The sequence below is a fragment of the Aquimarina spongiae genome, from assembly GCF_900141785.1.
In the GTDB taxonomy this organism is placed as follows: domain Bacteria; phylum Bacteroidota; class Bacteroidia; order Flavobacteriales; family Flavobacteriaceae; genus Aquimarina; species Aquimarina spongiae.
On record NZ_FQYP01000006.1, the window covers coordinates 171665 to 229335 of the forward strand.

Sequence of the window (57671 nt, forward strand, 5' to 3'; positions counted from 1 at the left end):
CGAAGTGTCTCGTATTATGGATTTCCTAACCGCTCCTGAGCGACCTTGGGCATTGGTTGTAGTGAGTCAAAATAATAAATGGGCCAAAAGATGTGGTCGTATTATTCAGATAGAAAAAGGAAAAATTGTAAGTGAAAAATAAAGCGTTATGTTGAATATCACTCATAATAAACTAAATAAAAAGGTAGATCTTTCAGAATATAAAGCTGTAGAGAAAGTCTTTCATAAAAGGCATTACAAATACTTTAATCGTTTTTTGAAGGTGTTTGCTGGGATTACTATTGTTATTATGTTCTTACCCTGGACACAAAATATTTCGGGAGTAGGAAATGTAACTACCTTAAAACCTGATCACAGACCGCAAACTATTCAATCTCCTATACCAGGACGTATCGAACAGTGGTATGTGAAAGAAGGAGATTTTGTTAAAAAAGGAGATACAATCTTGTTTATCTCCGAAGTGAAGAATGAATACTTTGATCCCAATTTGGTACAACGAACAGGAAAGCAAATCAAAGCGAAGTCGATGGCGGTGACCTCTTATCAGGAAAAGGTAAAAGCTCTGGATATTCAAGCCAATGCTCTTATTAATGAAAGAGGTTTGAAATTGCGACAAGCACAAAATAAGTTGATGCAATCCAGATTAAAGGTACAAAGCGATAGTATTGATCTAGAGGCTGCCAAAACGAATATTGCTATTGCTCAACGACAGTATGATCGAACAGTGCAATTGGAAAGCGAAGGGCTTAAAGCTTTGACTGATGTAGAAGAAAAACGATTAAAGCTTCAGGAAACACAAGCAAAATTAATCTCACAACAGAATAAACTCCTGGCCAGTAAGAATGATGTTATCAATGCCGAAGTAGAAATCAATCGCGTAACTGCTGAGTATACAGATAAAATTGCAAAGGCACGTAGTGATAAGTTTACAGCTCAATCCAGTCAGTTTGACGCAGAAGCTCAAGTGACTAAATTAGAGAATGAATATACGAATTATGAGATCCGTAATGACCTGTATTATATCCGTGCTCCACAGGATGGTTTTATAAACAAGGCTATTCGTGCCGGGGTAGGTGAAACTTTTAAAGAGGGAGATCAGTTACTGAGCATCATGCCTTCTGATTATGATCTTGCAGTAGAAACCTATGTAAAGCCTATTGATTTACCATTGATTCATATCGGTGAAAAAATACGGATACAATTCGACGGTTGGCCGGTAATTATATTTAGCGGTTGGCCAAACGTATCTTACGGTACTTATGGAGGTAAAGTAGTGGCGATCGAAACTTTTATTAGTGATAACGGTAAATACCGAGTACTTATAGCTCCAGATAATGAGGATCATGAGTGGCCCAAGGATATTAGGGTGGGATCTGGTGCTAACTCAATAGCATTACTAGAAGATGTCCCCATTTGGTTTGAATTATGGCGAAAACTGAATGGTTTCCCACCAAATTATTATCAACCTGAAGGAAATACAGCGAAAGTTGGAAAAAAATAAGATGAAGAAAATCAGATTTTTGATCTTTTTATTAGGGATAGCTTCTTTGCATGCCCAAGACAATAATGAGTTGACACTTCGGTTTGAAGAGTATCTTGGATATGTGAAAAAATACCATCCTATAGCTAGGCAGGCAGAGCTGAATATCAATATAGGAGAAGCTAATTTGATGAAGGCCAGAGGAGGTTTTGATCCCAAAATTGAAGTGGACTACGACCGAAAGAAGTTTAAGGGGAGTGAGTATTATGATTTGTTGAATGCTACTTTCAAAATCCCAACTTGGTATGGTGTTGAGCTCAAAGGAGGTTTTGAGCAAAACGAGGGTGAATTTTTGAATCCTGAAAACTTTATCCCCGAAGGTGGGCTTTTTAATGCAGGTATTTCGGTTTCTGTAGCAAGAGGGTTTTGGATCAATGAGCGTATGGCTACCTTGCAAAAGGCAAAGATTTTTAGAGAGCAAACCAAAGCCGATCGCGATCTCTTGGTCAATCAAATTCTATATGATGCCTCCTTAGCTTATTTTGATTGGTTAAAAGCATTTAATGAAAAGGAGATTTATGAGAATTTTTTGAATAACGCCGAGATTAGATTTCAAGGGATTAAGCAAAGCGCTTTGGCTGGAGATAAAGCAGCGATCGATACGGTTGAAGCCAAGATCACTGTGCAAAATCGAGCATTGAGTTTGGAGCAAGCCAAAGTGAAGTTGATCAAAACTTCTTTACAGCTGTCTAATTTCTTATGGTTAGAAGGAAATGTACCTGTAGAGTTACAACCCGAAGTAGTTCCTGATAACAACTTGGATCAAATTATTGATACTACTCTGGAGATACAAGGGAATCCATTAAGTGAATTTACGTTAGAAAACCACCCAAAACTAAGATCACTGGGGTATAAGATTGAAGGATTAGAGATTGATCGAAAATTAAAGGCAAACAAACTCTTGCCCAGAATAGACTTGGAATATAACTTTTTGACCGAGACTCCCGATGTGGGTAATTCGTTTACGACACGAGAGTATAAAGGAGGAATCACCTTTGAGTTTCCGTTGTTTTTGAGAAAAGAAAGAGGGGACTTAAAGTTGGCTAAATTCAAGGTCCAGGATGCTAAATTTGAAAGACAAACTACTGAATTGCAAATTCAGAATAAAATCAATGCTATTTATGCTGAATTAGAGTCTTTTGAAACACAAAACGAACTAATAGCAAACATCGTTAAAGACTATACCACTTTATTACAGGCAGAGGAACGTAAATTCAGTTTTGGTGAGAGTTCTGTGTTTTTGATTAATTCTCGAGAACGCAGCCTTATCGATGCCAGATTAAAAGGAATAGAAGTACAGAATAAGTTCTTTACGGCAAAAGCCAAACTGTTTAATAGTTTGGCTACCAATCCGGTGGACTTATAAGAATGCGTCTAGAAGTATTTGGAGATAGAGATCCTTAAAAAACTATCCTCTCTAAAGTTGGAAAGAATGAACTCGTTTTGATCGATATCATTAAAAATTCGTGCTTCAATTTCTGCGGTCCAGGTACTTCCAAAACGTCTGGATGCCTCTAGGCTAAAAATAGTGCTACTGGATTCTAAGTCAGAAATCCCACCAATCAAAATTGAAGTATCCTGAGTATCGTTAAAAGCGATACGACTTCCAAAGAAGATGTCATTTTGTAAAGCATTAAGCGCAAGCTCATCACGTTCATCATACAAATATTCTCCCAAAAGGCCTATATCTAGACCATTTCCGTCGATATTAGAAAAAGTATACTCTAATCCTGCGGTAAGTGCAACAAACTCCTGAGCTTCAGCATGACGATAGATGGATTCTAATTTCCATAAAAATGCATTATGAGTAATTTGCAGATCCAGCCCGGCCTGATGTATGACAGGATAAAAAGCATTTATATTTCCCGTGGTATCAAAAGTGAAAAGAGGTTCTCTTCCGTTACCGTGAAAGTAAGAAAGCCCAATATCAAAAGCATTAAAATAGTGCTTCCAACGAAAAGCAAGGTCTTGTCTCCACTCTTCGGCTCCACTTTCATACTCCAAATCATCTTTATCAATCACCACAGGAAAACGTAATCTTCCTTTATCACCTGCAAAAGTACGTTTCCGATGGTATGGCAGATAGAAAAAGTCGAAAGTCCCAAATTTTTGAGTGATCCAGGTAAACTGTGCCATAGGTTGCCCTAACTTTTCTTCGCCGTCAAAAGTCTCAACGGCATCTGTCTGGTTGATGATATCAACCAGATGATTACTCTCTGTAACTCCCCAGTAGATTTTTTTGATACCCAAGCTCAATTCCCAGTTGTTTTTGGCCTTTTGATAATACAATTCACGGATATCCCAATGCGTACGTTCATCATCTACGTCCAGACGAAAAAAACCTTTAAAATTGATGCTTTCATAACCTTTGTTCCAGGAGATATTATATTCTGGTCGAATGGCCAAAGAAGGGAAATGATCTTCCTGCTCTTCAAATAAGGCATCATCATAGAAATAACGATACTCTCCTTCTAATTCTAATTCGAATTCTTGAACTGTTTTTTTGGTATCATCGTTTTGTGCATGCATGTTGAATCCTACGCATAAGAGTGCTACAAATATGATATATATAATTTTCATGTATTTACTTTTTTAATTCCTGGTCTTTTACCATTCCAAAAATTGTGATCAAAATCCCGATAAGAATAATAAACAGTAGCATGACGAAAAATGGATTTTGATAGATGCAGAATAGTACAATTGAGCATATACTAAAGAACAATCGTATAGGTACGGTCCATTTATATATTTTTTGAACACGATACCAAAAAACCAAAGCGATAAGAGTACCCAACCCTATAAACATCATGCCTAGCAAATTTGCGATATCGGGTTGATATGAAGTATTGCTGTTTAATATTGAAAACACAAGGCTAGGTTGTATTATTAATAATAATCCACTAACTAAAAGAACAATAATAGGATATAACAAACTAAGCCTTGTGTATTTCATCATGAAATAAAATTTACTGACCGGCGCGTTGTAATGCTACCTGTGTAAAATCCTCGTCTGATAATTCGATATCAAAATTGTATTCTTCGAACTTCAGTAAGGTTTCTTTATTACTTTGGTGATTTACCATATTGAAAGTAAGTGCTCTCCAGTACTTTCCTTTGTACAACTTATAATCGGTGTAGGTAAGGGTTTTGAGAAGAGAGTTTTTACGATCGTAAAACTCTACTTTTTCAATACGATATCCTTTGTCTTTGTTGTAAGTTACAACACGACGCGTATACCCTGATTTTGGGTCTACAGGATCTTGTTCTACCACCAATAAATTTCCTTTTTCTTCCAGGAATTTGTAGGCGTATTTTTCTACTTCTTGAGAAGATAGGTCTTCATAAGCAAATTCACTTCCTACAAACGGGCCAGATTTATTATTAGAAGATATTCTTTTTACTCGCTTGATAGAAGGTAGAAATAACCACTGATCATCAGAACCTACTTTATGAGTAAAGGTTAGAGTAGAGGTGCCTTTTACATCCTTTGGACTATTAAACACGATTAAAGACTTATCTCCATCTTCGGTAAGTTCTAAGGTTCTCGTTTCTAGATATCGTTCACTGGTCTGACCATTTTTATTCTTTAAGGTCATTTTTAGTTTTACCTTAGAACTTCCAAATCCCAGGTCGGCTTGTTCTGCTGCTTTGGCAATTTGTAACCCTTTTTCTTCTGCGCTTTGAGCAGATAAAGAGGCGATTCCTGCTATTGCAATAATTGCAAAAAATAACTGTTTCATTGTTTTTATAATTTTTAGTTAAGAATAACAGCAAGATTCAGGTGATTCGTCTCGGGCCAATCAACCCAAATCCTACTGTTATTAGAAGTTTTTGATTTATTTATCCAATTGTATTTGTGGTTGTAATGAACGTACGTTTTCTTTACTTTCACTCTTTTTACTGATCAGAATAAGCAGTGATGGCAGTAAGATGAAATCAATGATCAATGCCGCTACAATAATAATTACCGTTATCCTGGCCATATAACTATTCAATGCGAACGAAGAGGTAGACAAGACCGCAAAACCAGCTAACAAGACAATGGTTGTTGTTACTAAGGCTTTACCTACAGTCTCGAAGGCATAGATAACTGCTTGTTTAGCATCGTAATTGAGCTCTCGTCGAGCCCTTAAAAATTTACTCATGAAGTGAACCGTATCATCTACTATGATTCCTAGAGTCATACCAAAAACAATCACCATCCCAGTATTAATTTGTGCTTTGTACATGGCCCAAAAACCAAACCCTACCAGAACTGGGGTCACATTAGGAATGATACTTAGTAATCCTAATTTGAAGTTACGTAGTGCAAGCATTAGTACTATGGATATCAATATCAAGGCGATAATATTTCCTTTAAACATGCTATCGGCTTGTCTGAACCCAAGTTTTGAAAACATGAGTGTTGGACTTACTCCTATAGCATGCATAGCTTCAGGAGTATGATCCTCTAGCCAGCGTTCTGCACGTTTGGAGAAGTCAATCATTTCTGCACTTGAGATGTTTTCGATAGTCGCTGTAACTCTTGTTTCGGATTTGTCTACATTAATTTGATTATTCAGATCAAGTCCAAAAGGAAGAGATAGTTCATACAACAACAAGTATTGAGCTGCTTCTTCCCGATTAGCCGGTACTTTGTAGTAAGACTCATTATCACCATGCATCGATCGATTAACTCTTCGGGCTACTTCACTAAAGGCATTTACATGTACTACCTCCGGTTGTTGATTCAACCAGTCTTCAAACTCATTTAGTTTTTGAAGGTATTCTGGATTGTTGATTCCTCCACTTTCTCCACTGCCTACAGAAAATTCAACATTATAAATTCCTGTTAGGTTATCACTGATATAGTCCGTATCACTTCTAAACTGGACAGTTTCATCAAAATAATTAATGAACTCATCATTAAATTGATTTTTTGTGGCTAGATATGTTAATCCTCCAATAGCTACTATCGAAATAATAGTAAGTCGAACAGGTTGCTTGGTAACAAATAGGCCAAGATTGGTATACCATCCAAATTTTTCTGGCGTATTTTCTGTTTTCTGTTTTGTTTTTACAGGAAGAATAGCCATCAATGCAGGCAAAGTACTGGTAGAGTAGATAAATGCCATTGTCATACCAAATGCGGTAATATTTCCTAGATCCCAAAACGGAGGAACATCTCCAAAATTCATTGTTAGAAACCCGATCACTGTGGTAAGACTCGTGATAAATACCGGCATAAAATTAAGACGCATAGATTCTACCAATGCTTCATGTTTGGAGTATCCCTCTTTTCGCATTTTTTGAAGCATAGTAATCAGGATATGAATACTATCTGCAACTGCCAGAGTAAGAATCATGGTTGGGAACACAGAAGAAGGAGGGGTGAGCTTAATCCCCATTAACCCCACAAATCCTACTGCACTCATTATAGAAAACATTACCACAACCAGTGTAGCTAAGGTGCTCACAAAGTTTCTGGTAAGGATAAGAGTGGTGATCACTACAATGATTAGCATAATCATGGTCAACATCAAATCCCGCATCGAAGATTCGAAAAAAGCAGTATTCAAAGGTACTAGTCCAGAGGAATGTACTTCAAAGTTAGGGTGCTTTTCTTGAAAATTCGAGATCGTACTGCGTATAAAAGCGGTTACTTCTGGGATTTCTTTAGCACTGTCTTCTCCTGGGAGTCTTACTGTTACGTTTATAGCGGTAACACTACCTTCTTCATTCAATAAACGATTGACTAATAAAGGCTCCTTGAGCGCTTTTCTTCGTATTTCTGCTATATCCTGAGGTGTTTTGTTTGCAGACTCGTACGAAAGATCATCTACATAAAGATCATCTCCTTGCGCACTAGTATGTTGAAAATTGGTAACCGCATCTACTCTGGATGAATAAGGAGTATTCCAAGCTTCGGCGGTGAGTTCTTCTATGGCAACCAAATTTTCTTTGGTAAAAATGTTGCCATTAGAAGGGGATAATACAATCACGATATTATCGTCTTTAGTGTATTTTTCCTGTAAAGCGTCAAAAGCTTCAAGCTCAGGGTTCGATTTACTGAAAAATACATGATAATCTCCATCAAATTCCATAGCTCCTTGGGAACCTAGTCCCATAGAAAGGATAATTGTTGCTAGTAGGACATACCATTTGTTTTTGATCACAAATTGCGCCCATCGCTTAGCAAAAGTGTTCGTAACGTTACTTGCTTTTTTAAGTGCATTCATAATTACAGTTGTTAGTTGACCAGTCAATTAGTTATAGAAAATACTATTCAATTGATCTTTGTTGTTAAGAGTTATTTGTATGAAGACGATTAGATCGAATTTATTTGGACAGGGGTGTTCAAATAAATTTTTTCAAAAGTTGACCAGTCGTCTATAAATGGATTAAATTTTTTTTACTGGGGTAAAATTAGAGTTTGTTTCATATAATTTTGTTATTAGATTGTTAATAATTGACCAGTCGTCTATTAAAATTTCAAAAAAATTATTTTAGAAATAAGAGTTTGGTCATTTTCATCACATTGTCAATAGGTTCGGCACTTTTCATTTCTTTCATAGTTGTCATTGCTCCTTTTCCCGCATCTTCGAGAAAAGATACCATAGCTTCTACATCCATATCGGCTTCTACTTCACCAAGTCGTTGCGCTTCTAATCCAACAGCAACGATTTCATTTTTTACCTTATTATGCAGTGTTAGTATGGCCTCTCTGATATTGTCATTATGTTCAGACATTTCATTACTCAGATTACAACCCATACATCCCATTTTACATTCTAACTCTTCCTTCACAACATCAATCCGATGTTCATAAAAGTTTAGTAAACGCTGTTTGGGAGAACTAACCTCTGAATCGTGCAAAATGCCCAATGCGGTTCCAAATTGCATATCAAAATACTTTCTCAATGCTTTGATGGCAAAATCTTCTTTACTGTCAAAGTAGAAATAAAAAGAACCTTTAGGTACATCTGCGGCTTTTACAATATCATTGACACTCGTGCCATTATATCCCTTAGACCAAATAATATGCAGACCTTTTTCCAAAAGGTAATCTGCTTTTGTTTCATGTTTTAGGGTTTTAGACATCTTTTTCTTACAATTTTGCTAGCAAAAATATGACCACCCGTCTAGTAATTCAAAATTTTAAATGTTAAATTTTTCTTTATTGAATTTGTTTTTGATTTTAAGTATTTAATTATCAGTGTCTTGTGTTTTCTTTGTGCTAATAAGTGTCACCCATATACACCAAACTATTCTTAACATGGTGTTTTGGCATTGCAGGAGCAACCATGCAACAAGTAGAACCCAGATAGAACAAGGCGATCTCATCAATTTTGGAAACCCTAGATCCCAATTGAATGTGTTCTGGTAGTTCAATGGTTCCAACTGCCGGTCCTCCTACAATGGATAAATGCCATTTTTGATTCTCATCGTCTGTGATATCAATATTTATTCGTTCATTCCTGAAGGCTGGAATAGAAGGATTGTCTTTGTAGAACCAAGGTCTTAAAATAACCAAATCCCCTTTAATATGTTGTATACGCGTAATTGTACCATTTACAGGGGCGTGAATTCGATGGTAATTTTTATTATGCAAAAATACATTGGTAAATACATAATCCTTATCGATTTCGTTTTCACTAACTCCAAAGATGTGATGTATTGCTCGAAGATCTCCTTTTACATTTGATTTTTGAATGTTATGTACAAAATCCATATCACAAAGTAGTCCTTCACATGGCCAAACGGTTGGAGAGGAGTTTTGAGGAAGTTCTTTGAACTGTCTAACAAAGAAGTCCTGAAAGTTATGATACTTTGATCTACCAAAAGGAGGTTTAAATTGCCCTAAATAATCAGCTTCTTCATAATGGAATTTGCAATAAGGCTTAATGAGAAACTTCGAAATATGAAGATTGAAGACATTGGCGTAAATTCCAGAAATAAACCGTTGAAACCAACTAGGAAAGACCCCCCAAATTCTTAACGATAAGAATTCGTAAAAGGACGCGTGTTTAATTTGAACTGAATCTAAGACGTCTATTTTGCCATCTAAAGATGCAGCCATTTGAATCTCTTTCGACATTTGATTTTTGATTAATGAATGAATGGTTTCCAATTTAGATACTTTCAAAATGCCTGTCAATAGGGGATTACACAAAATATTCTTAAATAAATTAATAGATGTTAAACTTTTAAGACAATCTTAGGATTAAATGTATTTGATTAACATAAAGAGTTGTTAATCCGATTCTGTAAATGGTAGGTCATTTACTAAATATTCATGAAATTTTTCTCTTTCTGGTAATAAATATTGGTTATCCACAAGATTTCGAATTTGGAAAATGATAAAAACTTAACGATTTACTTAAACGTTTGAGAAAATTTAAGGTAGTTTTTTAGCAAAAATTTAAATCGCTATAAATCAATGTTTTATATTTATTTTTTAACAGCTTTTCATTTTTAACCTTCTTTTTTTGAGGGATCTCCTATAGTATTGATCTCTACTGATTTTTTTGAACGCCCTTGGTTACCACCTAATTTAGATCCTGAAATTTTCGCGAACAATCAAACTAAAACTTATTAATTAATCAAAACAAAGTCAGTATGAAAAATAGCTTACTTAAGATTCTATTTTGGGGGATCATCTTGACAGTAAGTAACTCCTATGCTCAAAGTGTTTCGGGGACAGTTACTGAGGAAAACGGAACTCCAATACCTGGGGTAAATATTATAGTAAAGGGAACTACCGATGGTACTTCGACAGATTTTGATGGGAAGTATACCATCGATAACTTATCAGAAGGCGCCATCTTGGTGTTTAGCTCTTTGAGTTTTAAAACACAGGAAATTCTTGTAAATGATCAAACTACCATTAATGTGATCATGGTATCAGATACAGAAGCCTTAGGCGAGGTAGTAATTCTGGGTTATGGTCAGGTACAAAACAAAAAATCAGTTACTTCTGCGGTAAGTACGGTATCTACAGAACAAATAGAAAGAGTACCGATTGCTCTGCCAGAAGCTGCATTGCAAGGAACAGCACCAGGAATTGCAGTTACGCAAACCTCTGGAGCACCAGGAGCGCCGCTTACGGTGAGACTAAGAGGTACTAGTTCTACTGGGGCTTCTACACCTCTATTTTTGGTAGACGGGCAGCAAGTACCTAACCTAAATCATATCAATGCCAGCGATATTGAAAGCTTCAGTGTGTTAAAAGATGCAGCATCTGCTTCTATTTTTGGAGCAAGAGGGGGGAACGGAGTTGTGCTAATAGAAACCAAATCAGGAAAAAGAAATCTTGCCGCTCCAAAAGTTTCGATAGATGGATATACAGGTTTTCAGTCTTTACTAAGGAAACCAGATCTAATGGACAAGAATCAGTATGTCCAGTATTTTAATGAATTTCAGGCATCAAATGGAGGGACACAACTAACCGATGCAGAGATCGCCGCTTTACCTGATACAGATTGGTATGATGAGCTTTTTGATACTACTCCGATCAGTAATATAGCAGCTTCTGTAATAGGTGGAGGAGAAAAATATTCCTATGCAATTTCTGGAGGGATTTTTCAACAAGACGGTATGCTAGGCGGAAGAGAGAACAAGTCTAATTTCGATAGAAAAAATGTTAGAATAAATTTTGAAACCGATATTCGTGAGAACTTTAATGTTGAGGTTAATGCGAATTTAGCAGATATTGATCGTAACTTTTTGTTAGAAAATGCTGGAGTTACAGGAACATCAATCATTAACTTTATCAATGCGATGCCAGCGATTTACCCGGTTAATGATCCTAATGATCCATCGGTGCCGTTCAACCCGGGTAATCAAACCAACCCAGTTGTGGTAAATGGTGTAACCTTACCTGCACTGGGAGCGGTTGCAAATCCTGAATTGGCATTATTGCTGAATAACAACAATACGCAAACTGCGGTAACCAATGCCAGTATAAAAGGAGATTGGGAGATTTTTGATAGATTTAGGCTGCAAGGAACTTATTATCATTTTAATTCTGATGCATTTACCAAACAGTTTTTTCCTTCTTTCAATTTTCCGACGCAGGCGATTGCTTCTCCAAATGCAACCTTAATAGAAACAAGAACAGAGATGGTGTTAAGACAGTTTGATGCTAATGTGAGATATGATTTTTTCCAAAACTCAGACCATAAATTGGACGCATTAGCTGGGTTTTCTACATACGAATCAGATTTTTCTAATAGTACATTGTCTGGGGTTGGTTTTTTTGTAAATACACTAGATGAAGCAAACTTTGCATTGATTACAAATCCTTCAAGTATTACTGTAGCGCCTCCAGTGGAAACAGAGAATAACCTATTGGGTATTTATGGTAAGGTAAAATATAGCTACATGGATAAATACAATGTAGAAGCTACTTTACGTGCAGATTCATCCTCAAATTTTGGTGATGATAACAGAACTGGTATTTTCCCTTCGGTATCCGCGGGATGGGTGATTTCTGAAGAAAACTTCTTACAAGATTCTGAAGTAATTGATTTATTAAAGCTTAGAGCTAGTTGGGGTATTAATGGTAGTGACTTTATAGCGCCCTATCAATTCTCTCCGATCTTAAATGCCGGTTCAGGAACCAATTTTGGTGGAGGACTGAACCCAGGACTTACTCCTGCATTCTTACAAAACCCTGATGTAAAGTGGGAAGAAGTAGCGCAAACCAATATTGGTTTGGATATTAATGCCTTTAATAATGCTTTAGGAATTACTATAGATTACTACAATAAACAATCTTCTGATGTTTTAATTCCAATCGGGATACCTATATTCTCGGGATTCCCTGCACCTGCAACCAATATTGCTGATGTAGAAAACCAAGGTTTTGAATTTTTAGTTTCTTATCAGCAAACTTATAAAAGTGGATTTAGATGGCAATTGGGAGCAAACCTTGCAGTAAATAAGAACGAAGTAACCAGTATTGGTAATAACGGACAACCACTGCAAGGAGGAAACACTTTTGTCTTCAACGACCCTATTACACTTACTACTGAAGGAGAAGCCATTTCGAGTTTCTTTGGATTTGAGGTAGAAAGTATTGATGATGATGGCAATCTTGTGTTTAGAGATTTTGATGGTGATGGTAATCCAGATAAAACATTTATAGGTAGTCCTCTACCAGATTTCACCTATGGAATCACATTGGATCTCGAATACAAAGGATTTGATCTTAGTACCTTCCTATACGGATCCCAAGGAAACGACATTTTTGATGCTACGCTAAGACCGGACGGGGCATTTACCAATAGAAAAGAATCTTTTCTTACTAATGGAGTGGTTAATAGACTCGGTGGTTTTACCCCTCAGGTTTCTGACTTTTTCGTACAAGATGGTTCTTTCTTAAAAATGAAAACCTTGACTTTAGGATATTCACTTAAAGAGAGCTGGGTAGAGAGCATTGGATTAAATAGGTTAAGAATCTATGGAACTGCGCAAAACCTATTCTTAATAACAGATTATGATGGAACTGATCCAGAAATAGGAGAACAAGCTTCAGGAAACTCTTTGGATCTGGGTATAGACCGAGGGTTTAATCCTCAGCCAAGAACATTTTTATTCGGGTTTCAGCTAGAATTCTAAAAACAAAACATCATGAAAAATATAAAACTTAAAAATATTTCTTTCAAGGCCATTCTTGGGATATGTATGGTGACTTTTATGACCATTTCCTGTGAAGACGACTTTCTTGATAGAGAACCGATAACATCTTTAACTTCGGATGCGATACAGACCGAAGATGATATAGCTTCTTTAGTGATAGCAACGTATGATCCTTTGCGTTGGCAGGTAATAAACAACAATTTAGGACATCACTTTCCAGTCATGTTTCAAGGAATTCGTGCAGACGATGTATTCTCTCAGTGGGCTAATTTCTGGGTAGCAGGAAGGGTGTTTGATCAAAACCCAGTTCCACCTAATAACCCAAGTGTATTGGGATGGTGGAGAAAATGGTTTACCATGATATCTAGAGCAAATACTGCAATTGGTGTTATCGAAGAATCTCCAGACGAAATCTATGCAGATCCTGTAGCTACCAAAGCACAATTAATTGCAGAGGCTAGATTTTTGAGAGGATTGGCCTATTTAGAACTTGTGAAGAATTTTGGTGGAGTACCTGTAATTACAGAACGAATTACGGATGCCAATTTCGATTTCAAAATACCAAGAAGCACTGCTCAAGAAGTGTATGATAACGTAATAGAACCAGACCTATTAGCGGCAGCACAAGCACTACCGGCAACCGCAGCTCAGCAAGGGAGAGCGACTAGTGGAGCAGCATATGCATTTTTGGCAAAGGCACATTTGTATCAAGAAGAATATGCACAAACTGTAGAGTATACCGAAGAGGTAATGGCACTTGGATATAGTTTGGAGGAGAATTTTGGAGATAACTTTAGTCTTACCAACGAATATGGGAAAGAATCCATTTTTGAAATAGGATACGAGGCAAACATCATTTATAATAATTGGGAGTCTCCAGGAGGAATATTTAATCAAGGTTCTGCAACTCACCAGTTAATGGGATTCTTATTTAACAGTGGTGTTGGTAATAGTGCATTCGGAAACGCAGTGCCAAGACAAGAGTTAATCGACTTTTATGATGATTCTGACCAAAGAAAGAATGCTACATTTATTACACCGCTAACTGTCGATCTACCAACAGACTTGAATGGTGGTGTTCGTGGGCCTATAAGTTGTGGGTGTCAAATCGATCAATCTGACCAGTGTTTATTACCAGATCAGAGCAATTCTGGAGATTGGTTATTTGGTACAGATACTTACGGCTTTTTCTGGCAAGTTTGCGATAATGCCGGTAACGTTTTACCATCGTGGATATCAAAAGCTACAATGAGAAAATATCATATTCCGGTATCAGTACAAGAAAACACATTGAATTTTGCAGATTCTCCATTAAACGAAAAAATGATGAGATATGCAGAAGTATTATTAATGCATGCCGAAGCTTCTATCTTGGGAGGAGGAGGAGACGGAGCGTCTTCTTTCCAACAAGTACTTGATAGAGCCTATGGGGCAGGTAATCCAGCAGCTCCTACATATACCTTTCAAGGTATTAAGGATGAAAGAAGGAGAGAGCTAGCTACCGAAGGTTGGAATCGATATACCGACTTGGTACGATGGGGAGATGCAGAAACGGTGTTAAACAATGTAGAAGTAGGAACTCAGTTTCAGAAAGTCTTTGTAGTAGGTAGAGATGAATTGTTACCTATCCCTCAGTCTGAAATTGATCAGGTAGGATCGGATATTCTACAACAAAACCCGGGATACAATTAGGATTGTTGAATTAGCTTAATTCATTCAGTAAATTTTAATGTTAAAAAAGGAGTTATTTCTGTGCATAAAATGGCGAAATGCTCCTTTTTTATCTAGGCTATGATCTTAATAATAAAGTGGTTATCTTGATTTACGAAAATTACAAACCTAAGTTTCGGGGATTTTTAAGAAAGTAATTCCTTTTCCAAAGAAATAGTAGAAATTTTACCGCAAAGAAAAATCGTGAAATGTATTATATAGGATTTGACATAGGGAGCTCTTCGATCAAAGCAGCACTGGTAAATGCTGAAAATGGGAAGTCCATAGCTTCTGTAAATGAACCCGAAGAGGAGATGGATATCATTTCTGTCCAGAAAGAATGGGCTGAACAAAATCCAGAATCCTGGTGGGAGAATGTATGTAAAGCTTCTAAGAGATTACTGAAAGAAAATACAATTCGACCAGAGCAAATAAAAGGAATCGGAATTTCGTATCAGATGCATGGCCTGGTGGTTGTAGATGAGAAAGGAGAGTTGATTCGGGATTCAATTATTTGGTGTGATAGCAGGGCAGTTGCAATAGGAAATAAAGCTTTTGAAGAGATAGGGGAAGAAAAGTGTATGGAAAATCTATTGAATTCTCCAGCCAATTTTACCGCTTCAAAATTAAAATGGGTACAACAAAACGAACCTGAAAAATATGAGCGCATCCATAAATTTCTGTTACCAGGAGATTATATAGCGTTTAAATTTACAGGAATCATGAACACTACAACTTCAGGTCTCTCTGAAGGGACTTTATGGGATTTTAAAGACGATAAACCAGCAGATTGGTTACTAGAACATTATCACCTTGATGCGTCATTGATTCCAGATATCGTTCCTACTTTTTCGAATCAGGGAGAACTATCAGCAAAAGGAGCGAGCGATAGCGGGCTTAATCCGGGAACTCCTATTTTATATCGAGCAGGTGATCAACCCAACAATGCACTATCGCTTAATGTTTTTAAAGCGGGAGAAGTAGCTGCTACAGGGGGGACTTCTGGAGTAATCTATGCAGTTACCGATAGCCTTTCTGCTACAGAGGGACTTAAACTGAACAATTTTGCGCATGTCAATCATTCACAAAACCAGCCCAGTATTGGTAAACTTTTGTGCATAAACGGAGCTGGAATTCAATATCGATGGTTGAAAAATAACCTGAATCTGGAAACGAATTCATATCAAACCATGAATTCACACGCTTCAAAGGTGTCGGTTGGATCCAATAATCTACAATTAATTCCCTTTGGAAATGGAGCAGAGCGTATGTTTGATAATCAAACCATAGGAACTCATATCTGTAACCTAAATCTCAATAAGCACAATCGTTCACATATTTTTAGAGCAGCACTCGAAGGGATAGCCTTCTCTTTTGTGTATGGTATGGAAGTATTAAAAAAGGATAATACCACAATCAATGTGATCCGTGCGGGGAATGATAATTTATTTCGATCAGAAATCTTTTCGAATACCGTAGCTACCTTGATCAATCAGGAAATTGAGATTTACAATACGACTGGTGCAATAGGAGCAGCTCGAGCGGCAGGTTTAAGTGATGGTACATTTGATGATTTTGGAACAATGATCACCAAAAATGACCATGTAATGACCTATCACCCTCTACAAAATCAAGACGATTACAAAGAAGCATATAAAAACTGGAAAAGAGAATTAAATAGAATTTTAAAAAAATAATGATATGGCCTTAGTTGGAGATAAAGAATATTTTAAAACCATAAATGATATACAATTTGAAGGAAAAGAGTCAGATAATCCTTTAGCATTCAAATATTATGATGCTAACCAAGTGGTAGCAGGTAAAACGATGCGCGAGCATTTTAAGTTTGCCATTGCTTATTGGCATACCTTCTGTGGACTTGGAGCCGATCCCTTCGGACCAGGAACACAAAAATTTGAATGGGATACTGCTTCAGATCCTATTCAGGCTGCCAAAGATAAGGCCGATGCAGCCTTCGAGTTTATCACCAAAATGGGATTTGATTATTTCTGTTTCCATGATTATGACCTGGTTCAGGAAGCGCCTACGTTTTCAGAATCTGAAAAAAGATTAGCTACCATCGTAGATTATCTTAAACAAAAAAAGGAAGCTTCGGGAGTAAAATTATTATGGGGAACTGCAAACTGTTTTTCGAACCCACGCTATATGAACGGAGCGGCTACAAATCCTGATTTTGATGTGTTGGCAAGAGCAGGAGGACAGGTCAAATTAGCCCTGGATGCAACCATAGCATTAGATGGCGAAAATTATGTGTTTTGGGGTGGTAGAGAAGGATATATGTCATTGCTCAATACCAATATGAAAAGAGAGTTAGATCATATGGCACGCTTTCTTACTGTAGCAAGAGATTATGCCAGAGCACAAGGTTTTAAAGGAACATTTTTTATAGAACCAAAACCGATGGAGCCTACAAAACATCAATATGATTTTGATACGGCAACTTCTATTGGCTTTTTGAAAAAGTATGGTTTGGATAAAGACTTTAAAATCAATATCGAGGTCAACCATGCAACTCTGGCGCAACATACATTTCAACACGAATTACAGGTGGCAGCAGATGCAGGCATGTTGGGAAGTATCGATGCCAACAGAGGAGACTATCAAAACGGATGGGATACCGATCAATTCCCAAATAACATATTAGAAGTAACAGAAGCTATGCTGGTATTTCTAAAAGCTGGAGGGCTTCAAGGAGGAGGTGTCAACTTTGATGCTAAGATCCGTAGAAACTCTACAGATCTGGAAGATGTCTTTTTAGCGCATATTGGTGGGGCAGATACTTTTGCTCGTGCATTGATCACTGCCGATAAAATTCTTTCAGCTTCGCCATATCAAAAACTAAGAGAAAAAAGGTATGAATCTTTTGATGCTGGAAATGGAAAAGCATTTGAGGAAGGGAAATTAGATTTGAAAAATCTATATGATATTGCCGTTCAAAATGGTGAATTGAAACTACAAAGTGGAAAGCAGGAGTTGTTTGAGAACATTATAAACCAATACATCTAATTTTATATGGAGTCAATATTAGCGTTTCAGGATTGGATCGTATTAGGCCTATATTTTGCGGCACTTATAGGTGTTGCAGTATGGGTGGTCCTTCAGAAAAATAAGAATACCGAAGATTATTTTCTGGCCGGTAGAAATGTGGGTTGGTTTGTAATCGGGGCATCTATTTTTGCATCTAATATTGGCTCAGAACATGTAGTGGGATTGGCAGGAACGGGAGCAGAGTCTGGAATGCCAATGGCACATTACGAACTCCATGCCTGGATAGTTTTGGTTTTGGGATGGCTTTTTCTTCCTTTTTATGTACGAAGCAAAGTATTTACCATGCCAGAGTTTTTAGAAAAAAGGTTCGATAGCAGATCAAGATGGTTTTTATCGCTTTTTTCATTAGTAGGGTATGTAATTACAAAAGTTTCAGTTACTATTTATGCAGGAGGGATTGTCGTTTCAGAACTGATAGGAATACCATTCTGGTATGGAGCAATTGGTATCGTGTTATTTACCGGATTGTATACAGTTGTAGGAGGAATGAAAGCGGTAATATATACCGAGACGCTACAGACCGTTATCCTAATTACAGGATCTGTTATTATCACTTACTTGGGATTAAAAGAAGTAGGTGGATGGGATACATTACGAGAAACAGTGGGATCCAACCATTTTAATATGTGGCGTCCTATGAGTGATCCAGATTTTCCTTGGACAGGTTTATTGTTTGGAGGAACAATCGTTGGGATTTGGTATTGGTGTACCGATCAATATATAGTACAACGAGCCCTTGCAGCCAATAATATTACCATAGGAAGAAGGGGGGCTATTTTTGGAGCCTATCTCAAAATATTACCCATTTTCATTTTTCTAATTCCAGGAATTATTGCATTTGCCCTTGCCAAACAAGGGGTACTTACCTACGAGAAAGCAGATGAGGTTTTTCCAATTCTGGTTAAAACATTATTGCCTGTTGGACTAAAAGGTTTGGTCGCCGGAGGACTTATGGCAGCTTTAATGAGTTCATTAGCATCCGTTTTTAATTCCTGCTCCACCATTTTTACGATTGATATTTATAAGAAACTGAAACCTACAACACCAGAAAAGAAGCTGTTGAATATTGGGAAATTAGCAACTGTAGTTATGGTAGTTTTGGGGATTACGTGGATACCTATCATGGAGAAGATTGGGGGAGGAGTATTGTATCAATACCTGCAAAGCGTGCAGTCGTATATTGCACCACCGATTACTGCAGTATTCCTGCTTGGAGTGTTGTGGAAAAAAATGAATGCCCGGGCAGCCATTATCACATTGTTTTCTGGATTAGGGGTTGCTGCTTTACGAATTGTGGCAGAAATTTTTAAAGACAATTTATCAGGAGTGCTGTATTCTTTTGCAACCATAAATTTTGCACATATGGCTATATTTATGTTTGTATTCTCGGTAATCATAGCTGTAATTATAAGTTTATGTACTGCGCCTCCTAATTATGCCGCCATATCCGGACTCTCTTTCGGTACGTTATCAAAAGAACATAAAATAGAAAATAAGAAAAGCATTGCTCTTATCGATATTGTATTATCGGTACTACTAGTGCTTATAGTAATCACAATATTGTCCTACTTCGTAGGCTAAAAATGAAGATATAATATGAAATTTTTTATAGATACTGCCAACCTGGATCATATTCAAGAAGCACAAGCTCTTGGTGTTCTGGATGGGGTTACCACTAATCCTTCGCTGATGGCAAAAGAAGGGATTACAGGACGAGATAATATCCTAAAACATTATCAAAAGATATGCGAAATCGTGGATGGAGACGTCTCTGCAGAAGTGATCAGTACTGATTTTGAAGGGATGGTCAAAGAAGGAGAAGAATTGGCAAAATTACATCCTCAAATAGTGGTGAAAATCCCAATGATCAAAGAAGGGATTAAAGCGATTAAGTATTTTGCCGATAAGGGGATTAAAACGAACTGCACTCTGGTTTTTTCTTGTGGGCAGGCTCTTTTAGCAGCCAAGGCGGGAGCAACCTATGTTTCTCCTTTTATTGGGAGATTGGATGATGTGTCTACAGATGGGTTACTCCTGATTAATGAAATACGGGAGATTTACAACAATTTCAATTTTGAAACAGAAATTCTTGCAGCTTCAGTGCGCCATACCATGCATGTGGTAAATTGTGCCAAAATAGGAGCTGATGTGATGACCGGGCCATTATCTGCGATTGAAGGATTGGTAAAACATCCTCTAACCGATAATGGATTAAAAAAGTTTCTTGAGGATGCAAAGTCCTTAGCAGTATAAAAAATAAAAGGTATGGATTATAAAGCGGTAGCAAACGAATTTTGGGAACGAGGATTCGTCATTTTCGAGGACTTTTTTGAAGATAGCTTGATGGATGACTATAATCAAAAAATACTGGAGCATTACGGTGTAAATCCAAATTGGGAACATACCGAAGAGTTTATTACAAAATCAGCTGTAGAAGTAATCCCTTGGTTTCCGTATAGAGAAGGGAAAAATTATTTTGATGGGATCGATAAAGATCATAAGTTTAATGAAATTACAGATCATATATTGAACAAAGGATGGCAAAATTTGTATTGTATGATGATGTTCTCAAAGGAAGGTAGTAAAGGTCAGGCTTGGCATCAGGACTGCCTGCCAGAAGACAAATCCACTTATAATCTTAATCGATTGGTATATACTCATGATATTACCGAATCAACGGGAGGAGAAATTGCCATTTTCCCTGAAACTCACAAAAAAGGGAGGCTGTCAGTAGGTGTGCCAACCGAGGATCTAGACGGACAGTTAGTTTTTAGACCCAAAAAGGGAACCGTTATTTTTTTACATGGCCATTGCTGGCATAAGGTATTACCGGTAAAGAAAGATCGAATATCTTCCAACTTCAGAGCTGTTCCTCAAGACACGCCTGAAGATATTACAGATATCTGTGTCTATCGCAATATGTTGTATAAATTCTCTACCAGTGAGGTTATAGAAGAAAGATCCTAGAAAGATGAAAAACATAGCTCTTATATTTCTTTTCATCAGTTTCCTTAGTTTCTTGGGAGATATGCAATTACATGCTCAAGAGGTTCCAAAAGTGACTATACGAGAAGTTGAGGGGCAGTATAATTTTTATATCAATGAAACTAAATTCGAAATTAAAGGAGTCGGTATTAACTATGTAGATGGTCATGATTTTGAAGCTTTAAGTAAAGCAGGTGGAAACGCTTTTAGAACTTGGGGGACCTACAATGCCTGTGAAGAATTGAAAGCTGCTAAACAATATGGATTCATGGTGGCCATGGGGATCAATATAGGCAAAGAACTATGGGGATTCGATTACAATGATAAAAGAGCGGTTGCTAAACAGCTAAAAAAAGTAAAATCAACAATAAAGGCATATAAGAATCACCCAAATATTTTGTGTTGGGTGGTAGGGAATGAGCTGAATTTGTTATTTGATGAGAATGGTAAGTTGAAAATGGTGAATCCCAAGGTCTACGATGCGGTATCCGAAATTATAGATTTTATTCATAAAGAAGATCCAAATCATCCGGTAACGACAACTTTTGCGGGGGTTATTGATGAACATTTGAAAGTAGCTTTAGAGCGATGCCCGCAAATGGATATGGTTTCGGTTCAGGTGTATGGGGATTTAGAAACTGTAGAGCAAAGAATGAAAGATACAGGAATAACCAAGCCCTATATGATTACAGAATTTGGACCTATGGGATTTTGGGAAATGCCCAAGACCTCTTGGGGTCGGGAAATAGAAGAAGTAAGTGGACCAAAGGCAGATGGAATTTTAAGAAGAATGCAAAAAGGAATCATCAATAATACTTCGGGAAAATGCCTGGGTGGTTTTGCTTTTGAATGGGGACAAAAACAAGAGCGAACACCTACCTGGTATGGGATGTTTCATAAAGACGGTAATCAAACAGAAACCATTGATCATTTGACCAAAGTGTGGACCGGATCATATCCAGAAAATAGAGCCCCAAGGGTGGATTCCATTCAATTAAAAGGCCTGAAATCGGTACAAAATATATACTTGAAACCCAATCAGAAGTACACTGCTAGGGTGTTTGCTCATGATCCCAATCAAGAAGATGTACTAGAATATAAGTGGGTAGTTTCAAAAGAGGTGGTTGTGCGAAGTGAAGGGGGAGAGAAAGAACTAGAACCACCCAGAGTTCCCATAAAAATTATAGAGAATGAAAATGGAAGTTTTACTTTTATTTCTCCGAAAGAAGGTGAATATAGAATCTTTGCCTATGTGTATGATGGGAAAGGAAAAGTAGGAGGAGGTAATATTCCGTTTTTGGTAAGAAATTGAAATATATGAATCAAGCAAATACAATGAAGTGGGGGATAATAGGACTGGGAAATATTGCCAACCAGTTTGCCAAAGATCTAGCTCTGGTTCCCGAAGCAGAATTAGTGGCGGTGGGATCAAGAAGTATGGAAAAAGCTGCAGATTTTGCTCAAAAACACGAAGCTAAAAGAGCGTACAATAATTATGACCAACTTATCCAGGATAGTGAAGTTGATATTGTTTACATTGCTACTCCTCATGATTCGCATGCCGATCTAACAATCAAATCTTTGAATGCGGGAAAACATGTGTTGTGTGAAAAACCGGTTGCCCTCAACAAACAAGAGACAGAAGAAATGATCGCAGCGGCAAAGAAGAATGAGAGGTTCTTTATGGAGGCTTTTTGGACACGGTTCAACCCTTCGATTCAAGAGTTGTATAAGAAAGTAACCCAAAACGAAATAGGAGAAATTAGATATATCAACGCAGATTTTGCTTTTAATATAGGAGAGGCAACGGGAAGAATGATAAATCCAGCCTTAGGTGGAGGTTCATTGATGGATATGGGGGTATATCCCTTGTTTTTGAGTTATCTGATTTTAGGAATGCCTAGTAAGATTTTGGCAACGGCCAATTTTTATGAATCAGGAGCAGATCAACAAACTTCAATTATACTTCAATATGATAAAGCGCAATGCATCTTGCATAGCAGTTTTGTATCTCCTTCCAATATGCAGGCGATCGTGAGTGGGGAGGAAGGAAGAATACAGATCAATTCGATTTGGCACGAAACACAATCATATGCTTTGATAAAAAATAATCATTGTGTTGATTACCATTTTCCAACCATAGGAAAAGGATTTACGTACGAGATAGAAGAATGTCATGCTTGTATTCATGATCAAAAAAATCAGAGTGATTTGTGGTCTCACCAAGATAGTCTTAACTTAATTTCGATTGTTGATGAGGTAAGACAGCAAACAGGCTTGGTGTTTGCCAAAAGTTAAATTTAAATGTACCATTTATAGATGTCAGGAAGATTAGTTTTTATTGCCTTTGTAGTATCCTTGGGAGGGTTTTTATTTGGATTTGATGCCGCGATCATATCGGGAGCTCAAGAATTTTTTGGTCCGTATTTTGGTTTTACAGGAGATCAGGTAGCAAGTATCAATGCAGCACCCACATCGGCAGCAATGTTTGCCATGTTGATAGCCGGTTGGATTAGTGATAAGATCGGAAGAAAAAAAGTGCTGATTATTGTGGCATTTGTGTATGCTCTTTCAGCTTTTCTGTCGGCTTATGCCAGCTCGTATTGGATATTGTGGTGTGCTAGATTTATTGGTGGTGCAGCTTTTGGCGCAGCGCTTATTCTGGCTCCAATGTATATCGCAGAAGTTTCAACAGCAAAAAACAGAGGGAAGTTAGTTTCTATACAACAACTTAATATTGTGATAGGACTCTCTGCAGCCTACTTTACCGGTTATTTTTTACAGCAATCAATTTCTGAAGCGATACAAACGTCAGACATGATCACCAAAGAAAACGTTTGGCGTTGGATGTTTGGTCTAGAACTGATTCCTGCCGTGGTGTATTTCTTTTTATTATTTCTGGTTCCTCGTAGTCCAAGATGGTTATACGTTAAGCAGAAGAATCAAGAGGCTTTTGAGACGCTGGAACGACTTCACGGTACCGAAAAAGCAAAAAAAGAAGAGTTTTTGATTAAGGAGAGCCTGAAAGAAAATGATCAAAAAGAAAAGGTTAAGATTTCAGAAATATTTAAAAAGTCATTACGATTCGTTCTTTTTATTGGATTGTTTGTGGGCGTCATACAGATGATCACAGGGATTAACGCTATTTTCTTTTATTCGACATCGATATTCAAACAATCGGGTATTGGTACGGATGCCGCATTTGCTTCGTCGGTGCTGGTGGGTATTATCAATATCGTATTTACTGTTTTGGCAATGTTGCTCATCGATAGAATGGGAAGAAAACCTTTAATGTTTATTGGACTGATCGGTGCAGCGATAGGTATGTTCTTGACATCGTATGGTTTTGGAAAAGCAACTTATCAACTCACACCAGAAAAAATTGCGCATATAGAAGGAATTGATGCCTCCAAGCTAGACAACATACAAAATGTGATTTACGATAGTGATGTATCTTTTAAACAAGCATTGAAGGGAGCACTGGGAGACCAAAAATTTGTAGAAAAACAAGCAGAAATTATAGAAGCTGCAGGTAATCTTGATCCTATTCTTATTCTTATAGGAATACTTGTTTTTGTGGCGTCATTTGCCTTTTCATTGGGACCTGTCATGTGGGTATTGCTATCCGAATTGTTTCCGAATCGGGTGAGAAGTTTAATGATCGCTTTTGTAGGATTTGTTAACTCTTTTACCAGTTGGGTAGTACAAAGAACATTCAATTGGGAAATAGAAACCCTAGGAAGTAGCACATCCTATTTCATTTTTGGAATGCTGGCCTTAATCGGTTTTGTGGTGCTGATTAAGTATTTGCCCGAGACCAAAGGGAAATCACTAGAACAAATAGAAAAAGAATTGGTAAAAGCATAAAGAAGCATATGAACAGGATTGAAAATCCAATATTACGAGGTTTTAACCCAGATCCTTCAATCATCCGGGTAGGGGAAGACTATTATATTGCAACTTCTACTTTTGAATGGTTTCCGGGAGTACAAATTCATCATTCCAGAGATCTTAAAAACTGGAAAGTCATTGCTCAACCCCTTAATAAAGTATCTCAATTAGATATGAAAGGCGTCCCCGACTCTTGTGGGGTTTGGGCACCTTGTTTATCCTATGATGAGGGGATTTTTTACTTAGTGTATTCTAACGTAAAGTCTTTTGATGGAGTTTGGAAGGATACACCCAATTATTTGGTAACTACAGAGGATATTACCGGAGAATGGTCAGATCCTGTATACCTCAGTTCTAGAGGTTTTGATGGATCGTTGTTTCATGATACTGATGGTAAAAAGTACTTTCTTAACATGTTGATTGACCATCGGGATAATAAAATGTTTGGAGGTATAGAACTCCAGGAATATGATCCGGTTCAAAAAGAGTTAGTCGGAGAGGTGCATTACCTTCATCAAGGATCTTATTTGGGTTGCACAGAAGGACCGCATATTTTTAAGAGAGGGAAATACTACTATTTGATACTTGCCGAAGGAGGAACAGAATATAACCATGCAGTATCTGTGGCACGTTCAGAATCCATATTTGGACCATATGTGATGCACCCAGACACTTCTATAGTGTCTTGCGCATATAATAAACCCTACAAACTTCAAAAATCGGGACATGGGGATTTTGTGGAGACCGAAGATGGTCGATGGTTCATTACGTTTTTGGTGGGAAGACCACTCAAAGAAAGAGGGCGTTGTATTTTAGGACGAGAAACAGCTATCGAAGAAATTATTTGGAAAGATGATTGGCCCTACCTTGTTAGTGATTGTCGATTACCAAGACTAGAAATTACTGGTCTTGACACCAAAGAGGTCTCGGTAAAAAAGCATCAAGAAAGAGATGATTTTGATGCGGATATGTTATCTCTAGACTTTCAATCCCTTCGTATTCCAAGAACTGAACAATGGTTTTCTCTTACGGAAAGAAAAGGTTTTTTACGATTAAAAGGAAAGGAAAGTTTAACTTCTACACATACGCAAGCCCTGATTGCTCGTAGAGTTCAGCATTTTAGAATTGAAGCCAGTACTTCCTTAGAGTTTCATCCAGAGAATATTCAGGAAATGGCGGGACTGGTATTTTATTATAATACAGGGCATTACCATTATTTGCATTTAACGGCAAATTATAAAGGAGACAAACAACTATTACGAATTATAACATCCGATCATTTTGAAATGTCTGAACAAGATCAGGAAGTAGAAATCCCAGCAGAAGCGGAACTGGTTTTAAAAGGAATTTTGGATCACGGCGAACTTCAATTTTACTACAGCATTGATCAAGAAAAAACATTTTTTCCGATAGGAGATGTTTTGGATGCAAGCATATTGTCCGATGATTATGTGCGGGATCGAGACGAGAGATACCGTCCGGCATTTACAGGGATGTTTGTGGGGATGTGTTGCCAGGATTTGGCGTACAATAGAAAACATGCCGATTTCGATTGGTTTACATATAAAGAAATACATTAAAATAAAGGGCTATGTATAAAAAAATGATGGTATTACTTGGTATTTGCACCGTTGTGAGTTGCAACCAGGTCACAGAAAAAAAGGAACAAGATCAACCCATAAAAGAGGAGCAAGAAAAACCACAAAAAACATTGGCAAAATTTGAACCTGCCGAAGGAGAGGTGTTGTTGTTCGTTGGACAAGAATTAGAAGCGGTAGGAGGGTTAGAAAAGTATAATGACGGTTATCTGGATCATTTTGATAAACCTGCTGGGTGGACCACCTATACCAATATCAACCCGGGAGAAGATTCTTTTGGAAGGGTACAACAAGGTTTGGATGGGATATACGACACCCATGATTGGGGGGATAATGACTACAATGTAAGCATGCAATTAGCAGATGAAGATTATAAAGATATGGCATTAGCTATTGGCCTACAGTTTGTTAATCATGAAGAAAAAGTAGCTGATGGAACTCATGATGCGTACATCCATAAATTGGCGGATTTTTTATTGTCTCTAGGAAGAAGGCCTGTATTTTTACGTATAGCCTACGAGTTTGACGGAGATCCTTGGAATCACTACGATAAAGAAAGTACCAAAAAAGCATATATCCGAATGGTAAAGATGCTAAGAGAGCGAGGGGTGACCAATACTGCTTTTGTTTGGCAGTCCACAGGGTTTATGTCCCCAAATGAAGGAGATTTAGAATCCTGGTATCCGGGAGATGAGTATGTTGACTGGTTAGGTTTTTCATTTTTTAACCGTTGGAGAGAACAAAAGATGATCGAATTTGCCAGAAAAAAAGGGAAACCAGTTTTTATTGCGGAAGCTTCTCCAACAATTACCCATCCAGATTTTGATAAAAATACTGGGAACACCAAAGAGACGCAACTTAGTAATCCCGAACAAGCAGAAGAAGCGTGGAATGAATGGTTTGTACCTTTTTTTAAGACCATTGATGATAATGCAGACGTGATCAAAGCCGTTCATTATATCAACTGTCACTGGGATTCGCACCCTATGTGGTTCGATAACCCTACATTTAAGAGGGTAGATGCCAGGTTGCAGTTAAGTGATACCCTTAGCAAGCGTTGGATTAGTAAGGTTTCTGATCCAAAGTTTATCAAATCTACGCCAGATTTGTATGATAAATTATGGAAGGATAAGAACTAAAAACTAAATAATACGATTTACTCTTGGAAACTAAACAAAGACGAATAAAGCAAAAGTCTTCGGGCTTTTATACCAACAAAGAATTATTTGTTTTTTCAATTAAGAATAAGAATGGAGCGCGATTGCGTATTACCAATTTTGCAGCCTCAATATTGAGTCTGGAGATACTGGATAAACAAGGAAGTCGCGTAAATGTAGTTTTAGGTTTTGATAGTGTAGATCAATATGTGGATACATCTAAGGGTAAAGTCTCTCGATACCTTGGCGCATCTATAGGAAGATATGCTGGAAGAATCTCAGGAGAAAAGTTGACGATTAATAACAAAGAATACCCGCTTTATCATGATGATGAGGTGCATTTACATGGTGGTAAATACGGTTTTGACGAAAAAGTATGGGACGTAGCTTATGTAGATGAGGACAATCAGTCGGTAACCTTTTCTTATTACAGCGAACATCTTGAAGAAGGGTATCCAGGAAATCTAAGGGTAGAGGTGATGTATCAACTTACGGATGATAATAAACTTAATATCAAATATACTGCAGTTTCTGATCAGGACACCGTGTTGAATCTTACCAATCATGCGTACTACAATTTAAATGGAGAAGGTTCAGTTTGTGATCATATACTCCAACTCCATTGTGATCGCTATTTGGAAGTGGATGATAAAAATATCCCTACTGGGAAGGTTCATAAAGTTGTAGATACCAGATTTGACTATAGAGAAGAAAGAGCATTGAGTAGTCTGCAAAAAGATGGTATTCTGGATGATACAATGATTTTTGAAGCTCATCGAAATACTTTTCAAGGGGTTATATTTTCACCTCTTACCGGGATTAGAATGCAAATAAAAACGAATCAGCCTGCTGTAGTTATCTATACCCCAGAAAAGTTTGCGGATTGGAATTTTAGAAAGGGAAAAACCTATGATAAGTTTCCTGCAATATGTTTTGAAACTCAAAATTATCCTGACGCTCCTAATCATAGCCATTTTCCTTCTAGTGAGGTAAAGGCTAATGAGCGCTATGAAAATTATACATCTTTTATTTTTGATGTATTATCGGATCAGTAAGGGAGTGACTTTGTAGTTTCTCGTTCGATTAGATTTGTTTTAATCACTTTTGTAGTATGGGAAGTTTCAGATTCTTCATTTTCAAGTTTCTCAATCAACATTCTTGTTGCCGTTTCTCCCAGATAAATCCCATGTTGACTAATCGTTGTAATTGCAGGAGTAACATGTCTTGGTAATACCCCATTGGTAAAACCAATAATTGAAATGTCTTCGGGAATTTTATACCCTTTTGCGGTCAATAATCTTAAGGTGCTCACTGCTGAGTCTTCTTCAAGGCATAGCATGGCATCGACCCTTTTTGACCCCAATAGTATTTTTAAAGAAGTATCGATGTCATTAAACTCATCCACTTTTATGATAAAAGATTCATCGATTGGGATACCCGCTTCGGATAGTGCTTTTTTATATCCTTCTAGTCGCAGTTTACCTACGCTAAGATTATGAATTGTAGAAACAATGGCGATATTTTTGCATCCGGTTTCGATAAAATGATTAGTAGCGTTATAGGCTCCCTCTTTATCATTGACAATTACTTTATCACATTCGACCTCTTCGGTAACCCGATCAAACATTACTATTGGGATACCTTGATTAATGGTGTTTTGAAAATGACTAAATTCTTGTTTTACCTGTGTTTCTTCAGCAATAGAAAGGATAAAACCATCTAGTGCAGAGTTTTTAAGTAGCTCCATAGCACTCACTTCTTTCTCATAAGATTCGTTAGAAATACAGGTGATGAGATTATACCCTTTTTCGGTAGCTACTTTTTCTATTCCAACAAATACTTTGGTAAAAAAATGATTAAGAATATTGGGGATGATTACTCCAATAGTTTTAGTTTTTTTATTCTGAAGATTTAGCGCAATACTATTGGGTTTGTAGTGATTCTCTTTGGCGTATTGCTGGATTTTAGCCTTGGTTTTAGTGCTGATTTCGTAGCTGTCGTTCAAAGCTTTAGAAACTGTAGCAATAGATACGTTGAATTCGTTTGCAATGTCTTTTAATGTGATTCTTTTTTTGCGCGTCATGGTTCAAAAACTAGTTTTCAATTTATAAGAAAGAATTGATAAATAATAGTAAAAATTTAAAAATGTAAACAAGGGGTTCAGTATACAACCAAACCCCTGAAATACTCAGAATTTATTATTTTATTTAGGGAACTATCCCTTACTTTCTAGTATCATATCTTTTTGATGCAGCATTAACCCCAGGCTGCCAAGTTCTTGTAAAACTTGCCATATTGTCCTGTACTAACTGAGGTAGATCTCCGGCGTATTTATCCAATGCGCCATCTCCTAAATACAATCCAACATAAGCTAATACATCATCTGTTGCAAGACCACCATTAATTGTAAAAATTGGCTCTAGGTTTAGTACCTGTCTTGGATCAGATCCTTTGGCTTGACTAGCCTCATTTCTGGTTAAGATACCATCATTGTTAGTATCCAACAAGTTGGTGAATTCTGTCGCAAATTGGTCCCCGGTTTTACCATTGATATTGATTCCTTTCAATAACTCTTTCATATAGATTAAGAAATCACTTTTGGTCATTGTAGGGTTGATTGAAGGAACATTTCCTTGGTAACCGCTCATTTCTATAAACTGATCATCAATATCAATTCCCAAATTTCTTTCGATATCCAATACGGCCTCTTTTGTGTTACAAGGGTTACTTACTACTCCTCTTACACTTACAAATAATCCATCGCTATTCATACACCCACTTCCATTGGCTACAGTGGTAACACAAGCAGTGTTGTTTGGATTGTAATTGAAGCTTCCACAAGGAGTTCCTCCTCCGGTATTGTCTCCACCACCGTTGTTATCTCCGTCTCCGTTATTATCTCCAGAATCGTTGCATCCTCCGGCTTGTGCTTGATTAGCATCGGTCCAACATTGTCCACAAGCAGAAAAAGGATGAGACGATGGACAATCATTATTTTGATTATTGCCTCCGTCATTACCACTGCCTCCGGTATTCCCCCCAGAAGTATCAGTACAACCACCAGATTGTGCTTGTGCAGCATCGGTCCAACAGGCACCACAAGCTTCGTAAGGATGTGATCCTGGACAACTTGCTTTTCCTTGGGCATCAATAACTTTTGAGACCGAACCATTTATATCAAATCCTTCGTTTTCGCATGCAACAAATGCACCTAAAAAAAGCATTGAAAAAATGAGTAAGCTTAATATACGTTTCATAATTACTTATTTAATTTATAGATAAAGTTTGTGTTAAAAAATTAAGGTTTTTATAGTTGAGCTAATTTCGATAAAACAAATCTTTAAATACTAGTCGATCATACTTTAATAGTGCTCTGTTACTACGCTTTTACCACGCATTATGCTATAAACGCAAAAACCGCATCTTTTTTTTGTGTAAAAAGCTGTTTTTTTGCTAAAAAAGTAGAAGAAATGAAATTAGTCTTCAGAGCGATATTTTTATTGATTGTCTTAATAAGTTTGATAAGTTGTGATACCAATTCTAATCAGACAAGAACCTCTTATGTTCAAATAGAGGATGTTGATTTAGTCAGTAGTGGAGGACAGCAACAAGGAAAACTTCTTTGTCCAAAAACGGTGAATGATGTTATTGTGCAGCTAAAAGAAGTACATCAGGCATCCTCAGAAGAATTTCCCGAAATGACTATGGTTGGAGTACTTTCATTTATTAAGGAAAATAATATAACCACGATTACGAATTTGTTGAATCGATTGCCGGTACATTATCGTAACAATTTCTCCTTAGTCGAACATACAAAAGGAGAGGGGCAATCCTCTTTGAAATTCCCTAGAATTGTTCTTTTTGGATCGGATGGAACCTTTCTAATGAATATTAGTACCAAAGCAGATGATCCTAAATATGATCTTTTGGATTGTGCAGAGCTAAATGAAGAAAATGGCACCTGGGAGTTTTCGCAATTTGATTTTACAGGAGATCAACCAAAGTTGCATGTAAACCCACCATCCTGTATACGATGTCATGGAGATCAACCAAGACCGGTTTGGGGAACAAACATGGATTGGCCGGGAGTATTTGGGGATAATGAGGCGGCTGGACCTAATGGAGAGGCTTTGTCATACAGACATGCATTACGAATGAATGAAATAAAGGAAGGGAATGCCTATTCTGATCGTTTTGAGTTTTTAGAATGGTCAGATCAAAAATTGAGATCCGGAGGTATTCGTCGGATTGCTAATCATGCTTTTGGTGCAGAATTATTGGTTTCTAATATGGCTATGGGTACAGCTACGGCCAGAGGTGTTTTTAAACGTATAGAACTACATACGCAATACCGTCAAATGAGAGAAGCTATGCTTTTGTTGGGGTATGAGCATATGGTAGGCAATATTCTTAGTGACAAAGAGAAAGAATACTTAAAAACCTTGATTCTAGATAAAGGAGGAAAGAATGGTACTCTTGATGAGCTATTTTTGGTCTTGGGGATTGATACAAAAGAGGCTTTTTCATTAGGCACCTTGGCCAAGGAGGAGAAACCAAAAACAGATTGGAGCCTTGGTGCAGGAGATTTGTACGAGCAGGTCTTATTACAGGTCTTATATGACTTGTCTATCGACGATCGTAATATCGCATCATTGTTAAAAGAAACTCCCAATACACCAGGAATTTTTGGGTGTGATCATTTGGGGAAAAATATAAAAGAGGTCATCGATTTCAAAATGCTACATATGCATCAGTTATTAGGGAAGGATAGGTATGAAGTCAATAAGGTATATTATTCTCAGGATGCCGAAAACATTAAAGAAAAAGTTTTCATTCCTATCTACGCAAAGTTAGCACCTTATCTAAAAGAGAAAATTCAAGTTCAAAATCAAGCCTAATTTAGAGAGATAAGAAAAGAGCCCGGAAGACTAATTCCAGGCTCTTCAAAAATATTACGTATTCTAGGGGATTATTTAATTACAATTCTTTTGTGATTTACTGTTTTATTGATGTCCCAAGTGGTGATCAAATACATTCCTTGTTCTACGCCTTGTAAATCCAATTGAAATGATTTAGTTGCTTTGCCAGGCTCAATAGAGATTGTTTTAATCTCTCTTCCATTAAGGTCGGAAACTTGTACCTGAATTAACTCATTACCATTGATATATACCATGCCACTACTTGGATTAGGGTATACTTTAAGATTATCTTCTAATGTATTATTCCCAGAATTGATGGCATTTCTTTGGGTGTTCAATCCCAAAATACTATTTAAATTACTACTACCGTGAATCCATCCCGATTGCGTAATTTGATTCACCCAATTGTTTTCCAATGTTGGGTTTACTTGTATTCTAGTATCTCCCCAGTATCCTTGTTCGTATGGAGCATCCCATAATCCTTGAGAGTCCCAATCTGCATTGATATAGGTAATGGCTTTGATTACATCCTCATTATCGTTAATAAAATTGAAATAAGGTATAAACCATTCATTCCAGATTTGAGAACCTGATTTGCTAACCGTACCTTGAGCTGCAGCTCCATCCCAAACTGGACTTATGTTAGAATTGGTAAGTTGTTGATTATCGTATCCTTGATCAGCAGCTTCTGCGATCATTACCGCTTTTCCTCTTTCTCTAGCCAAACTTACCAATTCGTTACCTAAGAATAGCTGAGTGGAAGGCGTGTTGTTGTTTACAGTTGCCGTTTCGTTTGGTCTTAAGAACCAAGACATTCCAAACCAATCTACATAATCGTCTCCTGGATAATAATTGAGTAGATTTTCTCTTCCGCCATCAAGGATATCATCAATTGGAGAAGTGCTGGATTGCCACACATAAGCTACATTGGTAACTCCTTGTTGCCTTAAAATATCTACGATTCTTCGATATGCATTGATGTAGCTTGGACCGTCATAACCATTCCAATTTCCATCAAACTCGTATCCAATACGTAAGTAAAAAGCAGTGCTGTTTAAGGATTTGAAGAAATCGGCAAGTTGTCTAATCTCTGCATCTCTTCCTCCTCCAGTGATATTATTGGTTTCTCCTACCAGATAAAGCCCTATTTGAACAGCTGAATTAGGGAAGCCAACTGCAGCGCTATGCGCATTCAAAGGTCCTCCTCCCCAATCAATATCTATTCCTAGGGGTTGATCATTTTGAGTCCATCCCAGTGCTCCATTATTTCCTTGTAGTAATACATTGGCAAGATTTACATAAGTTGCAATACCTGTTGGAGTAGGGCAGTTACCGCAATCGCTAATGTAATCTGATACTGACAATAAATCTTGTCCAATAAAGATCATCTTCTCTCCTGTACTAGGTTCTAAGTAACTTTCCGTGGTGTTTCCTGGGGGATTACTGGTTCCAGCAGCGATGGTTACATTATTTAAACTCCTTGCACATTCATCATTACCCCATCTTACAAAAGTACTATAGTTTCCAGGTGAGAGATTAGATACGGTTGTAGATCCGCTGTTGTCCGCTACATTATATGGATAGGTTGCACCGCCATCAATGCTAAATTCGATATTGCTTCGATTTGGAGCATCGTTAAAACTAAAGGTAATGCTACCATCATTGGCTCCTTGTGAGGTTTCGTTGGTAGAGCTCACTGTGGCATTGGGAATATCATTTCCGGTACAAGGTTCGTTACCAGTTGTATCTTCAAAAATCCTAACATTCCTGAAATAACTAGTGTTGCCTGTTGGGTTTTGATCTTTATCATTAACCAAAATCAGATACATGTTATTCCCTGTATAATAATCACCTACTTTGATGCTAAAAGGCTGATATCCAGATTGAGTGTAGTCAAAATCTCTATTCCCCCAATTTTGAGTCCCATACAATTGAAAAATTTGTGTAGCGCTCAATTGCTCATCACTGTCAAACCCAATACCGTGAATTTCTCCTTGAGATGTACTTTGAAATTCAAATTCTATTACTGTATTTGCCGTGATGTTGTATCGGGTATTGGTTCTTCTCCAGGTATTATCTGAAAGAACCGCTGTTAATCCATTATCTTGGATATTGATATTAGCAGCATTATCCTGATTGCTAAATGATGAAGTACCGGTTTCATTAAAATTAACGCAATCACTGCAACCCGCACCACTGGGAGTGCCTGAATTGATAGTTATTTGTTGCAGGTTTCTTGCACATTCGTCATTGCCCCATCTTATGTAGGTGCCGTAATTTCCGGGAGCAAGGTTAGAGATGGTAGTAGATCCACTGTTATCCAGCACATTGTACGGATAGGTTGCACCACCATCAATACTAAATTCTATATTCGTTCTATCTGCTGTATCACCAAAACTAAAAGTGATACTACCATCATTGGCTCCTTGAGTACTTTCGTCTATTGAACTCACAGTCGCATTAGGAATATCATTATCTGTGCAAGGTTCGTTGGTATTCCCTCCATCATTATTTATAAAATTAAGGTAATCTACATTTAGTGCCTGATCTCCTCCTCCTTGATTGATAATTTGAAAAGAAGCACCTGCAGGAACATCAACAGTTATAGAAGTAGTGGTGTAGGAACCAACCCAGGCTCCATTAGAAGTGAAGTTGAGTGTTCCAACATCTTGTCCATTAACCAATACAGAAATACCTCCTGAGTTTTGTGATGCATAAATAACTTCTACTTGCTGTGCTTTTGGAGCATTGTTAATAGTAAATCCGTTTCCATTTTGGTCAAGAAAAGCAACACCTTGTCCGCCACTAGCAGGCCCATCGTTATAGAATTGTGCTTGCCCAGAAAGACTAGCTGTTTCTGCTTCGATCTTTGTGGTAGTTTCTCCTCCACCGGTATCACAAGGAGTACAGCTTCCTCCGCAGTCTATACCGGTTTCGTCTCCGTTTTGAATCCCATCATTACAGCTTGGATTTGGTGGAGGTGGGGGCGTATTCGTAATACCTAAATCACTCAGTAGATTTGGCCCTCCATGAAGAAAATTACCATTATTGATATAATTGTTCCAATTTGTAGTGATCAATGGGTTGGTTTCGATTCTGGTATCTCCCCAATGCACACCAGAGTCGGCCCAAAGAGGTTGTGATTGCCAATCCGCATTGATCCATGCTAAAATTCGGATAACGTCGTTGTTGTTGTCGATAAATGGAATGAGTTGATCTCTAAAGAATTGATCCCATATGGCTTGGCTTCCCAAATTCGTTACTCCATTAAAATGATAAGTACCTTGATCAAATTCGTAGTATTGAGCAGAAGCTTCAGCTACCATCATAGGTTTGTTCTTGTTTCTTGCAAATTCTAAAGCGTATTCCAGGTTTGCAGCATTAAAGTCCTGCGCAAAGAAGAAAAACGAAAGCCCTACATAATCTACATAATCATCACCAGGATAATATCCATCGATAATGTTTGGTGCATTTTCTCCCCAAGTAGCAGATTGCCAAACATAAGCTACGTTGGTCACTCCTTGACCATTTAGGTAATCAACAATGTAACGATAACCCGCTTTATATCGATTTTGGTCATAATTATTCCAAGGACCGTCAAATTCGTAGCCTATTCTAAGGTATATAGGTCTAGGACTATTTCTTTTGGCAAAGTCTGCGAACTTGTTTAGTTCATCATTGTGAAGTCCGTTTACGAGCTCAGTTAATCCATTCGGATGATCTTCACCTTGACCATCTGCCTCTTCACGCATCCAAAAACCAATGGAAAGCCCCGAATTAGGGTATCGACTCATGGCTTCCTGAAGACCAATATCACCAGCGCCGTAGTTGGTAATATCATTGAGACCCGCCATGGTATACAGATCAGTATACATGGTAACCCCAGCTGGCGTGGGGAATTGTCCTGAGTTTACATATCCAGCAACAGCACCTAAATCCTGTCCGATAATCAACATCGTTTTCCCATCTGTAGGAGCGAATTTTCCAGGGGTGGTATTTTGCGAAAACGATGAGGTATACCCTATGCATATTAAAAGCAGTAGTAGTATTCGATTTGTGTTAAAAGTGAGCATAATTATTGTGTTTATGGTTAAAGTCAATACAAAATTTTAATAGTTTTATTGACGTTTGATCAAAATTATTGGGTGTATTTTGTAAAATAGTAAACCGCACTACGAGAACAGTACAAAAGGACTACAGTTTTACCACGCAAATAGAATTTGAAAGGAAGTAAGTGCTTTATACAGGGTGTTTTATCTAGAATCGGGTGATATAATCGGTAAGATTCGTGGTGGTATCTAAGTTCATTTTTTTTCTGATTCTAAAACGTAAAGATTCTATTCCTCGATAAGAAATGCCCATCAAAGGAGCAATTTCCTTGCTAGATAAATTAAGTTTTAGATAGGCGCATAGTCTAATTTCTCGATGATTAAGATCAGGATACGTTTCTCTCAATCGATCCAAAGAATTGTCATGAATCTGATTGAAATGAGTTTCAAAATGCTTCCAGTTATTATCCCCTTTGATTTGATCTTCGACAGACTTGATAATTTTACGAAGTTTTTTTCTGTTTTCTCCTTCAGAAACTACGTATATCTCGTCCAGGTTTTTTTTCAATTGCGATAATTCATTTTCGACCTGTACCATTTGCATTGCGGAGGAGGCTAACTCCTTGTTTCTAACCTCAAGATTTTCTTTGAGTAGTTTATTATCCTTTTTGATTTTGTCATTTTTTTCCTTCAGTCTTTTTTCTTCGAATTTGACTTTTTGTAACTCAATTTCTCTCTGGTGAGCTATTTTTAGCTTTTCAATTCCTCTTCTTTTTTGCTCGTTTTTAATTCTTAATATCGAATAGACTCCTAGAATGAGTAGAGATAGATATACCAAATACATAGAGGTTGAAAGATACCAGGGCGGACTAATGGTAAATTTATAAAGTGTTTCTTCTCCAATTTTCCCATAGATATTTCTGGCTCTTACTTTAAACGTATAATCACCAGAAGGTAAAAAGTTATATTCTTTCTGGGATTTTGAAGTCCAGTCAGACCAATTTTCATCCAATCCTTCTAGGTACACTTGGTATTCTACTGAGTTGGGATCTTCATAAAAAGGAGCTGTAAATGAAAAACTCAATTGATTTTTAGTAAAAGGAATGGGTTTTACAATGGTGTCTTGCTGTATTTGTTTTACGTAATCTTCTACATTACCGTATACAATGGAATCTTTAATTTTTACATGCTTGAGCAATGTAGTAAACATAGCATCGTAATTGATCTGTACGTCTTTATTGTATACAATTAAACCATTTTTTGAAGTAAACCCTAGATCTCCATTTTCAAAAGCTATCACTTTTTCAAAGGCTGGGATCAGTTTTGTTTTTAATCTCTGAAAAGGCACATGTTGGATATCATAGTTTCCTGTAGGGCCGAATTCGATTACCCCAATATCATCATCCCTGTCATATCCTTGTATAAAAAGATCTTTGTTTCGGGATACCCTTTTTAAATACCGCACTAAATGATGATTCGTCAAAATACCCGTATATTTGTTATTAAGAACTATCGAATCCGATTTTTTATCATGTTCATAAACCCCGAGCTGTGTACCAAAGAGCTGTTTCGATCCTGTTTCCAATAGGCAGTTAAAAAGGTTACTGGGGAGTCCGTCGTTTTGATCATACAACTTGATGTTTTCTACACTGCTATAATCATCAGAAAGTTGCAATCTATAGATCCCTTTGTACCCCTGGGATATCCAGATTATATTTTTATTTTCAAAAGAGATTTCACGAGCTGTATCTTCAAATCCTTCTATATGGTTTCTTACTTTCCATAATTCGTTCACTTTTTCGTAAATATATAAACCTGTATAGGTTCCTTGTAAAAGAAGATGGGGTTGTTCTGGAATAGTAATGAAATTCCACCCGCCTTCCACACCACTGATAAGATGAATTTCAGAATCATGAATTTGATAGGACCCATTATGGGCTCCTATAAGTAAATCATTATCGTTTTGAGTTAAGTTCCATACCTGGCCTTCTACTCCTGTCAGTTTCTTGAATTTTTCACGAATATCCGGGGAATTCCAATTGGTAAAATACACACCATCAGAGGTAGCTATATACAAATTGTCATTATAGTTTTTTACATCATAGGTACTTCCAAAAATCCCTTCATCCTCTGATAATGTGTAAAACGGAGACCTCAATTCTACATAACTAATACTGCCATCGAGAGTGATCCATAAATTCTTTGATTGATCTACATAAAGATCAATAATCGTGTTGCTCAGTAGTTTGTTGGTACGATCGAGTTTTTGTAAAAACCTTCCTTGTTTATTATAAAATAAAACACCACTATTTGTAGTCCCAATACAATAAATATCATTATCGAGTAGTATCGCTTTAGAGATATTGATGTTTTTCAAAGACATCGGATTATCATTTTGAAACCAAGGGAAAAGCGTATTGTTTTTCAGAATAAATCCTCCATTTTTTTGAGTAAGTATCAAAAGAGATTGATCTGCATATGGAAGGATTTGTTTAACGTTATAGGTTGCAAATTCATTATAGGCAAATACTTGTTGTATTTGATCGTTTTCTAGTTTTTGGATAGTGTTTGAATGATCTACGAAATATAATGTATTGTTGATTTTGATGGCACTTCGTGCCCCCAAAGGGTTAGTGATGCAGGTGATTGAATTTTCTTCTACATCCAGTTTTATAAAGACAGTGTTGGTACAAAAATAAATATGATTATGGATTTCATAAATACCCCATATTTGACTAAAATCAATACAATCATTAGGGAGAAGGTCGTTTAGGGATTGATAATAGATTTGTTCAAACTTATTTTTTTGAGCAAAACCTATTTCGTTATTTCCTCCGATATATGTCCTTGGCCCCAGAGATAATAATGAACTTATATGAGATCGGTTATTGGGTTGTAATAAAATATTCCAATCGGTACCATCAAAAGCCAACAATCCATACTCATTGGCAAAGTATAGTAATCCTTTTTCCGTTTGCGTAATGTCGTAGGTTTTTGGGGCTACCTTACCTATTCGATCACTAGCATAATTCTTTATTTGTGTGATTTTTTTCCAATTTGTTTGCGAATGCAAATAAGTAGGAAAGGATATCAAACAACCGGCCAGAATAACAGCTAATTTTGTTTTTTTAATAACTAATAACGACGACATAGATTTACGATAGTTCGTTAAGGGGATCCAATATTTAAGGCTTACAAACCTTGAATTTGTTGTTGTAATTGTTAAAATCGTGTCAAATTACTAAATATTGCGTGGATCCGGAAGTACTGAGACAAAGGTACAACGCCAGAGTAGCACTTTAATGAGTTGTAAGTATTTGATAAATATAATGTTGAGTGTCTATTGAAGAGTTTTTGAAAACCACGAAAACGTTTGAGTAAATTTTAGTTACAAAGGTTCGAATCTATTTTTAGAAACATTCTTTTTTGCATTATACCAAGGCAATACAGTATTGTTCATAGCTATATATACACCTGAGTTTAGATTTTCAAAAGATGCTATAGCGAATTTTAGATTATCAGGAGCATCGGTATTGGGTTGAGTCCCTAAAATGAAAGCTCCGGTAAGAATAATCGTTTTATCAAGTTCAAGAGAACCTAGATATTTTGCAGTTTCAACCATGGTTATTGTACCATGTGTCAATAGGATTTTTGAATGAGTCGAAGATGTAATAGTATTTGCAATTGTAATACGATCCTCTTGGTTGATAAAGCGACTATCTTTATCTAATATTTTGTCTAGACAATATTTTTCTTCGTTTCCAGAAATTTGTAGTAAATCTTGGATAGAAATACCATTTGATACGCCTTTTTTATTAGGATCATCATATTCCAATCCTTCAATGGTACCGCCTGTCGAGATGATATGAATCATAGTTTGTGATTGTTGGCTAAAGTTAAATAACGTTTTTAAATTAATATCACTTTTATATAAAAAGTAGAAAGAGGATCAACTGCTGTATGCTACCTATTTGATGATCTGTAGTTTCAAGATTAATATGAATTTATCTGAAAATCAATAGGTTATTGTAATTGAGAATTTGTAATTTTATAGGTGATTTTTTACCCCAACCTAGATCAAATTCGATTTGGGTTGGGTTATTTTTTATAATACTAATGAATGAAATTATGCAACCTGAATTAATTTAATTGTGCAAATCATGACAGTAGAAGAACTTACTATTAAAAAATTAAAAGAAGAGATTAAGAATACTGCGTTTACTCGAAGAATCGGGGTTTTAAAGTGGATCGTTATGGTCGTTGGGTCTGTTTTACTTTTTATCATTGTTCAGAGACCAGAATCAGTTCTTAACAGAAAAAGTTCTCAAGAAAGTATTAATCGAGAAAGAGCAAAGATTGTTTTGGATTTGCTAAAAACAAAAAAAGATCCGAATGATGTTTTGTTGGGCTTAGCAGTTCTGGAAAAATCGTATCCAGAGACAGATAATGATTGGGTGCAGGATATGATCGAGATTTTTAAGGCTAGGGCAGAGACTTCTAATTCTATTAAACTTCAGGAAACCAAAATCAAATATTTACAAAGTCAGGTAGATGCTATGCGCGCGAATGTTTTGAGGCCCAATACCGCTCAATGGAGAGAGTTAACGGCTATAAAGGATTCGATTGCTGATGTGAACAAGAAGATCACCATAGAAAAAGGTTTGGTTGAAAAACTATTACGTCGTAATTAATGATCTATGGTTTGTTGAGTAGAGGTTAAGTTAATGTATTATTAAATATGTTGCATATACAACAATTGTTTATACCTTTGTACCATGAAATACCGATTAGAACAATGTATAGGATCTAGATTAAGACGCTTATCCCGAATTGCAGACGCTGAAATTAGAAAAGTACTGGGTGGTTATAATATTACCGAGAATCAAATGACGATCCTATTTACGTTACATGAATTAGGACGAGTAGAACAGGGTAAAATAGGAGAGGTACAATGTCTGGAAAGATCTACGGTAAGTCGTAATATTAAGCTGTTAGAAAAGCAACATCTAATATCTCGATCAGCTTCTTACAGACCAGAAGTAGAACTCACCACAGAAGGTATGAATCTGGTAAAAGTATTAATCCCCAAATGGGAGGGAGCCATGGATATATTGGTTGATAAATTGGAAAAAGAAGGATTAGATGGCCTTCAAAATTTGGAGAGAAAATTGATATAAAAAATTTAAACTTAATGTTGTATATGCAACATTTAAAATTTAGAGAATAACAAATGATGAAAGTAAGACCATTACAGCAAGAGAGAAACAAGAATATGGATTCTAGAGCTTTTCCAAAACGTATGATCCCCTGGAAACAGGCTTTGGTTACAGCACTTGGCGTGTATCCACTATTATTATCCTATGAATGGGTAATAGCACAAGTTTTGCCTGTGCAAGAAATGGATCGGCGAATTACTTTGTTGATCATCGTGGTTATGATCGCTACCACTATGGTGTTTCTGGTGATGCCCATGCTTATCAAAATTTTGGGATCCTGGCTATTTCAAAAAACAATAAAAACAAATAGAAAATGAAAACAAATCGACAACATTCTAAACTTTTAAAAACTAGAAATGTACAACTTCAAAAGCTGGGGTTAAACATTCGTTATGCCGAGCTCGGTAATCCCGTTAATCCTACTGTTTTACTTTTACATGGGGTGCCAGAAAACTTATATGCATGGTATGATATTGCTCCTGTTTTAGCCAGGAATTATCATGTGTTAGCTATTGATTGGCCTGGTTTTGGGGGCAGCGAAGCTTTTACAGATATGAAGAATCATAACCCTAGATCTTTTGCCAATGTGGGGATGGATTTTTTAAACACCCTGCAAATTATAAAAGCACAAGTGATGGCTACAGATATTGGACTTTCTCCAGCACTTATTATGGGTGTCGAGAACCCAGATCGTATCGGACATATTGTAGTGATGGATGGAATTCCATTTCCTACCAGTGCATATTCTTCATGGGAATTGAAGAGTTTTGCTCAAAAAAACTCTATAAGAGCAAAAGCACTTATCAAATGGTTTCCAAAAATTTCTGCAAAGATAGCCTACAATAAAGGTTTTTATAAAGGAAGTAATATTCCTAAAGAGGTGCAAGCAGAGTTTCTAAAAGATGGGTATAACAAAACCACACAAAATGCTTTTCTGTCATATTTTCAGAACAACGCTCCTGGGCAAACGTATTTGGAAAGCAGAATACATGAAATACAACAACCCGTATTAGTAGTTTGGGGGAAGCATGATCGGTTTATTAATGCAAAGTTAGGAGAATTATTAGCGCAAAAGCTAACCAATGCTCAATTAGAAATTATTGATGATTCCGGGCATTTTGTGCATATGGATCAACCACAAAAACTACTTAAAATCACTAACGATTTTCTTGCTTTAGAAACCCTAAAAAGAGGAGAGTAGTTTTTACGGGTAAAAAATTTAAAACAAATGTTGTGTATGCAACTTTAAATTCAACAAAATGAAGACAAAAATAAGTATACTATTGATCATGGTGCTTTTACAAGCTTGTACTTCCAGTTCTCAGGAAATTAATACGAACAACATTCAAAATTCAACCAAAGAGTTTACTGGTACAGTGGGCTTAACAACATCATTACTGCCTTCTAAAAACTTCAATAACTTTAAACAACATGAAAATGATCGAAGCTTCCATTCGGATATAGCTTTTTACGAAGTAGTATTGTCTTATGGGCCAATAGAAGATCCTAATCCTGTATTTCTGCTGGCTAACGCTTATATCGCATCAAATCAGCAGGAATACGGAATACGATATTTTGAAGGTTTGCTGAATGATTTTGGTTCTCAAATGACTAATACAATCAAATCGAATTACCTTTCTGCCTACGCATTATTGCGTGCTACATATGCAGATCATGTTGGTTTGTTTTCAAGAATAGGTTGGGTAAAAGAAACCTTTAAGATTCTAGAAGAAGCTGAGGAACTGGCAGATGCCAACCCATTAGTCTACTGGTCTTCTGGTATTATTTACACCCAGGTTCCTAGATTCTTTAATAAGAGGAAACAAGCTTTAATTCAATTAACATGGTTAGAAAATCATCCAGAACTAGAGCCCACTCCAGGTTTTTACAGAGAGGTATACCATCATTTAGCTAAGTTGCACCTGGATAATGGAGAGGAAGAATTGGCGACGAAGTATCTTGCTAAAAGTGGCTATACAGATTATGTTCCCAAACAATTATTTATGGGGTGGTTTGCTACCACCAAAGAAAAAGGACTTCTCTTTTCTCCAGTTCCTTCAATAGAAGAAGTTATCGAAGGCAGAGTCTATGGCCTTCAGGGTTTTGGCTTTTCTGATTTATATTTTGTGGTATCCAAAAACGGACAAGAACTTATCTCGATAGACGCAGGTACTCAGCCCTTCAGTATAAAAGCAGGATATGAATTTTTACTGAAGCATTATCCAAATCTACCTCCTTTACGAAATGCAATAATCACTCATGCGCATTGGGATCATATAGGCGGACATACGTATTTTAAAACCTTGGATCATAAGGTTACACTTTATGGTCGAGGAAATTTTCATGGTACTGTAGACCGAGTTCTCAAAAATCATCGTTACGATCAGTTCCGAAGTATTCATTTCAAAGAGGATTGGGTGAGTCAATATCGACCCGATAGCTTGATTACAGCTAAAACTACAATTACTCTTGGTCAATCCTCAATTACTATTATTCCTGTTACCGGAGGAGAGACAGAAGATGCTCTGCTGATACATTTTTCAGATTTGGGAGTGATTTTTATGGGAGACACCCTAATGCCCTTTTATGGTGAACCTTGGGTTGAAGAAGGGCATATCGATGAAGCCTTAGAAGTAATGGATACAGCTTTGGACCTGGGCCCAAAATATTTGCTTCATGGGCATATTGGCATAACCATGTTGTACGAGAATCAAAAACAACTTCGCTTGTATAGAGATGCTTATCGCTGGTTGGTCTCTGCAACCAAAAAGCATATCAATAATGGGTATTCTGCAAAGGATATCATCCGATTGAATCTGATTCCACCCGGGCTTCAGAATCATCCAGAGATCTTTATTGGATATCTATCTCCGAGAGATCATATAATTTCAAGAATAGCAGATCATATGGTGGGTATTTGGCAGGAAGAAGTTACAGGCAAAGACCCTGAAGGGTTGGATGTAATTACTACTGTAGAACGGGGTAGGCTATTAGAACTATATCTTAATCTATCAGGAAAACAAGTCGCCAAAGCATTAAAGAAAATGATTTGCAATGGGGATAACGAATTAGCACTGCAAATGGCTATTGCTGCGGAAAGCAGGTATCCCGAAAACAAGAAAATCAAAAACCTAAAAGAAGAAGCAGCGGATCGATTACGAAGTGGGGTTCAGTTTTTTGATCCTTTCAAGTTCGTGACGTATACCGAAATGATAGGGAAAGAGCATTATCCAATTTTGGAAGAGAAATTAACAGATCCATTCCATAGATAGGGTGAATCTAAGTCTATACTGCGTGTAATTAAGAAGAGATAGTTTTTAGACTATTTCTTCTTATTTTTCTTTCTAAGAAACACTAAAAGTCGATGCTCTAACAATTAATTCAGTTTTGATTTCAATTGTTTTTTTGACCATGAGATCGGTGTCATCTTCATTTTCGATTTCTTGGATAAGGTATTTTGTTGCTGTTTTTCCAATGGTATTACCCGGTTGATTTACAGTGGTGAGATTAGGTTCTATAATCTTAGCGTGTTTAGAATTACTAAACCCTACGACAGCTATATCCTCAGGGATTTTGATATTGAATTTATTCAAGGTTTGAATAACACCAATCGCAGCGCTATCGGTGATAGCAAAAATAGCATCAGGTCTTTCTTTGAGACTCAATAAGATATTGGCCATTCTTTTTCCTTGTTGTAGAGAAATGTCATCAACACTGATAATGATTTTTTCATCAATTTCTATTTGGTGTTCTTTCAAAGCTCTTAGATATCCCGCAAATCTCTTTTCTGAAGTATATGAGAACTCCCGTTCCTTGATAATAGCAATTCTTTTTTTGCCGATATTAATAAGATGTTCAATCGCATTAAAGGCAGCTTCTTCATCATTTATAGTGATCTGCGTACAAGGAATCTTATCAGAGACTTTATCAAACAAAATCAAAGGAAGTGTATCTATAATAGGGAGAATATTACCTATATCTCTAGTCATTTTGGTCAAAGATGCCAATATTCCGTCTACACCAAATTGTATCATGGTATGAAACATTTCGTTTTGTTTTTTCACATCATTATTCGACTCTGATATGATTACTCTGTATCCCTGCATAGAGGCTTGTTCCAGAATGCCTCGAACGATGGTGGCTGTAAAGTAATGCGTAATATTAGGAACAATCACACCGATAATATTGGATTTGTGTTTTCTGAATCCTTTGGCAAAAATATTGGGGATATAGTTTTTGGATTGTGCTAATTGTTTCACTTTGGTTTTAGTATCCTCACTAATATCTGGGTGATCATTTAATGCTCTGGAAACCGTTGAAATAGAGAGATTCAAGGCCTGAGCTAACATTTTCATGGTGGTAATCTCTTTTTTCATATCAAATTTTATTAAAAACAAATTGCAAACGTTTGCGAAAACGTTTGCATACAAAAATGATAATTTTTTGGCATTTTTTATAAGGTTATAACAATAAATTTGAGAAATACTTCACATAAATATATTAATAATGAAAAAAGCTATCACTGTATTGTTATGTGTATTCGGCACATTAATAGCGTTCTCGCAAACAGAAATTTCAGGAACTGTTACAGACAACACAGGTTTACCCCTATTAGGAGCTAACATTACTATTTTGGATAGTAACTCAGGTACCGTTTCGGATTTTGATGGAAAATTCAGTTTTTCATCAAATCTAACAGGACCTAAGCAAATACAAGTTTCTTTTTTAGGATTTAAAACCCATACGGAGTCGATCGAACTTAATGGAACACCCATAACCCTTCAAATCACTTTACAAGAAGGAAATACATTAGATGAAGTGCTTCTCACAGCTTCATCTACTTTTAGATCACAAAAACAAGCACCTTTATCAATTAGTTCAAAAGGAATCAACGAAATCACTAAACTTTCTGCCAATAGTCAGGCGGATATTTTAAGAGACGTTCCCGGTATTACCGCAGAAGGTGGAGGTGGAGAAACAGCTACCAACTTATTTGTAAGAGGATTGCCTTCTGGGGGACAATATGTATTTAACCCCCTACAATATGATGGAATGCCGTTAACCAGTACTTTTGGGCTTAATTCTTCGGCCCATGATGTATATGCAAGACCTGACATAGGATTTAAAGGCGTAGAATTTGTACGAGGTGGTGCCGCTGTATTATACGGTGCAGGGTCTGTTGCGGGTATTATCAACTATACCAGTAAAACGGGAGATACCAATGACGAAACCGTAATTAATGTAGAATATGGAAATAGAGGAAGGTTAAAAACCGACTTTTATAGTGGAGGTAAATTAGGAGGTGAAAATTCGAATACCTACTATGCATTTACTGGTTTTGTAAGAAAAGATAATGGCCCTATCGAAACAGGGTTAGATACAAGAGGTGTACAATTTAGAGCAAATATCAAAAAGAAATTCGACAATGGATCTTTTACGGTGCATGGTCAATTTATTAATGATAGAGTACAATTCTTCCTTCCTTTGCCGCTCCAGGGAGGTTCTAGAGAACGTATTAATGGTAATGATGGAGATGAGGTTGAACAGCTTTTGTCTGGCGAATTGGCCAATACGTCTTTCTTAACTCCTGGAGGGGTGTATGAAAGCCCTATAGACGATGGTGTTTTTACCAGAGGTGGATATCTTTTGGCAGATTTCAACTATAATCTAACAGATAATTTAAAATTTAAAGCCAAAGCAAAATATGCTAATTACCAGCACAACTTTGCATTGTATGTAGGAGGAAATGGAGATTTTGGAAACCCAATCACCTTGGCAAATTATGTTTCCGAAATAGCTCCTGGAAACACTGGTTTTAATGCTACGTATCAAGGAGGAACTGGAGCTCAGATAAACGGTACGGATCTGGTAGTAGAGAATTTACATGTAGATCGTTTACGTCCAATGACCGATTATTCTGGAGAAGCGAACTTAATATTAAAATCAGGAGATGGCAATCATACTTTCACGTTAGGAACGTATTTGGCAAGAACAGAAGCCGAAGATGTAAATTTCCAATATAGAGTGCTTTCTGAATTTAATAATAATCCCCGATTGGTAAATTTAAGTTATACAGATGCAGGTGGTGGAAATGTGATTTATTCTGAAGGAGGTTTGTATAACCGAATAGGGATGACCGCCAATAACTTCTTAACCCAAAGTAGAACGGCATTCTACTTCACTGATGAAATGGTATTTGATAGATGGCGTTTTGACGTTGGAATCCGAATCGAAAATACCGAAGGAACTTTCAGAAGGGGAGGATTAGAAGAATCACAAGTATATGACAATCCAGAATTGACTGCAGAACTGCAAAATGTAAGTTTTTCAGATGGAACTTTTACTACTGGAGAGATCGATGATACCGCATGGGCCGTTTCTTTGGCAGGTTTGTATGAGTTGACAGAGTCTACCAATCTATATGCAAACTTCTCCAGAGGGTTTTTCTTCCCACAGCAAAGAGGTTTTGCTCCAACACCAGGTATTAGAGAAACCAATTATGAAGCAGAAACGATTATCCAGGGTGAGCTTGGAGCCAAGTTTGGAACCGCTGCTTTTTCTGGGTCGGTAGCAGGTTACTTTGTGAATCTTAGTGATCGTATCCGAATTGATCAGGCCATATCTGGAGGACAATTGGTAGATCAGGCTAGAAGTGAGCAAACTACCAGAACTTTTGGATTAGAAGCTACTGGACAATACCGTTTGACGGACGCACTTAATATCAATGCTACAGTTACCTATCAAGACCATGAGATCACCAAAAATGAAACCACAGACTTAGTAAATAATACGACATCTACCATCAACGAAGGAAATGAAATAGGAAGACAGCCTAACTTTTTAGGAAGTCTTGGAGCAACTTATGATGATTCAAAGATTGATGCTAACTTTACTTTGAATCATACAGGAGCTAAGTTTACCGATGATTCTAATAACGTAGAGTTGGATGCGATTTCTATTGTGAGAATTGGTGGTGGGTATACTTTCAAAACACAAAATACCAACGCTATACGATTAGGATTTTCTGTATTTAACTTGTTTGATAGTGATGGACTTACCGAAGGTAACCCTAGAGCTGGAATCGCCGGTCAATCTGCCGATGGAGAGTTTTTCTTTGGAAGACCTATTCTACCACGTAGATTTTTCCTGACCGCTACTTATAATTTTTAAACCATTTGATGAATTTGTTTGAGTTAAGACATCACTTGCAGTAAAATGCAAGTGATGCACTTTTATTAATCGATTAAGAATTGTTATGACATCATTAGAGAAAAAAGCAATCGAAGTTTTGAACAAGAACTGGAAAGATAACTTTAGCATACCTTGCGCCAATTTATATCCTTTTCAATGGTTCTGGGATTCGGGTTTGATAGCAATTGGTCTGGCACATTTCGATATGCCCAAAGCTGAAAAAGAAATAGTAACCTTATTAGATGCGCAATGGGGGAATGGGTTTATTCCTCATATTATTTTTCATACGGAAACAGACTCGTATTTTCCGGGAGCGGATTTTCACCACTCGAGTTTACACCCGCAGGCTTCACAAAAGTATCGGTCTACAGGAATGACTCAACCCCCAGTTACCGGATTTGTATTAGAAGAAATGTATCGAATTAGCACTGACAAAAAAGCTACACTAAATTTTATCAAAACGGTTATAGACAAGGTGTACTTCAATCACAAGTATTTTTATCATAATCGGGATCCTAAAGATGAGGGGTTGGTGTATATTTATCATAATTGGGAATCTGGAACCGATAATTCTCCCATGTGGGATGATGTTTGGAAAACTATGAACCCACCAGAATACACTTTTGAAAGAAGAGACACTACCCACGTAGACGCCTCAGAAAGACCTTCAAAAAGAGAATATGACCACTATTTGCATATCATAGAAATAGCAAAAGAACATAAGTATAACGATGCAAAGATCGCAGAGTTATCTCCTTTTTTGGTCCAGGACCCCCTATTTAATGCGATACTTATCAAATCCAATAAAAGTTTGATCAAACTGTATGAACTAATTGGTGGTCATTCTGATAAGATTTCGCAATTACAAGATTGGCAAAATAAAGCGATAACTTCGTTTAATGCTAAATTGTTTGACGAAGAAGTAGGTGCTTATGTTCATTATGATCTTAGAAATGAAAAGCCACTCAGGTATTTATCTTCGTCTTCGTTTTCACCATTGTTTGCAGGTATTCCCGATACGGAAAGAGCTGAGGCTATGATCCAGATAATGCTCAATAAATTTGGAGGAGATCATCAATATTTATGCGCCTCTTTTGATCCCACCAGTGATCGGTTTAATCCAAAAAAGTACTGGCGAGGACCTGTGTGGGTGAATTTAAACTGGATGCTTTATCATGGGGTATCCGAATATGGATATAATGATATTGCCGAGCGCATTAAAAAGGATACTATAGAAATCATAGAGAAAAATGGGTTTTACGAATATTTTGATTCGAGGAAAGAAATTCATGAAAAAGGAAAAGCAGGGTATGGAGGTAATGATTTTTCCTGGAGTGCGGCTTTGCTTATCGATTTGATAAGTTCGTGAATGTAGTAAATACTAAAGATGTAAAGATGTTGGATTTTTCAAAGGATTACGTTCTCGAAAATGAAGTGGTAAAAGTGTCACCTTTACACATAGAGCATACAAAACAGCTTTCAGAACAATCCGACGATCCAGATATTTGGGCTTATTTGTTGGAAGAAGGTAGGAATACCGAACAATTACAAGCGTACATTTCTCAGGCTTTAGAAAATAGAAAGATAGCAAAAGAGTATCCCTTTGTGGTTTATGATAAAGTCAAAAAACAATATGCCGGAACCACCAGATTGTATGATTATTCCAATCAGTTAAACGTAATTAAAATTGGGCATACCTGGTATGGGAGGAATTTTAGAGGTACTGGTGTCAATAAACATTGTAAATACTTAGTTCTAGAATTTATTTTCGAACAGTTACAAATAGAACGTGTTGGGTTTGGTGTTCACGCAGAAAATAAGGTGAGTATAGCGGCAATGAAAAGCGTTGGTGGCACAAAAGAAGGAATTTTACGCAATTTTATCCCTTCAGTAGACGGAGATGGAAGAACCGATATTGTATTATTCAGTATTTTGAAAGATGAATGGACAACTTTTGTGAAACCTAAATTGCTTCAGAAGTTAAATAGAAAAGTATAACATTATGAATTATATAGATTACATAATCATTGTAGTTTATTTACTGGGATTCCTTGGGATAGGATATTTTTTTAAGGAAAATAAGAATTCTAAGGACTATTTTTTAGGAGGGCAATCCATGGGTTGGTTTCCATTGAGTTTGTCTACCATGGCGACACAATTGTCTGCAATTAGTTTTATATCGGCACCCGCTTTTGTAGGACTAAAAGATGGCGGAGGCTTACAATGGTTAACCTACGAGTTTGGAGTGCCTCTAGCGATGGCGTTTTTGTTGATAGCTATTATCCCTTCACTATATAGTTCGGGCATTGTAAGTGTTTATGAATTTCTGGAAAAGCGTTTTGATGCATCTTCAAGGTTGTTGATCAGTTTTGTGTTTCAGATCAGTCGATCTGTAGCCACAGGAGTGATGGTGTATACCATGGCACTTATTTTACAGGCTACTATCGGAATTGATTTTTGGATTTCCATACTACTCATAGGTGTCATTACCATGATATACTCATTTCAAGGAGGGATGAAAGCCGTGATTTGGGGTGATGTCGTGCAAATGTGTATTCTTTTCTTTGGAATAGTAGTTTGCCTGGTTTATGGTATAAGTGAGTTAGGAGGATTTGAAAATTTCTTAACCCATGTTGATAAGGATCGACTAACGGCTGTCGATTTTTCAAAATGGGGATTTAATAATGCTGACAAAAATGACGAGTTTGGGTTTTGGCCCATGGTGATAGGGGGAGTCTTTTTATATGCTTCATACTACGGAACCGATCAAACCCAATCTCAACGACTATTATCAGCAAAGGGAATGCCTACTATTAAACGATTATTGCTTGCTAATGGACTACTTCGTTTCCCTGTAACTCTTACGTATTGTATTATGGGGTTAGTCCTTGGCACCCTGTTGTTTCAAGACCTGGGTTTTCAGGAGTTAATGGATGTGGTATATCAAGAGAACATCAGTAGTCTGGAAGGTAAAAAAGCAGATTTAATGGTACCGGTGTTTATTATAAAATATCTTCCTAACGGAATTATAGGAATTTTGATAGTGGCTATTATGTCTGCGGCAATGTCTTCCTTAAGTTCTACGGTAAACTCCCTATCGGCAGTGACTCTAGAGGATTTTATTAAGAGATTCAAACCTGATATGTCCGACAAAAAATATGTAACTTATTCAAGATTGCTTTCGGTATTCTGGGGATTGGTCTGTTTGTTTTTTGCATTTTTTGCAGGAAATATAGAAGGTACAGTGATAGAGGTGATCAATAAGATCAGTTCTATATTTTACGGACCAATTTTGGCCGCATTTATATTGGCTATCCTAACCAAGAAAACAAATGCTCTTGGTGCGAACATTGGTATAGTAACTGGGGTAGTTTTCAATATGTATTTATGGTTATGTGTGCCCGAAGTCTTTTGGTTTTGGTGGAATGCCATAGGGTGCTTAGTGACTATGATCGTAGGATATACTTTTAGTTTGATCATACAAGGAGAACCCAAAGAAGGGCTAAAAGTAGTATTTTATAAACAAGGGAAGCGTGAAGTTGTCATCCTTGTGGGGTACTTTGTTGTGATATGTATTTTGGCGATTTCAATAGGTAAGATGTTAAGTTAAAGTAGTTATTATGAAAATAGTTTTGGCTCCAGATAAATTTAAAAATTCTCTAACGGCTTTAGAGTTTTGCCAAGCTGTAGAGAAGGGGGTTAAACAAGTACGATCCAATATCGATATTATACAATTGCCGTTGGCCGATGGAGGGGATGGTACTATAGAGGTTGTCAATTATTATTTAAAAGGAGAAATGGTTACCGTTGAGGTAAGCAATCCTTTTTTCAAACCAGTAAAAGCTTCTTATTTATATTCAGAATCTACCCAGACTGCTTTTATCGAGATGGCAGAGGCATCAGGGATGAAGTTATTAAATGAGTATGAAGGCGATTGCAAGAATACCACCACCTATGGTACTGGTGAAATGATTTTGGACGCCATAAACAGAGGAGTTTCCAAAATTATCTTGGGGATAGGAGGAAGTGCTACAAATGATTGTGGTATTGGTATGGCTGCCGCTTTGGGATATCAATTTTTGGATAAAGATCATGAGCTGGTCAAACCCATTGGGGCTAATTTATCCAAAATAGCTTCCATCAATACCAATCAGGTGAATCCCAAATTAGGAGATGTGCAATTCCAAATTGCATGCGACGTTACCAATCCATTATATGGAAAAAATGGAGCCGCCTATACCTATGCCGCTCAAAAAGGTGCCACGGTCGAGGATATCAAAATGTTGGATCAGGGATTACAGGATTTTTCGGTTGTGCTACACGAAGTTTTTGATGTAGACCCACAAACTATAAAAGGAGCAGGGGCTGCTGGCGGCATGGGGATTGCGTCCAAAGTTTTTTTGAATGGTAGTTTAGAACCAGGTATTGAATTGATAAAAACATTAGCCAGATTTGAAGAAAAGATAGAAGGTGCGGATTGGATGATTTCGGGAGAAGGAAAGTTGGACGATCAAACACTATCTGGTAAAACCATTCAGGGAGTTACTGATGTTATAGATCAGGATACAAAAGTTGCTGTGTTTTGTGGTACGATAGAGTTAGAAGGTGAGGTGATCAAAGATTTGAATATTTGGTATGCCGATGAAGTTATGAACTACGCAGTAGACGTAGAAGATGCTATGAGCAATGCTGGTAAATATGTAGAAGAAATGGCCAAAAGGTTTGCTCAAAATTTTATAAAGACATGAAATTGTATCCTTTAAAATTTCAACCTTTTTATAGCTATCGACTTTGGGGAGGAAATAAACTAAAATCCATACTGCATAAAAATTATGACCAGGAATCCATAGGAGAATCCTGGGAAATTTCAGATGTCAAAAACAAAGAAACACGAGTACGCAATGGTGAATTACAAGGAAAAACATTAAAAGAACTCATTGCTCATTTTAAAGAAGCATTGGTAGGAAATCATGTTTACCAAAACTTTGGATTGGATTTTCCGTTAATGATCAAATTTATAGATGCCAAAATGCCACTATCGATTCAAGTCCACCCGGGTAATGAGCTGGCAAAGAAACGTCATAACTCATTAGGAAAAAATGAAATGTGGTATATTATGCAGGCTGAAGAAAATGCAGAATTGGTAGTTGGGTTCAATCGAGAGATGACTCAAAAAGATTACAAGAAACATCTTGATGCGAATACTCTGGATGAGATATTAAACATAGAAAAGGTAAATCAAGGGGATGCATTTTATATCCCAACGGGCCGGGTGCATGCTATAGGGGCAGGTGTACTTTTGGCAGAGATTCAGCAAACTTCAGACATCACTTATCGCATTTATGATTATAATAGAGTAGATAAGACTACTGGTCAAAAAAGAGAATTACATACAGATTTAGCTATAGATGCGATAGACTTTACGTATCATGACACCTATAAAACGAGGTATACCAATACAAAGAACGCCACTAATAAATTGGTGTATTCTCCATATTTTAAAACGAATTTTATTCATGTTCAAGAGCATATGCTTCGTCATCTAAAGGATGTGGATTCTTTTGTAATTTACATCTGTGTAGAGGGAAATATAGAAATGAATTACAAAGGTCAAAATTATACATTCCATAAAGGAGAAACTATTCTGGTTCCTGCAATGGTAGATGCCGTCAATTTTGAAGGAACTAATGCCAAATTACTTGAGGTGATGATATTATAGCATGTTTCGTGAATTTGATGGATAGAAAATTTAGGTCTTGATTACTAGAAGGAATTTAGTTAAGTGCATCAAACTGTATGATCGCAATAAAGCTCTTGAAAATATGATCTATGTAATCGAGTAATGCTTAGAAGGTTTATTTCTTAGAGTATCGGCAGCTTGTTCTGCTGTTATGTCTCTTTGTGGATCTGCAAACATTTCGTACCCCACCATGAATTTTTTTACCGTTGCTGATCGTAGCAATGGAGGATAAAAAGACATATGAAAATGCCATTCGTCATGATTGTTACCATCGGTGGGTGCCTGATGTATCCCAGCGGAGTAAGGAAAACTCGTTTGAAATAAATTATCATACCTCGTAGTGACATCCTTTATCATAGCCGCAAAGAAATTGACCTCTTTTGCGGTAAGCTTATCGATACTTCCAATTTTTCGTTTTGGCAGTATCATTGTTTCATAAGGCCAAATAGCCCAATAGGGTACAAGAGCAACAAAAGATTCATTTTCTGCAATAATTCGTTCTTTGTGACTTAACTCCTGATCTAGATAATCAGAAAGAAGTCCTGCGCCATTTTTCTGCCAATACTCAAGTTGATTTTGGGTTTTTTTGACAATCTCTACAGGAATAGATTCCTGCGCCCAAATTTGGCCATGTGGATGGGGGTTACTACATCCCATGATATCTCCTTTATTCTCAAAGATTTGTATATGATTAATATAAGATATGCTTCCTAGTTCCTTATACTCTTTTATCCATAAATTTACTACTTCCATTATATCATCTATCGGCATTACAGGAAGAGTGAGTGAATGATCAGGAGAAAAGCATACTACTTTGCATATGCCTTTTTCGGATTTTGCACGAAGAAGCCCTTTATTATAGTGTTCTTCCGGAACAGAGGATAACAAGGCAGAATAGTCATTTACAAATGAAAAAGGTTTGGTATATTGCGGATTTACACTTCCATTGGCTCTTGTGTTGCCAGGGCATAGATAACAGTTTTCGTCATAAGATTTTGATTTGGCAATTTTGATTTGTTCTTGTTTACCTTGCCAAGGCCTTTTGGTTCTATGTGGTGAGACCAATATCCATTCTCCTGTCAAAATATTGTATCGTCTATGCGAATTATCGTTCAAAATTTTATTCATCATATTCCTTTTTTTTATGAATAGTTTTTTGGTGAGTACCTTGACTTGGAGCGACCAAAAAGGCATCTAATGTGATATTAAACCTGTCGTTGTAGGCTTTGCTTATTTCATTGACATATTGATCTACATGTTCTGATTGAATTAGGTTCACTGTGCATCCTCCAAATCCACCTCCCATCATACGAGCTCCCAGTACATAGTCTTTTTCTTTCGAAAAGTCCACCAGAAAATCTAGCTCTTTACAGCTTATTTCATATTGATATCTTAACCCTTCGTGACATTCGTATAGAAGTTTTCCGAAGTTTTTTAAATCGTTTTTTGTTAAGAATTTTGCGGCATTTTGTACTCGTTCATTCTCTTGTACGATGTATAAGCATCTTTGATAAATAACTTCGGGGAAGTTCTCTTTTACGTTTTCCAATGTTTCAAAATCTACATCTCTTAAAGAATTTATTCTAGGGTATTTTTCTTTGATGATACGAACGCCCTGTTCACATTGTTCTCTTCTTTGATTGTAATTACTAGTAGATAGATTATGCTCGACATTAGTATTAAGGATTAATACTTTGTAATCGCTTAAATTCATAGGGATGAGTTCGTAATCCAAGGATTTACAATCTAGAAAAAGGACTTTGTCTTTTTCCCCAAAAACGGAAGCATATTGATCCATTATACCACATTTGGTACCCACATATTCATGTTCTGCATCTCTACTTAATTTTGCGATTTCTAATTTAGAGATGTTAAGCTCGAATAATTTATTTATTCCAAAGGCGAATCCACACTCGAGTGCTGCAGACGAGCTAAGTCCTGAACCGATAGGAAGTTCGCTGGTGATGACACAATCAAACCCTTTAACACGATTTGATCTTTTCAATAATTGATGTAAAACCCCTAAAACATAATTCTCCCAGTTTTCTTTACTTGGCTTTATTGCTCTAAGGTCAACTACCAAAGATTTTCCATAATTTTTACTGTATATATTACAAATATGTTCGGTATCATTTTTACTGAATTCAAACTTAATTTCTTTATCGATAGCTGCGGGAAGTACAAAGCCATTATTATAATCGGTATGCCCCCCGATAAAATTTATTCTGCCAGGTGAACCTACTATGATGTCAGGTATAAAATTCCTTTCTTTGCTCATAATCAGTTTGTATTTGATAACAAAAATAATAAATGTATTTATTACATTTATTAAATTTTAAAGAATATTTTATGAAGTTTGCCAAAGACCAACAAAATAGGTGGTACGAGAATAAAGAGAAAATACTTGTAGCCGTTGATTGTATTATTTTTGGGTTTGATAATCAAACTTTGAAACTTCTTGTTTTTAAGAGGGAAATAGAACCCTTAAAAGGATTATGGTCTCTAATCGGTAGTTTTGTGAGACCTAATGAGAATGCAAATCAAGCGGTATTAAGAATTCTTAAGGATCTTACTGGCTTAGAAAACATCTTTATGGAAGAACTAAGAGCATATACAGATGTAAACAGAGATCCCGGTGCGAGGTGTATTAGTATAGCCCAATATGCTTTAATTCGAATAGATAAAGAAAATGAAGAATTAGTAAATAAGCATGGCGCTTATTGGTTTTCTATCGATACTTTACCAAAACTAGTTTTGGATCATGATACCATGGTACAAGATGCACTAGAGAAATTAAGAGATAAGGCACAAAGAACTCCGATTGGTTTTGAATTACTTCCTAAATACTTTACCATTCCACAAATACAAACACTGTACGAGCAAATTTTTCAAAAGGAAATAGACACTAGAAATTTTAGAAAAAAATTACTTTCTCTAAATTTCTTAAAAAAGACAGATATGAAAGACAAATCTTCTTCCAAGAA

At 36.8% G+C, this 57671-nt stretch carries 42 protein-coding genes (2 of these 42 running past the window's edge); 29 read left to right on the top strand and 13 right to left on the bottom strand.

What is annotated here, in order from left to right; genetic code table 11:
- The 3 genes in view from BUE24_RS14500 to BUE24_RS14510 are tightly spaced (at most 6 nt apart) and all read left to right on the top strand, a layout consistent with a single transcriptional unit that may run on beyond the window.
- Window positions 1–142 carry the 3' end of a peptidase domain-containing ABC transporter gene (locus BUE24_RS14500; protein WP_073316951.1) on the top strand. The gene continues 1526 nt to the left of window position 1, outside the view, so only the last 142 of its 1668 coding nucleotides appear in the window; the start codon falls outside the window, past its left edge; it ends in the stop codon at window positions 140–142.
- A gap of 6 nt (window positions 143–148) precedes the next feature.
- The gene (locus BUE24_RS14505; RefSeq protein ID WP_073316952.1) at window positions 149–1501 is read left to right on the top strand and encodes an HlyD family secretion protein; all 1353 of its coding nucleotides are present in this window, start codon (window positions 149–151) and stop codon (window positions 1499–1501) included.
- A 1-nt stretch (window position 1502) separates the two neighbouring features.
- Entirely contained in the window at window positions 1503–2906 is a 1404-nt protein-coding gene (locus BUE24_RS14510; RefSeq protein WP_073316953.1) for a TolC family protein, read from the top strand.
- 8 nt (window positions 2907–2914) lie between these two features.
- Here the strand turns inward: BUE24_RS14510 and BUE24_RS14515 are convergent, their stop codons facing one another.
- The 5 genes from BUE24_RS14515 to BUE24_RS14540 form a co-directional block, all read right to left on the bottom strand.
- The gene (locus tag BUE24_RS14515) at window positions 2915–4120 is read right to left on the bottom strand and encodes a hypothetical protein (protein ID WP_084549562.1); all 1206 of its coding nucleotides are present in this window, start codon (window positions 4118–4120) and stop codon (window positions 2915–2917) included.
- A gap of 386 nt (window positions 4121–4506) precedes the next feature.
- A complete protein-coding gene (locus BUE24_RS14525) occupies window positions 4507–5280 on the bottom strand; it encodes an outer membrane lipoprotein-sorting protein (protein WP_073316958.1) in 774 nt (257 codons plus the stop codon).
- Window positions 5281–5376: 96 nt separating this feature from the next.
- A complete protein-coding gene (locus tag BUE24_RS14530; protein WP_073316962.1) occupies window positions 5377–7758 on the bottom strand; it encodes an efflux RND transporter permease subunit in 2382 nt (793 codons plus the stop codon).
- 262 nt (window positions 7759–8020) lie between these two features.
- Window positions 8021–8620, bottom strand: coding sequence for a TetR/AcrR family transcriptional regulator (locus tag BUE24_RS14535; protein ID WP_073316965.1), 600 nt, complete (start codon window positions 8618–8620; stop codon window positions 8021–8023).
- A gap of 136 nt (window positions 8621–8756) precedes the next feature.
- The gene (locus tag BUE24_RS14540) at window positions 8757–9617 is read right to left on the bottom strand and encodes a phosphatidylserine decarboxylase (RefSeq protein ID WP_073316968.1); all 861 of its coding nucleotides are present in this window, start codon (window positions 9615–9617) and stop codon (window positions 8757–8759) included.
- Window positions 9618–10138: 521 nt separating this feature from the next.
- Here BUE24_RS14540 and BUE24_RS14545 point away from each other — a divergent pair.
- The 13 genes from BUE24_RS14545 to BUE24_RS14605 all read left to right on the top strand — a co-directional run bounded on the left by BUE24_RS14545 (window position 10139) and on the right by BUE24_RS14605 (window position 28627).
- Complete coding sequence (locus tag BUE24_RS14545; protein WP_073316971.1) at window positions 10139–13141, top strand: SusC/RagA family TonB-linked outer membrane protein; 3003 nt, start codon at window positions 10139–10141, stop codon at window positions 13139–13141.
- A 12-nt stretch (window positions 13142–13153) separates the two neighbouring features.
- On the top strand, window positions 13154–14854 hold the full coding sequence (locus tag BUE24_RS14550) for a RagB/SusD family nutrient uptake outer membrane protein (RefSeq protein ID WP_073316973.1): 1701 nt from the start codon (window positions 13154–13156) through the stop codon (window positions 14852–14854).
- A gap of 227 nt (window positions 14855–15081) precedes the next feature.
- The gene (locus tag BUE24_RS14555; RefSeq protein ID WP_073316977.1) at window positions 15082–16569 is read left to right on the top strand and encodes a xylulokinase; all 1488 of its coding nucleotides are present in this window, start codon (window positions 15082–15084) and stop codon (window positions 16567–16569) included.
- A gap of 4 nt (window positions 16570–16573) precedes the next feature.
- Window positions 16574–17899, top strand: coding sequence for a xylose isomerase (gene xylA / locus BUE24_RS14560; RefSeq protein ID WP_073316980.1), 1326 nt, complete (start codon window positions 16574–16576; stop codon window positions 17897–17899).
- A 6-nt stretch (window positions 17900–17905) separates the two neighbouring features.
- Window positions 17906–19522: a sodium:solute symporter gene (locus BUE24_RS14565; RefSeq protein WP_073316990.1), complete on the top strand. Its 1617-nt coding sequence runs from the start codon at window positions 17906–17908 to the stop codon at window positions 19520–19522.
- Window positions 19523–19537: 15 nt separating this feature from the next.
- On the top strand, window positions 19538–20194 hold the full coding sequence (gene fsa, locus BUE24_RS14570) for a fructose-6-phosphate aldolase (RefSeq protein ID WP_073316993.1): 657 nt from the start codon (window positions 19538–19540) through the stop codon (window positions 20192–20194).
- Between the two features lie 12 nt (window positions 20195–20206).
- Window positions 20207–20908 (top strand): phytanoyl-CoA dioxygenase family protein, encoded by a 702-nt coding sequence (locus BUE24_RS14575; protein ID WP_073316996.1) that lies wholly within the window; start codon window positions 20207–20209, stop codon window positions 20906–20908.
- 4 nt (window positions 20909–20912) lie between these two features.
- On the top strand, window positions 20913–22238 hold the full coding sequence (locus BUE24_RS14580; RefSeq protein WP_073316999.1) for a glycoside hydrolase family 2 TIM barrel-domain containing protein: 1326 nt from the start codon (window positions 20913–20915) through the stop codon (window positions 22236–22238).
- 5 nt (window positions 22239–22243) lie between these two features.
- Window positions 22244–23224 carry a Gfo/Idh/MocA family protein gene (locus tag BUE24_RS14585; protein WP_073317002.1) on the top strand — a complete coding sequence of 327 codons (981 nt, stop codon included), beginning with the start codon at window positions 22244–22246 and terminating at the stop codon, window positions 23222–23224.
- Between the two features lie 21 nt (window positions 23225–23245).
- Window positions 23246–24793, top strand: coding sequence for a sugar porter family MFS transporter (locus BUE24_RS14590; protein ID WP_073317005.1), 1548 nt, complete (start codon window positions 23246–23248; stop codon window positions 24791–24793).
- An 8-nt stretch (window positions 24794–24801) separates the two neighbouring features.
- Complete coding sequence (locus tag BUE24_RS14595; protein ID WP_073317008.1) at window positions 24802–26397, top strand: glycoside hydrolase family 43 protein; 1596 nt, start codon at window positions 24802–24804, stop codon at window positions 26395–26397.
- 11 nt (window positions 26398–26408) lie between these two features.
- Complete coding sequence (locus tag BUE24_RS14600) at window positions 26409–27554, top strand: glycoside hydrolase family 26 protein (protein ID WP_073317011.1); 1146 nt, start codon at window positions 26409–26411, stop codon at window positions 27552–27554.
- A 23-nt stretch (window positions 27555–27577) separates the two neighbouring features.
- On the top strand, window positions 27578–28627 hold the full coding sequence (locus tag BUE24_RS14605; protein ID WP_084549564.1) for an aldose epimerase family protein: 1050 nt from the start codon (window positions 27578–27580) through the stop codon (window positions 28625–28627).
- On the opposite strand, the gene BUE24_RS14610 is transcribed toward BUE24_RS14605, so the two are convergent.
- On the bottom strand, window positions 28621–29655 hold the full coding sequence (locus BUE24_RS14610) for a LacI family DNA-binding transcriptional regulator (protein WP_073317014.1): 1035 nt from the start codon (window positions 29653–29655) through the stop codon (window positions 28621–28623). The two genes, BUE24_RS14605 and BUE24_RS14610, sit on opposite strands and share 7 nt — an antisense overlap.
- Before the next feature lie 139 nt (window positions 29656–29794).
- Window positions 29795–30829, bottom strand: a complete 1035-nt coding sequence (locus BUE24_RS14615; RefSeq protein WP_139242007.1) for a hypothetical protein — start codon at window positions 30827–30829, stop codon at window positions 29795–29797.
- Window positions 30830–31042: 213 nt separating this feature from the next.
- Here BUE24_RS14615 and BUE24_RS14620 point away from each other — a divergent pair, with 213 nt between their 5' ends.
- Window positions 31043–32470: a hypothetical protein gene (locus tag BUE24_RS14620; protein WP_139242008.1), complete on the top strand. Its 1428-nt coding sequence runs from the start codon at window positions 31043–31045 to the stop codon at window positions 32468–32470.
- A gap of 71 nt (window positions 32471–32541) precedes the next feature.
- On the opposite strand, the gene BUE24_RS14625 is transcribed toward BUE24_RS14620, so the two are convergent.
- From BUE24_RS14625 to BUE24_RS14635, 3 genes are all read right to left on the bottom strand, one after another.
- Window positions 32542–36564, bottom strand: coding sequence for a glycosyl hydrolase (locus BUE24_RS14625; protein ID WP_073317022.1), 4023 nt, complete (start codon window positions 36562–36564; stop codon window positions 32542–32544).
- Between the two features lie 184 nt (window positions 36565–36748).
- Window positions 36749–39691 carry a helix-turn-helix and ligand-binding sensor domain-containing protein gene (locus BUE24_RS14630; protein ID WP_073317024.1) on the bottom strand — a complete coding sequence of 981 codons (2943 nt, stop codon included), beginning with the start codon at window positions 39689–39691 and terminating at the stop codon, window positions 36749–36751.
- 237 nt (window positions 39692–39928) lie between these two features.
- Entirely contained in the window at window positions 39929–40414 is a 486-nt protein-coding gene (locus tag BUE24_RS14635) for an asparaginase domain-containing protein (protein WP_073317027.1), read from the bottom strand.
- Between the two features lie 286 nt (window positions 40415–40700).
- Here BUE24_RS14635 and BUE24_RS14640 point away from each other — a divergent pair, with 286 nt between their 5' ends.
- The 5 genes from BUE24_RS14640 (at window position 40701) to BUE24_RS14660 (ending at window position 45028) form a co-directional block, all read left to right on the top strand.
- Window positions 40701–41231, top strand: a complete 531-nt coding sequence (locus BUE24_RS14640) for a hypothetical protein (protein ID WP_073317030.1) — start codon at window positions 40701–40703, stop codon at window positions 41229–41231.
- 84 nt (window positions 41232–41315) lie between these two features.
- Entirely contained in the window at window positions 41316–41717 is a 402-nt protein-coding gene (locus tag BUE24_RS14645) for a MarR family winged helix-turn-helix transcriptional regulator (protein ID WP_073317033.1), read from the top strand.
- A 53-nt stretch (window positions 41718–41770) separates the two neighbouring features.
- Window positions 41771–42073 (top strand): putative antibiotic biosynthesis monooxygenase, encoded by a 303-nt coding sequence (locus BUE24_RS14650; RefSeq protein WP_139242009.1) that lies wholly within the window; start codon window positions 41771–41773, stop codon window positions 42071–42073.
- Window positions 42070–42957, top strand: a complete 888-nt coding sequence (locus tag BUE24_RS14655) for an alpha/beta fold hydrolase (RefSeq protein WP_073317039.1) — start codon at window positions 42070–42072, stop codon at window positions 42955–42957. The genes BUE24_RS14650 and BUE24_RS14655 overlap by 4 nt, the downstream gene beginning before the upstream one ends.
- A 58-nt stretch (window positions 42958–43015) precedes the next feature.
- On the top strand, window positions 43016–45028 hold the full coding sequence (locus tag BUE24_RS14660; protein ID WP_084549566.1) for an MBL fold metallo-hydrolase: 2013 nt from the start codon (window positions 43016–43018) through the stop codon (window positions 45026–45028).
- 72 nt (window positions 45029–45100) lie between these two features.
- Here the strand turns inward: BUE24_RS14660 and BUE24_RS14665 are convergent, their stop codons facing one another.
- Entirely contained in the window at window positions 45101–46132 is a 1032-nt protein-coding gene (locus tag BUE24_RS14665) for a LacI family DNA-binding transcriptional regulator (protein ID WP_073317044.1), read from the bottom strand.
- Between the two features lie 130 nt (window positions 46133–46262).
- On the opposite strand from BUE24_RS14665, the gene BUE24_RS14670 reads away from it, so the two are divergent.
- The 6 genes from BUE24_RS14670 to BUE24_RS14695 all read left to right on the top strand — a co-directional run bounded on the left by BUE24_RS14670 (window position 46263) and on the right by BUE24_RS14695 (window position 54666).
- Window positions 46263–48926, top strand: coding sequence for a TonB-dependent receptor domain-containing protein (locus BUE24_RS14670; protein WP_073317047.1), 2664 nt, complete (start codon window positions 46263–46265; stop codon window positions 48924–48926).
- 85 nt (window positions 48927–49011) lie between these two features.
- Window positions 49012–50316 (top strand): MGH1-like glycoside hydrolase domain-containing protein, encoded by a 1305-nt coding sequence (locus BUE24_RS14675; RefSeq protein WP_073317050.1) that lies wholly within the window; start codon window positions 49012–49014, stop codon window positions 50314–50316.
- Window positions 50317–50342: 26 nt separating this feature from the next.
- Window positions 50343–50945 carry a GNAT family N-acetyltransferase gene (locus tag BUE24_RS14680; RefSeq protein ID WP_073317053.1) on the top strand — a complete coding sequence of 201 codons (603 nt, stop codon included), beginning with the start codon at window positions 50343–50345 and terminating at the stop codon, window positions 50943–50945.
- A gap of 4 nt (window positions 50946–50949) precedes the next feature.
- Window positions 50950–52557 (top strand): sodium:solute symporter family protein, encoded by a 1608-nt coding sequence (locus BUE24_RS14685; protein WP_073317056.1) that lies wholly within the window; start codon window positions 50950–50952, stop codon window positions 52555–52557.
- Window positions 52558–52567: 10 nt separating this feature from the next.
- The gene (locus tag BUE24_RS14690; protein ID WP_073317059.1) at window positions 52568–53695 is read left to right on the top strand and encodes a glycerate kinase; all 1128 of its coding nucleotides are present in this window, start codon (window positions 52568–52570) and stop codon (window positions 53693–53695) included.
- Window positions 53692–54666 carry a type I phosphomannose isomerase catalytic subunit gene (locus BUE24_RS14695; protein WP_073317061.1) on the top strand — a complete coding sequence of 325 codons (975 nt, stop codon included), beginning with the start codon at window positions 53692–53694 and terminating at the stop codon, window positions 54664–54666. Before BUE24_RS14690 ends, BUE24_RS14695 begins: the two co-directional genes overlap by 4 nt.
- Window positions 54667–54774: 108 nt before the next feature.
- On the opposite strand, the gene BUE24_RS14700 is transcribed toward BUE24_RS14695, so the two are convergent.
- Together BUE24_RS14700 and galK are read right to left on the bottom strand one after the other, a co-directional pair.
- Window positions 54775–55815 (bottom strand): UDP-glucose--hexose-1-phosphate uridylyltransferase, encoded by a 1041-nt coding sequence (locus BUE24_RS14700; protein ID WP_073317064.1) that lies wholly within the window; start codon window positions 55813–55815, stop codon window positions 54775–54777.
- A complete protein-coding gene (gene galK, locus BUE24_RS14705; protein ID WP_073317067.1) occupies window positions 55808–56965 on the bottom strand; it encodes a galactokinase in 1158 nt (385 codons plus the stop codon). Before galK ends, BUE24_RS14700 begins: the two co-directional genes overlap by 8 nt.
- Before the next feature lie 71 nt (window positions 56966–57036).
- Between galK and BUE24_RS14710 the strand changes: the two genes are divergently transcribed.
- Window positions 57037–57671: the 5' portion of an NUDIX hydrolase gene (locus tag BUE24_RS14710; RefSeq protein ID WP_073317630.1), read on the top strand. Its footprint extends 64 nt past the window's final position; the window shows 635 of its 699 coding nt (coding positions 1–635); the start codon lies at window positions 57037–57039; its stop codon lies beyond the right edge, outside the window.

Bases quoted from the DNA above. Each gene is read 5' to 3' on its own strand.
- fsa (WP_073316993.1), top strand. From the start codon at position 19,538: ATGAAATTTTTTATAGATACTGCCAACCTGGATCATATTCAAGAAGCA.
- galK (WP_073317067.1), bottom strand. From the start codon at position 56,965: ATGAGCAAAGAAAGGAATTTTATACCTGACATCATAGTAGGTTCACCT.
- BUE24_RS14650 (WP_139242009.1), top strand. From the start codon at position 41,771: ATGATGAAAGTAAGACCATTACAGCAAGAGAGAAACAAGAATATGGAT.
- BUE24_RS14540 (WP_073316968.1), bottom strand. From the start codon at position 9,617: ATGTCGAAAGAGATTCAAATGGCTGCATCTTTAGATGGCAAAATAGAC.
- BUE24_RS14660 (WP_084549566.1), top strand. From the start codon at position 43,016: ATGAAGACAAAAATAAGTATACTATTGATCATGGTGCTTTTACAAGCT.
- BUE24_RS14640 (WP_073317030.1), top strand. From the start codon at position 40,701: ATGACAGTAGAAGAACTTACTATTAAAAAATTAAAAGAAGAGATTAAG.
- BUE24_RS14555 (WP_073316977.1), top strand. From the start codon at position 15,082: ATGTATTATATAGGATTTGACATAGGGAGCTCTTCGATCAAAGCAGCA.
- BUE24_RS14580 (WP_073316999.1), top strand. From the start codon at position 20,913: ATGAAAAACATAGCTCTTATATTTCTTTTCATCAGTTTCCTTAGTTTC.
- BUE24_RS14600 (WP_073317011.1), top strand. From the start codon at position 26,409: ATGTATAAAAAAATGATGGTATTACTTGGTATTTGCACCGTTGTGAGT.
- BUE24_RS14550 (WP_073316973.1), top strand. From the start codon at position 13,154: ATGAAAAATATAAAACTTAAAAATATTTCTTTCAAGGCCATTCTTGGG.
- BUE24_RS14565 (WP_073316990.1), top strand. From the start codon at position 17,906: ATGGAGTCAATATTAGCGTTTCAGGATTGGATCGTATTAGGCCTATAT.
- BUE24_RS14545 (WP_073316971.1), top strand. From the start codon at position 10,139: ATGAAAAATAGCTTACTTAAGATTCTATTTTGGGGGATCATCTTGACA.
- BUE24_RS14630 (WP_073317024.1), bottom strand. From the start codon at position 39,691: ATGTCGTCGTTATTAGTTATTAAAAAAACAAAATTAGCTGTTATTCTG.
- BUE24_RS14585 (WP_073317002.1), top strand. From the start codon at position 22,244: ATGAATCAAGCAAATACAATGAAGTGGGGGATAATAGGACTGGGAAAT.
- BUE24_RS14610 (WP_073317014.1), bottom strand. From the start codon at position 29,655: ATGACGCGCAAAAAAAGAATCACATTAAAAGACATTGCAAACGAATTC.
- BUE24_RS14690 (WP_073317059.1), top strand. From the start codon at position 52,568: ATGAAAATAGTTTTGGCTCCAGATAAATTTAAAAATTCTCTAACGGCT.
- BUE24_RS14615 (WP_139242007.1), bottom strand. From the start codon at position 30,829: ATGAAACGTATATTAAGCTTACTCATTTTTTCAATGCTTTTTTTAGGT.
- BUE24_RS14535 (WP_073316965.1), bottom strand. From the start codon at position 8,620: ATGTCTAAAACCCTAAAACATGAAACAAAAGCAGATTACCTTTTGGAA.
- BUE24_RS14505 (WP_073316952.1), top strand. From the start codon at position 149: ATGTTGAATATCACTCATAATAAACTAAATAAAAAGGTAGATCTTTCA.
- BUE24_RS14530 (WP_073316962.1), bottom strand. From the start codon at position 7,758: ATGAATGCACTTAAAAAAGCAAGTAACGTTACGAACACTTTTGCTAAG.
- BUE24_RS14685 (WP_073317056.1), top strand. From the start codon at position 50,950: ATGAATTATATAGATTACATAATCATTGTAGTTTATTTACTGGGATTC.
- xylA (WP_073316980.1), top strand. From the start codon at position 16,574: ATGGCCTTAGTTGGAGATAAAGAATATTTTAAAACCATAAATGATATA.
- BUE24_RS14675 (WP_073317050.1), top strand. From the start codon at position 49,012: ATGACATCATTAGAGAAAAAAGCAATCGAAGTTTTGAACAAGAACTGG.
- BUE24_RS14575 (WP_073316996.1), top strand. From the start codon at position 20,207: ATGGATTATAAAGCGGTAGCAAACGAATTTTGGGAACGAGGATTCGTC.
- BUE24_RS14510 (WP_073316953.1), top strand. From the start codon at position 1,503: ATGAAGAAAATCAGATTTTTGATCTTTTTATTAGGGATAGCTTCTTTG.
- BUE24_RS14620 (WP_139242008.1), top strand. From the start codon at position 31,043: ATGAAATTAGTCTTCAGAGCGATATTTTTATTGATTGTCTTAATAAGT.
- BUE24_RS14595 (WP_073317008.1), top strand. From the start codon at position 24,802: ATGAACAGGATTGAAAATCCAATATTACGAGGTTTTAACCCAGATCCT.
- BUE24_RS14635 (WP_073317027.1), bottom strand. From the start codon at position 40,414: ATGATTCATATCATCTCGACAGGCGGTACCATTGAAGGATTGGAATAT.
- BUE24_RS14680 (WP_073317053.1), top strand. From the start codon at position 50,343: ATGTTGGATTTTTCAAAGGATTACGTTCTCGAAAATGAAGTGGTAAAA.
- BUE24_RS14665 (WP_073317044.1), bottom strand. From the start codon at position 46,132: ATGAAAAAAGAGATTACCACCATGAAAATGTTAGCTCAGGCCTTGAAT.
- BUE24_RS14695 (WP_073317061.1), top strand. From the start codon at position 53,692: ATGAAATTGTATCCTTTAAAATTTCAACCTTTTTATAGCTATCGACTT.
- BUE24_RS14515 (WP_084549562.1), bottom strand. From the start codon at position 4,120: ATGAAAATTATATATATCATATTTGTAGCACTCTTATGCGTAGGATTC.
- BUE24_RS14625 (WP_073317022.1), bottom strand. From the start codon at position 36,564: ATGCTCACTTTTAACACAAATCGAATACTACTACTGCTTTTAATATGC.
- BUE24_RS14670 (WP_073317047.1), top strand. From the start codon at position 46,263: ATGAAAAAAGCTATCACTGTATTGTTATGTGTATTCGGCACATTAATA.
- BUE24_RS14700 (WP_073317064.1), bottom strand. From the start codon at position 55,815: ATGAATAAAATTTTGAACGATAATTCGCATAGACGATACAATATTTTG.
- BUE24_RS14590 (WP_073317005.1), top strand. From the start codon at position 23,246: ATGTCAGGAAGATTAGTTTTTATTGCCTTTGTAGTATCCTTGGGAGGG.
- BUE24_RS14655 (WP_073317039.1), top strand. From the start codon at position 42,070: ATGAAAACAAATCGACAACATTCTAAACTTTTAAAAACTAGAAATGTA.
- BUE24_RS14525 (WP_073316958.1), bottom strand. From the start codon at position 5,280: ATGAAACAGTTATTTTTTGCAATTATTGCAATAGCAGGAATCGCCTCT.
- BUE24_RS14645 (WP_073317033.1), top strand. From the start codon at position 41,316: ATGAAATACCGATTAGAACAATGTATAGGATCTAGATTAAGACGCTTA.